This window comes from Winogradskyella pulchriflava, assembly GCF_042434315.1.
GTDB classification, from domain to species: domain Bacteria; phylum Bacteroidota; class Bacteroidia; order Flavobacteriales; family Flavobacteriaceae; genus Winogradskyella; species Winogradskyella pulchriflava.
The window spans coordinates 633,626-691,296 of record NZ_JBHLTQ010000001.1 but is presented as its reverse complement, the minus strand read 5'-3'; the positions used below and the strand labels follow the sequence as shown (position 1 = coordinate 691,296).

51 protein-coding genes and 1 tRNA gene (2 of these 52 running past the window's edge) are annotated in these 57,671 nt (G+C 34.6%); 16 read left to right on the top strand and 36 right to left on the bottom strand.

Translation table 11 applies throughout. The features are described from left to right. From argH to ACFFGA_RS02990, 16 genes are all read right to left on the bottom strand, one after another. Nucleotides 1-368, bottom strand: the 5' portion of a protein-coding gene (argH, locus tag ACFFGA_RS03065; RefSeq protein ID WP_386059477.1) for an argininosuccinate lyase. 907 nt of this gene lie to the left of the window's left edge; the window shows 368 of its 1,275 coding nt (coding positions 1-368); the start codon lies at nucleotides 366-368; its stop codon lies beyond the left edge, outside the window. Between the two features lie 140 nt (nucleotides 369-508). Beyond that, nucleotides 509-1,570 (bottom strand): M20 family metallo-hydrolase, encoded by a 1,062-nt coding sequence (locus ACFFGA_RS03060; RefSeq protein WP_386059474.1) that lies wholly within the window; start codon nucleotides 1,568-1,570, stop codon nucleotides 509-511. Next, complete coding sequence (gene argB / locus ACFFGA_RS03055; protein ID WP_386059471.1) at nucleotides 1,567-2,343, bottom strand: acetylglutamate kinase; 777 nt, start codon at nucleotides 2,341-2,343, stop codon at nucleotides 1,567-1,569. The genes ACFFGA_RS03060 and argB overlap by 4 nt, the downstream gene beginning before the upstream one ends. A 74-nt stretch (nucleotides 2,344-2,417) precedes the next feature. Next, nucleotides 2,418-3,353 (bottom strand): N-acetylornithine carbamoyltransferase, encoded by a 936-nt coding sequence (locus tag ACFFGA_RS03050; RefSeq protein ID WP_386059468.1) that lies wholly within the window; start codon nucleotides 3,351-3,353, stop codon nucleotides 2,418-2,420. A 13-nt stretch (nucleotides 3,354-3,366) separates the two neighbouring features. Next, complete coding sequence (locus tag ACFFGA_RS03045) at nucleotides 3,367-4,494, bottom strand: aspartate aminotransferase family protein (RefSeq protein WP_386059465.1); 1,128 nt, start codon at nucleotides 4,492-4,494, stop codon at nucleotides 3,367-3,369. Next, nucleotides 4,491-5,291 (bottom strand): pyrroline-5-carboxylate reductase, encoded by an 801-nt coding sequence (proC, locus tag ACFFGA_RS03040; protein WP_386059463.1) that lies wholly within the window; start codon nucleotides 5,289-5,291, stop codon nucleotides 4,491-4,493. The genes ACFFGA_RS03045 and proC overlap by 4 nt, the downstream gene beginning before the upstream one ends. Nucleotides 5,292-5,378: 87 nt before the next feature. Further along, entirely contained in the window at nucleotides 5,379-6,356 is a 978-nt protein-coding gene (gene argC / locus ACFFGA_RS03035) for an N-acetyl-gamma-glutamyl-phosphate reductase (RefSeq protein ID WP_386059460.1), read from the bottom strand. After that, on the bottom strand, nucleotides 6,353-7,537 hold the full coding sequence (locus tag ACFFGA_RS03030; RefSeq protein WP_386060615.1) for an argininosuccinate synthase: 1,185 nt from the start codon (nucleotides 7,535-7,537) through the stop codon (nucleotides 6,353-6,355). The genes argC and ACFFGA_RS03030 overlap by 4 nt, the downstream gene beginning before the upstream one ends. 52 nt (nucleotides 7,538-7,589) lie before the next feature. Beyond that, complete coding sequence (locus ACFFGA_RS03025) at nucleotides 7,590-8,222, bottom strand: GNAT family N-acetyltransferase (protein WP_386059458.1); 633 nt, start codon at nucleotides 8,220-8,222, stop codon at nucleotides 7,590-7,592. A 423-nt stretch (nucleotides 8,223-8,645) separates the two neighbouring features. After that, complete coding sequence (locus tag ACFFGA_RS03020; RefSeq protein WP_386059455.1) at nucleotides 8,646-10,238, bottom strand: NADP-dependent glyceraldehyde-3-phosphate dehydrogenase; 1,593 nt, start codon at nucleotides 10,236-10,238, stop codon at nucleotides 8,646-8,648. Between the two features lie 79 nt (nucleotides 10,239-10,317). Further along, complete coding sequence (gene ilvA / locus ACFFGA_RS03015; protein ID WP_386059452.1) at nucleotides 10,318-11,586, bottom strand: threonine ammonia-lyase IlvA; 1,269 nt, start codon at nucleotides 11,584-11,586, stop codon at nucleotides 10,318-10,320. A 61-nt stretch (nucleotides 11,587-11,647) separates the two neighbouring features. Beyond that, the gene (ilvC, locus tag ACFFGA_RS03010; RefSeq protein WP_386059450.1) at nucleotides 11,648-13,150 is read right to left on the bottom strand and encodes a ketol-acid reductoisomerase; all 1,503 of its coding nucleotides are present in this window, start codon (nucleotides 13,148-13,150) and stop codon (nucleotides 11,648-11,650) included. 82 nt (nucleotides 13,151-13,232) lie between these two features. After that, nucleotides 13,233-13,763 carry an acetolactate synthase small subunit gene (ilvN, locus tag ACFFGA_RS03005; RefSeq protein WP_386059447.1) on the bottom strand — a complete coding sequence of 177 codons (531 nt, stop codon included), beginning with the start codon at nucleotides 13,761-13,763 and terminating at the stop codon, nucleotides 13,233-13,235. 2 nt (nucleotides 13,764-13,765) lie between these two features. Continuing rightward, nucleotides 13,766-15,499, bottom strand: a complete 1,734-nt coding sequence (ilvB, locus tag ACFFGA_RS03000) for a biosynthetic-type acetolactate synthase large subunit (RefSeq protein ID WP_386059444.1) — start codon at nucleotides 15,497-15,499, stop codon at nucleotides 13,766-13,768. 138 nt (nucleotides 15,500-15,637) lie between these two features. Then, entirely contained in the window at nucleotides 15,638-17,317 is a 1,680-nt protein-coding gene (ilvD, locus tag ACFFGA_RS02995) for a dihydroxy-acid dehydratase (RefSeq protein WP_386059441.1), read from the bottom strand. Between the two features lie 191 nt (nucleotides 17,318-17,508). Continuing rightward, nucleotides 17,509-17,931: an OsmC family protein gene (locus tag ACFFGA_RS02990; RefSeq protein WP_386059438.1), complete on the bottom strand. Its 423-nt coding sequence runs from the start codon at nucleotides 17,929-17,931 to the stop codon at nucleotides 17,509-17,511. 136 nt (nucleotides 17,932-18,067) lie between these two features. Here ACFFGA_RS02990 and ACFFGA_RS02985 point away from each other — a divergent pair, with 136 nt between their 5' ends. Together ACFFGA_RS02985 and ACFFGA_RS02980 are read left to right on the top strand one after the other, a co-directional pair. Continuing rightward, on the top strand, nucleotides 18,068-18,670 hold the full coding sequence (locus tag ACFFGA_RS02985; RefSeq protein WP_386059435.1) for a carboxymuconolactone decarboxylase family protein: 603 nt from the start codon (nucleotides 18,068-18,070) through the stop codon (nucleotides 18,668-18,670). Between the two features lie 161 nt (nucleotides 18,671-18,831). Next, entirely contained in the window at nucleotides 18,832-19,353 is a 522-nt protein-coding gene (locus ACFFGA_RS02980; RefSeq protein WP_386059432.1) for a hypothetical protein, read from the top strand. On the opposite strand, the gene ACFFGA_RS02975 is transcribed toward ACFFGA_RS02980, so the two are convergent. Together ACFFGA_RS02975 and rsmI are read right to left on the bottom strand one after the other, a co-directional pair. Further along, nucleotides 19,350-19,916 (bottom strand): uracil-DNA glycosylase family protein, encoded by a 567-nt coding sequence (locus tag ACFFGA_RS02975; protein WP_386059429.1) that lies wholly within the window; start codon nucleotides 19,914-19,916, stop codon nucleotides 19,350-19,352. The two genes, ACFFGA_RS02980 and ACFFGA_RS02975, sit on opposite strands and share 4 nt — an antisense overlap. Nucleotides 19,917-19,961: 45 nt before the next feature. Continuing rightward, complete coding sequence (gene rsmI, locus ACFFGA_RS02970; protein WP_386059427.1) at nucleotides 19,962-20,630, bottom strand: 16S rRNA (cytidine(1402)-2'-O)-methyltransferase; 669 nt, start codon at nucleotides 20,628-20,630, stop codon at nucleotides 19,962-19,964. 175 nt (nucleotides 20,631-20,805) lie between these two features. Here rsmI and ACFFGA_RS02965 point away from each other — a divergent pair, with 175 nt between their 5' ends. Beyond that, on the top strand, nucleotides 20,806-24,201 hold the full coding sequence (locus tag ACFFGA_RS02965) for a DUF7933 domain-containing protein (protein WP_386059424.1): 3,396 nt from the start codon (nucleotides 20,806-20,808) through the stop codon (nucleotides 24,199-24,201). A gap of 34 nt (nucleotides 24,202-24,235) precedes the next feature. Here ACFFGA_RS02965 and ACFFGA_RS02960 read toward each other — a convergent pair whose 3' ends face one another. Continuing rightward, nucleotides 24,236-24,982, bottom strand: a complete 747-nt coding sequence (locus ACFFGA_RS02960) for a DUF8457 domain-containing protein (RefSeq protein ID WP_386059421.1) — start codon at nucleotides 24,980-24,982, stop codon at nucleotides 24,236-24,238. A gap of 177 nt (nucleotides 24,983-25,159) precedes the next feature. Between ACFFGA_RS02960 and ACFFGA_RS02955 the strand changes: the two genes are divergently transcribed. The 9 genes from ACFFGA_RS02955 (at nucleotide 25,160) to ACFFGA_RS02915 (ending at nucleotide 38,044) form a co-directional block, all read left to right on the top strand. Further along, a complete protein-coding gene (locus tag ACFFGA_RS02955) occupies nucleotides 25,160-25,807 on the top strand; it encodes a thymidine kinase (RefSeq protein WP_386059419.1) in 648 nt (215 codons plus the stop codon). Beyond that, nucleotides 25,800-26,906, top strand: coding sequence for an alanine racemase (gene alr, locus ACFFGA_RS02950; RefSeq protein ID WP_386059416.1), 1,107 nt, complete (start codon nucleotides 25,800-25,802; stop codon nucleotides 26,904-26,906). The genes ACFFGA_RS02955 and alr overlap by 8 nt, the downstream gene beginning before the upstream one ends. Nucleotides 26,907-26,988: 82 nt before the next feature. Next, a complete protein-coding gene (gene mscL, locus ACFFGA_RS02945) occupies nucleotides 26,989-27,390 on the top strand; it encodes a large-conductance mechanosensitive channel protein MscL (protein WP_386059413.1) in 402 nt (133 codons plus the stop codon). Nucleotides 27,391-27,573: 183 nt separating this feature from the next. Beyond that, nucleotides 27,574-28,563, top strand: a complete 990-nt coding sequence (locus ACFFGA_RS02940) for an aspartate-semialdehyde dehydrogenase (protein WP_386059411.1) — start codon at nucleotides 27,574-27,576, stop codon at nucleotides 28,561-28,563. Nucleotides 28,564-28,750: 187 nt separating this feature from the next. Next, nucleotides 28,751-30,916 carry a prolyl oligopeptidase family serine peptidase gene (locus ACFFGA_RS02935; protein ID WP_386059409.1) on the top strand — a complete coding sequence of 722 codons (2,166 nt, stop codon included), beginning with the start codon at nucleotides 28,751-28,753 and terminating at the stop codon, nucleotides 30,914-30,916. An 18-nt stretch (nucleotides 30,917-30,934) separates the two neighbouring features. Continuing rightward, nucleotides 30,935-33,037 (top strand): HAD family hydrolase, encoded by a 2,103-nt coding sequence (locus ACFFGA_RS02930; RefSeq protein ID WP_386059406.1) that lies wholly within the window; start codon nucleotides 30,935-30,937, stop codon nucleotides 33,035-33,037. Between the two features lie 128 nt (nucleotides 33,038-33,165). Next, a complete protein-coding gene (locus tag ACFFGA_RS02925) occupies nucleotides 33,166-34,530 on the top strand; it encodes an Ig-like domain-containing protein (RefSeq protein ID WP_386059403.1) in 1,365 nt (454 codons plus the stop codon). 11 nt (nucleotides 34,531-34,541) lie between these two features. Next, nucleotides 34,542-37,049 (top strand): FG-GAP-like repeat-containing protein, encoded by a 2,508-nt coding sequence (locus ACFFGA_RS02920; RefSeq protein ID WP_386059400.1) that lies wholly within the window; start codon nucleotides 34,542-34,544, stop codon nucleotides 37,047-37,049. 80 nt (nucleotides 37,050-37,129) lie between these two features. Then, the gene (locus tag ACFFGA_RS02915; RefSeq protein ID WP_386059398.1) at nucleotides 37,130-38,044 is read left to right on the top strand and encodes an ABC transporter ATP-binding protein; all 915 of its coding nucleotides are present in this window, start codon (nucleotides 37,130-37,132) and stop codon (nucleotides 38,042-38,044) included. Here ACFFGA_RS02915 and ACFFGA_RS02910 read toward each other — a convergent pair whose 3' ends face one another. From ACFFGA_RS02910 to pdxA, 10 genes are all read right to left on the bottom strand, one after another. Then, entirely contained in the window at nucleotides 38,045-40,297 is a 2,253-nt protein-coding gene (locus tag ACFFGA_RS02910; RefSeq protein WP_386060613.1) for an efflux RND transporter permease subunit, read from the bottom strand. Between the two features lie 31 nt (nucleotides 40,298-40,328). Then, the gene (locus tag ACFFGA_RS02905; protein WP_386059395.1) at nucleotides 40,329-40,778 is read right to left on the bottom strand and encodes a GreA/GreB family elongation factor; all 450 of its coding nucleotides are present in this window, start codon (nucleotides 40,776-40,778) and stop codon (nucleotides 40,329-40,331) included. A 57-nt stretch (nucleotides 40,779-40,835) separates the two neighbouring features. After that, nucleotides 40,836-41,951, bottom strand: coding sequence for an NAD(P)/FAD-dependent oxidoreductase (locus ACFFGA_RS02900; protein WP_386059392.1), 1,116 nt, complete (start codon nucleotides 41,949-41,951; stop codon nucleotides 40,836-40,838). 51 nt (nucleotides 41,952-42,002) lie between these two features. Further along, entirely contained in the window at nucleotides 42,003-44,981 is a 2,979-nt protein-coding gene (locus tag ACFFGA_RS02895; protein WP_386059389.1) for a zinc-dependent metalloprotease, read from the bottom strand. Nucleotides 44,982-45,158: 177 nt separating this feature from the next. Then, nucleotides 45,159-46,511: an acetyl-CoA carboxylase biotin carboxylase subunit gene (gene accC / locus ACFFGA_RS02890; protein WP_386059386.1), complete on the bottom strand. Its 1,353-nt coding sequence runs from the start codon at nucleotides 46,509-46,511 to the stop codon at nucleotides 45,159-45,161. An 83-nt stretch (nucleotides 46,512-46,594) separates the two neighbouring features. Next, nucleotides 46,595-47,071 (bottom strand): acetyl-CoA carboxylase biotin carboxyl carrier protein, encoded by a 477-nt coding sequence (gene accB, locus ACFFGA_RS02885; RefSeq protein WP_386060610.1) that lies wholly within the window; start codon nucleotides 47,069-47,071, stop codon nucleotides 46,595-46,597. 34 nt (nucleotides 47,072-47,105) lie between these two features. Beyond that, a complete protein-coding gene (locus ACFFGA_RS02880) occupies nucleotides 47,106-48,101 on the bottom strand; it encodes a beta-ketoacyl-ACP synthase III (RefSeq protein WP_386059383.1) in 996 nt (331 codons plus the stop codon). Between the two features lie 177 nt (nucleotides 48,102-48,278). Further along, on the bottom strand, nucleotides 48,279-48,482 hold the full coding sequence (gene rpmF / locus ACFFGA_RS02875; protein ID WP_386059380.1) for a 50S ribosomal protein L32: 204 nt from the start codon (nucleotides 48,480-48,482) through the stop codon (nucleotides 48,279-48,281). Nucleotides 48,483-48,490: 8 nt separating this feature from the next. Further along, nucleotides 48,491-49,030 carry a YceD family protein gene (locus ACFFGA_RS02870; protein WP_386059377.1) on the bottom strand — a complete coding sequence of 180 codons (540 nt, stop codon included), beginning with the start codon at nucleotides 49,028-49,030 and terminating at the stop codon, nucleotides 48,491-48,493. A 79-nt stretch (nucleotides 49,031-49,109) separates the two neighbouring features. Continuing rightward, nucleotides 49,110-50,150, bottom strand: coding sequence for a 4-hydroxythreonine-4-phosphate dehydrogenase PdxA (pdxA, locus tag ACFFGA_RS02865; protein ID WP_386059374.1), 1,041 nt, complete (start codon nucleotides 50,148-50,150; stop codon nucleotides 49,110-49,112). 95 nt (nucleotides 50,151-50,245) lie between these two features. Here pdxA and ACFFGA_RS02860 point away from each other — a divergent pair, with 95 nt between their 5' ends. Beyond that, the gene (locus ACFFGA_RS02860; protein WP_386059371.1) at nucleotides 50,246-50,836 is read left to right on the top strand and encodes a riboflavin synthase; all 591 of its coding nucleotides are present in this window, start codon (nucleotides 50,246-50,248) and stop codon (nucleotides 50,834-50,836) included. On the opposite strand, the gene ACFFGA_RS02855 is transcribed toward ACFFGA_RS02860, so the two are convergent. The 3 genes from ACFFGA_RS02855 to mce all read right to left on the bottom strand — a co-directional run bounded on the left by ACFFGA_RS02855 (nucleotide 50,833) and on the right by mce (nucleotide 51,863). Beyond that, nucleotides 50,833-51,018 carry an Fjoh_0651 family PID-CTERM protein gene (locus tag ACFFGA_RS02855; RefSeq protein ID WP_512701462.1) on the bottom strand — a complete coding sequence of 62 codons (186 nt, stop codon included), beginning with the start codon at nucleotides 51,016-51,018 and terminating at the stop codon, nucleotides 50,833-50,835. The genes ACFFGA_RS02860 and ACFFGA_RS02855 overlap by 4 nt on opposite strands. A gap of 281 nt (nucleotides 51,019-51,299) precedes the next feature. Continuing rightward, nucleotides 51,300-51,373 (bottom strand) — tRNA-Ile (locus ACFFGA_RS02850). A gap of 85 nt (nucleotides 51,374-51,458) precedes the next feature. Next, entirely contained in the window at nucleotides 51,459-51,863 is a 405-nt protein-coding gene (gene mce / locus ACFFGA_RS02845; RefSeq protein ID WP_386059365.1) for a methylmalonyl-CoA epimerase, read from the bottom strand. A gap of 114 nt (nucleotides 51,864-51,977) precedes the next feature. Between mce and rbfA the strand changes: the two genes are divergently transcribed. Beyond that, nucleotides 51,978-52,376, top strand: coding sequence for a 30S ribosome-binding factor RbfA (rbfA, locus tag ACFFGA_RS02840; RefSeq protein ID WP_386059362.1), 399 nt, complete (start codon nucleotides 51,978-51,980; stop codon nucleotides 52,374-52,376). After that, nucleotides 52,377-53,579: an ABC transporter permease gene (locus tag ACFFGA_RS02835; protein WP_386059359.1), complete on the top strand. Its 1,203-nt coding sequence runs from the start codon at nucleotides 52,377-52,379 to the stop codon at nucleotides 53,577-53,579. On the opposite strand, the gene dusB is transcribed toward ACFFGA_RS02835, so the two are convergent. The 4 genes from dusB to ACFFGA_RS02815 form a co-directional block, all read right to left on the bottom strand. After that, complete coding sequence (gene dusB, locus ACFFGA_RS02830; RefSeq protein ID WP_386059356.1) at nucleotides 53,576-54,571, bottom strand: tRNA dihydrouridine synthase DusB; 996 nt, start codon at nucleotides 54,569-54,571, stop codon at nucleotides 53,576-53,578. The genes ACFFGA_RS02835 and dusB overlap by 4 nt on opposite strands. Before the next feature lie 21 nt (nucleotides 54,572-54,592). Beyond that, a complete protein-coding gene (locus tag ACFFGA_RS02825) occupies nucleotides 54,593-54,982 on the bottom strand; it encodes a DUF4345 domain-containing protein (protein ID WP_386059353.1) in 390 nt (129 codons plus the stop codon). 47 nt (nucleotides 54,983-55,029) lie between these two features. Next, nucleotides 55,030-55,617: a hypothetical protein gene (locus ACFFGA_RS02820; protein WP_386059350.1), complete on the bottom strand. Its 588-nt coding sequence runs from the start codon at nucleotides 55,615-55,617 to the stop codon at nucleotides 55,030-55,032. 76 nt (nucleotides 55,618-55,693) lie between these two features. Then, complete coding sequence (locus ACFFGA_RS02815) at nucleotides 55,694-56,938, bottom strand: M28 family peptidase (protein WP_386059347.1); 1,245 nt, start codon at nucleotides 56,936-56,938, stop codon at nucleotides 55,694-55,696. A gap of 61 nt (nucleotides 56,939-56,999) precedes the next feature. Between ACFFGA_RS02815 and ACFFGA_RS02810 the strand changes: the two genes are divergently transcribed. Continuing rightward, on the top strand, nucleotides 57,000-57,671 hold the 5' portion of the coding sequence (locus tag ACFFGA_RS02810; protein WP_386059344.1) for a TolB family protein. It continues 435 nt past the right edge of the window; only the first 672 of its 1,107 coding nucleotides appear in the window; its start codon is at nucleotides 57,000-57,002; the stop codon falls past the right edge of the window.

Here is a 57,671-nt window from a genome sequence, read left to right as displayed (position 1 = left end):
TTTTCTTTATAGTAAAGTTGAAGCGCTACTAAAACTTGATCGTTTCGAGAACGAGCGGTGTGGATTTTCTTCCCGACGTCGCCTAATGTTTTAGTGAGTTCGTGTTCAATTTTAGAATGTACATCTTCAAACGACTCTTCAATTACGAATGTACCTTCTTCAATAGATTCGGCTAATACTTTTAAACCTGTTTTTAATTGCTCTAATTCATCAGAAGTAATAATTCCGATAGCTTCCAACATGATGGCATGCGCTAAAGAGGCTTGCACATCGTATTTTGCAATATGTATATCGATTTCTCGGTCGTTTCCAACGGTAAATAATTCTATTTTTTTATCTATTGAATAGCCTTTGTCCCAAAGTTTCATACAAATTCCTGCGAAGGCAGGAATCTCTGCCTCCTTTTTTAGTTAATCTTTTTATTCTTTGTCATTCCTGCGAAGGCAGAAATCTATTTTTAAATTTCAGTTTGTGTGTGGATTCCTGCCTTCGCAGGAATGACAGCACCTTACAATACCTTTTCCAACAACTTAATATATAAATCAACACCTTCCTCAATCTCAGCTAAATAAATAAACTCATCTGCTGTATGCGAACGTGTACTGTCTCCAGGTCCTAATTTCAATGATGGACAAGTTAATACAGATTGATCAGAAAGCGTAGGCGAACCGTAAGTTTCTCGTCCTAATTCAATGCCTGCTTTTACCAAGTCGTGATTAATTGGAATTGAGGACGAATTTAATCGTAAACTTCTTGGTGTAATACTTGTGCAAGGCGATTTCTTCGCCAAAATATCAGCAATTTCTTTGTTAGAATATTTATCATTCACACGTACATCAATCACTAAATCCACTTCAGCAGGCACAGCATTGTGTTGTTTACCTGCATTGATTTGTGTAACAGTCATTTTTACATCTCCTAAAACTGGTGATTTTCTCTCGAACTTATAATCCTTAAACCATTTTAAAACATCAATAGTATTGTAAATTGAATTGTCATTATTAGGATGAGCAGCATGGCTAGCTGTTCCTTTTACTTTAGCATCAAAAACCACCAAGCCTTTTTCTGCAACAGCCAAATTCATCAAGGTTGGTTCACCGACAATTGCAACATCAATTTTAGGGATGATACTTAACATGCTATTCAATCCGTTTGGCCCACTACTTTCTTCTTCTGCAGATGCCACAATAACTAAGTTATAGTTGAGGTCTTTTTTATCGTAAAAATAGGTGAACGTTGCAATTAAAGAGACTAAGCATCCACCTGCATCATTACTTCCCAAACCATATAATTTGCCGTCTTCTACAATGGCCTTAAATGGGTCTTTAGTGTAGCCGTTGTTCGGTTTTACAGTATCGTGATGTGAGTTTAATAATAAGGTTGGTTTGCTGTCGTCAAAATATTTGTTGGTAGCCCAAATGTTGTGATTGTTCCTTTTAAAAGGCACATTGTGAGTTGTAAACCAATTTTCAATGAGTAAAGCGGTGTTGTCCTCCTCTGATGAGAAAGACTGCGTTTCTATCAATTGCTTTAACAAAGCAATAGCCTCTTGGGTTAGTTTTTGAATCATTGCGTTATGGTTGTGTGTTTGATTGTTGTATTGAAAAGCATGTCTGATTTTCCGATACAAACTTTTTGAACATTTTGATTTGTAGCATGAAAGCAATTATCTAATTTGGGTAGCATTCCTTCAAATATGATATTGTTTTCTTTTAATGCTTTATAACTTTCTGTGTTGATGTTTTCTATCACTGAATCCTCATTTTCGACATCTTCAAGTACTCCATTTTTCTCGAAACAATAATATAATTCTGTGTTGAAAATTGAAGACAGACCAATAGCTAATTCTGAAGCAATCGTATCTGCATTCGTATTTAATAATTGTCCGTTTTCATCGTGAGTAATTGCACAAAAAACAGGTGTGATGTTATTATTAAGTAAAACTTCTAAAGCATTTGTATTTACTTTTTTTACATCGCCAACAAAACCGTAATCGATGGTTTTAATAGGGCGTTTTTCTGAAATAATCGTATTGCCATCTGCACCAGAAAAACCAATAGCATTACAATTGTTGGCTTGTAATTGTGCTACGATATTCTTGTTGATTTTACCAGCATAAACCATGGTGATAATATCTAAAGTGTCAGCATCAGTAATGCGTCTGCCTTCGTTCATTTGCACAGGAATGTTCATTTGTTTGGCCAATTTTGTTGCCAATTTGCCGCCTCCATGCACCAAAATTTTAGGACCAGAAATGGTTGCAAAATCTTTTATGAATGTAGCCAATGCTTCTTCATTATCGATGATGTTTCCTCCTACTTTTATGACTTTTAGTGTTTTCATCCCATCCTAACCTTCCCAAAGGGAAGGGAATTTTATAGTTAGAGACCTGCTAGGTTTTAAAAACCTGCGAGGTCTTATAATTTTTCTAAAATCTGCTTCAACACCACTTGCGCAGCATACGTTCTATTATTCGCTTGTTGAATCACTACGGATTGTTCGTTATCCAAAACAGCATCTTCAACCACAACGTTTCGTCTTACAGGTAAACAATGCATAAATTTTGCCTTGCCTAATTTGGCTTTTGTCATCATCCAATTTTCATCTTGATTGATTACTTTGCCGTAATACTTATAACTGCTCCAGTTTTTTACGTATACAAAATCGGCATCTTTTAAAGCGTCTTCTTGATTGTGACTTATTGGTGTGTCTTTAGTGATAGCTTCACTTAATTCGTAACCTTCAGGATGTGCGATGGTTAAATCTACTTCCATTCTTTGCATCATTTCTACAAACGAATTTGCAACAGCTTGAGGTAGCGCTTTTGGGTGTGGAGCCCAAGATAAAACCACTTTTGGTTTTACTTTTTCAGTGAGCTCAGTAATAGTAATAGCATCAGCCAACGCTTGTAAAGGATGTGCTGTAGCACTCTCCATATTTATTACGGGAACTGTAGCATATTTTTGAAAGCTATTTAACACATATTCCGATTCGTCCTTCGCTTTGTCTTGTAGCGTAGGAAAGGCTCTCACAGCAATAACATCTGCATATTGTGAAATCACCTGAGCTGCTTCCTTAACGTGTTCAGATTTATCCATATTCATTATGGTACCATCTTCAAACTCTAAATTCCAGGCATCGTTGACGTTTAAAATCATGACATCCATACCTAAATTTTTTGCTGCTTTTTCGGTACTTAATCGTGTTCTTAAACTCGAATTAAAAAAGAGCATCACTAAGGTTTTATGTTTTCCTAAATCTTGAAATTCAAAAGGATTCATTTTTAATAAAATGGCATCCTTAATAGTTTCTGAAAGGTTAGAAATGTCTTTTATTTTGGTGTAATTTTTCATCTCTGATTAAAGGCTATTTTAATTCTTTTTCTAAAGCTTCAAAAAACACATCAATATGTTTCTTCTGAATGGTTAATGGCGGAAGTATTCTAATTAAATTAGGATTCTTTGCGCTTCCTGTAAATATATGATGATTGAAAATGAGCTTTTTACGAAGTTCTGCAATGGGAAAATCGAACTCTAAACCTAACATTAATCCTCTTCCTTTAATCGACTTTAGTTTTGGTAAAGACTTGGCTCTCTCTTGAAAGTAGTCTGAAATAGTTTTAGCATTTTCCATTAAGTTTTCCTCTTCCAAAACATCTAAAACTGAAAGCGTTGCAGCACAAGCTAAATGGTTACCGCCAAAAGTGGTTCCTAATAACCCAAATGACGCTTCAATGGATGGGTGAATCAAAATTCCCCCAACCGGAAAGCCATTTCCCATGCCTTTGGCAATAGAGATAATATCTGGTGTAATATTGTGCTTTTGATAAGCAAAAAAGTCGCCAGTTCTGCCAAATCCTGATTGTACTTCGTCTGCAATTAAAGCCGTATTGTATTGTTTGCAAAGCTTGTCTAAACCTTGGTAGAATTCCTTTGTGCTTTGGTCCAAGCCACCAACTCCTTGAATAAATTCAACAATAACAGCACAAGTTTCGTTTTGTTTTAAAATCTTTTCGATGGCATCTAAATCACCAAGTTCAACGAAATCAACTTCTTGTTGCGCGTTTATTGGCGCTACAATCTTCGGGTTGTCTGTAGCTGCAACTGCTGCAGATGTTCTACCATGAAATGAATTCTTAAAGGCTAAAATTTTCTTTTTACCATTATGAAAAGAGGCTAGTTTTAAAGCGTTTTCATTGGCTTCTGCTCCAGAATTACATAAAAATAATTGGTAGTCTTTACAGCCAGATAAAGCTTCAAGCTTATCAGCCAATTCAACTTGTATCGGATTTTGAATGGCATTACTATAAAATCCTAGTTTACTAACTTGATTAGAAATTGCAGCAACATATTTTGGGTGCGAATGACCAATAGAAATTACAGCATGGCCACCATAAAGGTCTAAATATTCTTCACCTTTATCATCAAAAACGTAAACGTCTTTAGCGCTTACTGGTGTGATATCGTATAATGGATAAACATTAAATAAACTCATATCTGCTCTTTTTTAATGTTACTAATTTTGTTAAAGGAGGCTACCATACCTTGGATTAAAGACGAACTCAATCCCTTATGTTCCATTTCATTTAAACCTTCAATAGTGCATCCTTTTGGAGTAGTAACACGATCAATTTCTTCTTCAGGATGATGACCATTTGTAATTAATAAACTAGCAGCTCCTTCACTAGTGTACATCGCTAATTCTTGAGCTTCCTTAGCATCAAAACCTAACTGGATTGCGGCTTGGGTTGTTGCGCGGATTAGTCGCATCCAAAATGCAATTCCACTTGCGCAGACTACAGTAGCAGCTTGCATTTGTGATTCTGGTATCGCCAACGTATGTCCTAATCTATTGAATATGGCTTCAGCTATTTGTATACGCTTTGCACCTTTTTCATTACTACATAGACAAGTCATTGACTTTCCAACTGCAATAGCTGTGTTTGGCATGGCTCTGATTATAAATTGATCTGCCCCAACTATGGTTTCAATTTTAGGAATTAGAAACCCTGTAATTGTTGAAATAAGGACATGTTTTTCAGTTAAATGCGGTTTAATATCATTTAATATGTTTTCAAAATGTGCAGGTTGAACAGCAAAAATTATAATATCGGATTGTTTTACCGCTTCAATATTATCGGTAGTTAAAATCACGTTTTTATAACCATCTAAATCTTGAATACCTTTCAAATTTCTTTTGGTTAGATATAGCGTTGTAATAGCGTTGTTAGTGATGAGCCCTTTCGCTATTGACTTTCCTAAATTTCCTGTTCCTATGATTGCTATTTTCATGTTGTTGGTTTTTGTCATTACGAAGGAAGAATGACTGAAGTAATCTTTTTAAGCAGATTGCTTCGTTCCTCGCAATGACTATGTTATTTAAAAATAATTGGCCTTTAATTGTAAACCTTCTGTTTCATCAAATCCAAACATTAAATTCATATTTTGAATGGCCTGTCCTGATGCTCCTTTTAACAAATTATCAATGATGCTTGTTATCAATAATTTGTCTTCATGTTTATGTAAATGAAGGATGCACTTATTTGTATTAACGACTTGTTTTAAATGAATATCCTTATCTGAAACAAAGGTGAAGGCAGCATCTTTGTAAAACTCATTATATAATGCTTTTGCGTCTTCAAGTGAACCTTCAAATTTGGTGTATAGTGTGGCAAAAATTCCTCTTGAGAAATTTCCACGATTTGGCATAAAATTGATATCAGACTTAAAACTAGATTGCAACTGATTTACTGTCTGGTTAATTTCACCTAAATGCTGGTGAGTAAATGCTTTGTAATGCGAAAAATTATTATCTCTCCATGTAAAGTGTGTGGTTTCAGATAAAGATGTTCCTGCACCAGTTGCACCAGTAACAGCGTTAACATGAACATCGTTATAGATTATATTTGCTTTAGCTAAGGGTAATAATGCTAACTGAATAGCTGTAGCAAAACAACCAGGATTCGCAATATAATTTGCGTTTTTAATTGCTTCTCTGTTTAATTCTGGTAAGCCGTAAATAAACTCTTTTTCTTCAAAATTTTTATCTGCCACTAATCTAAAGTCATTGCTCAAATCAATAATTTTAGTTGCATTAGAAAAACTGTTTTTTTCTAAAAACGCTTTAGAATTGCCATGACCCAAACACAAGAAAAGTACATCAACTTTTGGGTTAATTTCACTAGTGAACTCTAAACCAGTTGAGCCTAATAAATCTTGATGAATCTTGCTGACCTTGTTTCCAGCATTTGATGTACTGTAAACAAAATCTATCTCTACTTTGGAGTGATGGATCAATAATCTTATTAATTCTCCTGCTGTGTAACCAGCACCTCCAATGATACCTACTTTAATCATAATTCTGAATTTACTTGCTGGTATATCTTATTCTGATTGCCAAATATTTTAATAAACCCTTTAGCTTCATCTGCTGTCCAACCTTTGTTCTCTTCTCCATAACTTCCGAATTTAGCATTCATTAAATCGTGTTTAGATTTGATACCATCTAGTGAGAAGTGATAAGGTTTTAAGGTCACAATAACATCACCAGTAACTTTGTCTTGACTGCTTTGCAAAAAGGCTTCCATATCTCGCATAACAGGATCTAAATACTGACCTTCATGTAAATGCATACCGTAAAAGCTAGATAAATAATCTTTGTGCTGTAGTTGCCATTTGGTTAATGTATGTTTTTCTAAAAGGTGATGTGCTTTTATTATGATTAGCGCAGCAGCAGCTTCAAAACCTACACGTCCCTTTATACCAACAATAGTATCTCCAACATGAATATCTCTACCTATAGCATAAGCAGATGCTAAATTGTTTAAGACTTCAATATTTACTTCAGGGTTGTTAGCAACACCATTAATGGCTGTTAATTCTCCTTTAGAAAATGTTAGAACTACCTTTTCTGGATCTGAGTGTTTTAATTGTGAAGGATAGGCTGAATCTGGTAATGGTTTTTCCGAAGTTAACGTCTCTGAACCACCTACACTTGTTCCCCAAAGTCCTTTATTAACAGAATACTTTGCTTTTTCCCAAGACATATCGATTCCGTTTTCTTTTAAGTAATCGATTTCTTCTTGTCTGCTTAAACTACCATCTCTAATGGGTGTAATAATCTTAATATTTGGAGCTAAGGTTTGAAAAATCATATCAAAACGTACTTGGTCGTTTCCTGCACCTGTACTTCCATGCGCAATATATTTAGCATCAATGCTTTTTGCGTACTCAATTATTTCAATGGCTTGAATAATGCGCTCTGCACTTACAGACAATGGGTACGTATTATTTTTAAGAACATTTCCGAAGATTAAATACTTAATTACTTTGTCATAATAAGACGCAATAGCATCTATATTCTTATAAGTTGAAACACCCATTTTATAGGCGTTGTTTTCAATCGTTTTTATTTCTTCAGCAGTAAAGCCACCAGTGTTTACGCTTACGGCATGTACATCATAACCTGCTTTGCTTAAACTTACTGCGCAATATGAAGTGTCTAACCCTCCACTATATGCTATAACTAATTTTCCCAATCTGTCGCCAGGCGACATCTTTCCCAAAGGGAAAGAATTGGTTGTTGTATTTTTATTGTTCATCTTTTTTCTCTTTTTTTAAGAACATGCTTTGTTTAATGTTTTTCAATCTTGTCCAAACTTTTTTATCATAAATATGGTTGTGTTGTTTTTTGTCTTTTTGCTTAGAAGGGTCGTATAACATACCTGTACACAAACACATTTTTTGTTCTGTTCTGGTTAAAACATCAAAATTTTTGCAGGTTTGACAACCTTTCCAAAAAGTTGGATCATCAGTTAATTCTGAAAAGGTTACTGGTTTATAGCCTAGTTCGCTATTCATTTTCATAACGGCCAAGCCTGTTGTTATACTAAAAACTTTAGCCTCGGGAAATTTTGTCCTCGAATGATGAAAGATGACTTGTTTAATTTGTTTTGCTAGACCTATATTTCTATAATCAGGATGCACAATTAAGCCAGAATTGGCTACAAATTTACCATGACTCCATGCTTCAATATAACAGAAACCGGCAAATTTATCGCCATCTAAAGCAATAACTGCATTACCGTTTTCCATTTTAGTAATGATATATTCTGGTTGGCGTTTTGCGATTCCTGTACCTCTTACTTTCGCGGCTTCGGCAATGGTTTCGCAAATAAGTTCTGCATAAATACTATGCGATTTATTAGCAATAACAATTTCCATTGTTGAATTAATTAAAAAAATTATCGTTGAATTTTGATCTTGAAAACGGAAATGGACTCACCTAATTCCTAAACTATAGCATACCCTTACGGGCGACGCGGGAAACGGCGACGCACAATAATATCATTATCTCTTAAGATAATTGATGATTGAAAAAGGTATTTAGAATTTGAGTTGTACACAATAAAAAAATGAAATGAATATAGAGTTTGTAGCTAAAAGAAGAATTAGCGACGGCGTTTTTCCAGATTAAGCTCTGTGGGCCTTACGGGTCTATATTTGTGTCTTAGTGTAAACATATAGCTAAACTACATATTTTATATTTATTCTTGGCGCTTAACAGCTTAATTGTAAGAACTTTTATGAATTTCTAATTTTCGGGTATTTAAAAATGTAAATATCTCATTTTTAAGCGCTTTTTAATTAAAGTATATAATCGGTATTTACAAAATTTGATGCTTTAGAGTCTAATAAATTGTTTAAAATAGCATTATTATAAGCATTGTCTTTTGAGGCAACAAAAGTTCTTATTGAAAACGAGCGTAATGCATCATGAACACTTAGTGTAGCTACAGCCGAATCTTTACGACCTGTAAATGGATACACATCTGGTCCACGTTGACACGAACTGTTTAAGTTTACACGACACACTAAATTAACCAATGTGTCAATTAAAGGCGCTAAAGTCTTTACGTCTTTACCAAATAAACTTACTTGTTGTCCGTAATTAGATTCTGCCATATCATCTAAGGGCTCTTCAATATCATTAAAAGGCACTACTGGAATAACAGGTCCAAATTGCTCTTCTTGAAACACTCTCATATCCTTTGTAACAGGATATAAAACCGCTGGAAAAATATAATTTTCTGTTGTTTCTCCTCCTTTTGCATTAATGACTTTTGCTCCCTTTTCAGTGGCATCATCTATTAAATCCTGAATATATGCTGGTTTGTCTGGCTCTGGTAATGGTGTTAATTTTACTCCATCTTCCCAAGGGTTTCCGAATTTGAGTGCATCGACTTTGGCAGAAAAACGTTTGTTGAATTCTTCAACGATAGCTTCATGAACATATAAAACCTTTAGAGCTGTACAGCGTTGACCGTTAAAAGAGGTTGTTCCAGCTATACATTCTGCAATGGCTAGATCTAAGTCAGCATCTGGTAAGACAATCGCTGGGTTTTTGGCTTCAAGACCTAAAACCAAACGTAATCTGTTACTTTTCGGGTGCTGATTTTGCAATGCATTTGCCGATTTACTATTACCTATTAAAGCTAAAACATCCACTTTTCCAGATTGCATAATTGGTGCTGCAACCGTCCTTCCACGACCATAAATAATATTAACAACACCTTTTGGAAAGCTATCTCTAAATGCTTCTAACAAAGGTGAAATTAATAAAACACCATGTTTTGCAGGTTTAAAAATGGCTGTATTTCCCATAATTAAAGCAGGAATCAACAAAGCGAAAGTTTCATTTAACGGATAGTTATAAGGTCCAAGACATAACACAACTCCTAAAGGTCCTCTTCTAATATGTGCGTGGACTCCATCGTGCTTTTCAAACTTTGCACTATCTCTATCCATTTGCTTATAATCTTCAATGGTATCGTAGATATATTCAACCGTTCTATCGAATTCTTTTTCAGAATCCGGAAGGTTTTTACCAATTTCCCACATTAATAATTTTACAACTTCGTCGCGTTTGGTTTTCATTTGTTCAACAAATTTTTCCATACAAGCAATTCTATCTACAACCTTCATTGTTGGCCATAAACCTTGACCTTTATTGTAAGCAGCGACAGCTGAGTCTAAGGCTTTCATTGCCTCTTTTTTTCCTAAAGTTGGTATACTACCAAGAAGGGTTGGTTTATAGTCCTCAGTAGACGAAATTGTAGAATACACCTTAGAGGTTTCTCCTCTCCATGGAATTAATGCTCCATCCACCAAATAGGTGTCTTGATCTACCAATTCTTTAATTTGAAATTGTTCTGGAATATCTACAAATGCTGAAGTCATAATAACTTGGTTTTAACTTTTTTGGTTAGTCATAAAGATACAATAATGCACCTTGTAATTTGGTTAAGCCTATGTTAAGCTATACTAAAAACTGAAATAAATCTGGTTTGTCGTTAAGATAATCTCCATAAAAATTATGAAGTTTCATTTTGGTAATTAACGGCTCTAAATCATCAGGTGATTTTAACTGCAAACCAACTACAGCAACATCATTTTCCCTGTTTACTTTTTTGGTATATTCAAAATGTGTGATGTCATCCGTTGGGCCTAAAATATCCACCACAAATTCTCTTAAAGCACCTGCGCGTTGCGGAAATTTAATAATAAAATAGTGCTTAAGGTTAGCGTAAAGTAAAGCACGTTCTTTAATTTCAGGAGTACGTGTAATATCGTTATTACTTCCACTTATAACACACACTACATTTTTCCCTTTAATTTCTTCTGAAAATTGATCTAATGCCGAAACACTTAATGCACCAGCTGGCTCAACAACAATAGCATCTTTATTATAAAGATCTAGAATGGTTTGGCAAATTTTACCTTCATCAACCATAACTATGTCCTGTAAGTTTTCTTTACAAATAAGGAAATTTAAATCTCCAACACGTTTTACAGCAGCACCATCAACAAAGTTTTCAATAGATTTTAATTCTGTGTTTCTGTTGTTTTTAATCGACGTTAGCATTGAAGGCGCTCCTTTGGGCTCAACTCCAATTATTTTTGTTTGCGGTGATAAAATTTTAAAAACTGAAGACAACCCAGCAGATAAACCACCACCACCAATTGGCACAAAAACATAATGAATAGGATGTGTTTTTGCTTGGTCTATTATTTCTAAACCTACTGTTGCTTGTCCTTCAATAACTTTTTCGTCATTAAATGGATGAATGAATGTTTTATTTAAACGTTCACATTCTTCAATCGCAGCATGGTAGGCATCATCAAACGTATCTCCAACTAAAACGACATCAATATAGTCTTCACCAAACATTTTTACCTGTTCAATTTTTTGATTAGGTGTTGGTGAAGGCATAAAAATGGTGCCTTTTATTTTAAGAAGTTTACACGAAATTGCCACACCTTGCGCATGGTTTCCTGCACTAGCACAAACAATCTCATTTTCTATTTGAGATTCTGTTAATGATGAAATTTTATTATAAGCACCACGTATTTTATAAGAACGTACCTCTTGCAAATCCTCTCTTTTAAAATAAACATTAGCCTCAAAAAGTCTTGAGTATTGTGCGTTTTTAATTAATGGTGTTACAGATGAAACGCCTTTAAGTTTTTCTGCAGCAGCCTCAACGGCTTCAAGAGTTGGCTTATATGTGGTTTGTGTTTCTTTCATGTTTACTTTCCTCGGAAGTGGAAGTCCTATTTAAATTCCTGCTTGTACAAGAATGGTAAGGCTATACCAAAACAGAGTCTGCGGTTTTTACATCAGATTTTATAACTTTCATTGCTGTCATAGCTGCACGTAAACGCTTTCCTACCGCTTCTATTGGATGATTTCTAATGGCATCGTTAACAGCAATTAACTCCACATTATCAACTCCATTTGATTTTGAAAATGACTTACCGATAATTGAAGTATCTACCGTTTTCATAAAATCCGTCAATAATGGTTTACACGCATGGTCGAATAAATAACAACCATATTCTGCAGTATCAGAGATGACACGATTCATTTCAAATAATTTCTTTCTAGCAATCGTATTGGCTATTAATGGCAACTCGTGAAGCGATTCGTAATAAGCTGAGTCTTCAATAATACCAGCAGCGACCATAGTTTCAAAAGCTAATTCTACTCCAGACTTTACAAAAGCTACTAATAAAACACCGTTGTCAAAATATTCTTGTTCAGAGATATGATCTGTAGTTAACGTTGTTTTTTCAAAAGCAGTTTCGCCTGTTTCAGCTCTCCATTTTAATAAGTTAACATCATCATTTGCCCAATCTTCCATCATGGTTTTTGAAAAATGACCAGAGATGATATCGTCCATGTGCTTTTCAAATAAAGGACGCATGATGTCTTTTAATTCTTCAGACAATTCGTATGCTTTTATTTTTGCAGGATTTGATAAACGATCCATCATATTGGTAATGCCACCATGTTTCAAGGCTTCGGTAATGGTTTCCCAACCAAACTGAATATGTTTTGCAGCATAACCTGGTTCTATACCTTCTTCAACCATCTTATCAAAAGATAAAATAGCACCTGTTTGTAGTAGACCACAAAGTATAGTTTGCTCTCCCATTAAATCAGATTTTACTTCTGCTATGAAAGACGATTCTAAAACACCAGCTCTGTGTCCTCCTGTTGCCGCTGCATAGGCTTTTGCCTGTGCCCAACCTTTACCTTCTGGATCATTTTCTGGATGTACAGCAATTAATGTTGGCACACCAAATCCACGTTTGTATTCTTCTCTTACTTCAGTTCCAGGGCATTTTGGTGCTACCATGATTACGGTTAAATCCTCACGAATTTTTGTACCTTCTTCAACAATATTAAACCCATGCGAATAGCTTAATGTTGCCCCTTTTTTCATTAAAGGCATCACCGATTTTACCACATTGGTGTGCTGCTTATCTGGTGTTAAGTTTAACACCAAATCTGCTGTTGGAATTAGGTCTTCATAAGTCCCAACATTAAAATCGTTATCCGTTGCGTTTTTGTATGACGCACGTTTCTCATCTATGGCTTGTTGTCGTAATGCATAAGAAATGTCCAATCCAGAATCTCTCATGTTTAGACCTTGATTTAATCCTTGTGCGCCACAACCTACAATGACGATTTTTTTATCTTTTAATGCTTCTACACCATCTTCAAATTCTGAAGCATCCATGAATCTACATTTTCCTAATTGTTCTAATTGTTTTCTTAATGGTAATGTGTTAAAATAATTTGCCATTGTTTCTAGTTGTTTTTGTTTGAAGAAAAAGAGAATAGCTACTACCTCCTCATTTCTTTATTCTATTTTTTAATTGCTTTATTTAATCTTGAAATGCTCGTAGCATTGTTGATATTTTCATTTCATCTTTAGTAACTGCAACACGTCCTGAACGTGTAAATTGCATAATACCAAAGGCATTTAATTCTCTATATAATAAATCTATTTCTTCCTTTCTTCCAGATTTTTCTATGGCGAAAAACTCCTTATTTACAGTTACAATTCTAGCATTGCTTTCTTTTATTATATTTTGAATTTGACGCTCATCAAATAACAATTCGGATTTGATTTTAAACAAGCACGACTCTTGATAAATGATTTCATCTTCCGTATGATAATACGCTTTAATCACTTCAATTTGTTTTTCAATTTGACCGATAATTTTCTTCATTTGAGATTCAGGAATATTGACCACAATTGTAAATCTAGAAACTCCATCAATTTCTGAAACTGATGTGTTTAAACTTTCAATATTGATATGTCTTCGTTGGAATATAGCAGAAAGCCTATTGAGTAAGCCGATATTGTTTTCCGTATAAACCGAAACTGTAAATTGTTTTATTTCGTTTTCCATAATTACTCTAATCTTATATCTGAAACACTTGCACCTGTAGGAATCATTGGAAAAACATTGTCCTCTTTTTCCACTCTAACTTCTAAAAAATACGGACCGTCACAGTCTATCATTTCTTTTACTGCATCTTTTAAATCTGTTCGTTTTGAAACCTGTTTGGCGTCAATACCATATCCTTTTGCAATGGCTACAAAATCTGGATTTACCATTTCTGTTGAGGCGTAACGCTTATCAAAAAACAGCTGTTGCCATTGACGTACCATTCCGAGGAATTCATTATTGAGTACCACAATTTTCACTGGTACACGTTGCTGAAAAATGGTTCCTAATTCTTGAATGGTCATTTGGTAACCACCATCACCAGCTATCATTACGACCTCTCGCTCTGGTGCTGCCATTTTTGCACCAATAGCTGCAGGTAATGCAAAGCCCATTGTACCCAATCCGCCAGACGTAATGTTACTTTTGGTTTTGTTGAAATCGGCATAACGACATGCAATCATTTGGTGTTGACCAACATCACTCACTATCGCAGCTTCGCCTTTGGTTTGGATGTTAATCTCCTTTAACACCTCTCCCATGGTTAAACCTTCTTTTGTAGGATGCAAGTCGTTTTTAATGACTTTATTGAATTCTATTTCATATAAGTCTTTAAATTTTTGATGCCATTCGCTGTGCGAATTAGCATTAAGCAATGGTAACAAAGCTTTTAAACTTGCTTTAGCATCACCTAAAACAGCGACATCTGTTTTTACGTTTTTATCAACCTCAGCTGGATCAATTTCAAAATGAACAATTTTGGCTTGCTTTGCATAGGTTGCTAGATTTCCGGTTACACGATCATCAAATCGCATTCCGATAGCAATTAAAACATCACATTCGTTGGTTAATACATTTGGTGCATAATTACCGTGCATACCTACCATACCAACATTTAATGGATGTGAAGTAGGAATAGCCGAAGCACCTAAAATAGTCCATGCAGAAGGAATTCCAGCTTTTTCAATAACGGCTTTAAATTCTTCTTCAGCTTGCCCTAAAATGACTCCTTGTCCCCAAACAATCAATGGTCTTTTAGCATTGTTTATTAAATCTGCAGCAGCTTTTAGTGTTTTCTCACTTGTGTCTGGTACAGGTTTGTAACTTCTTACTCCTTTGCATTTTTCATATTTAAAATCGAATTCTTCAAACTGAGCATCTTTTGTAATATCAATAAGCACAGGACCTGGTCTTCCGCTTTTGGCAATGTAAAATGCTTTTGCAAATACCTCAGGAATTTCTGAAGCTTTAGTAATTTGATGATTCCACTTGGTCACTGGAGTCGAAATACCCACAATATCCGTTTCCTGAAAAGCATCACTACCTAATAAATGTGAGCCAACTTGACCTGTAATACAAACCATTGGAGTACTGTCTATTTGAGCATCTGCAATACCAGTGATTAGATTGGTTGCGCCAGGACCAGAAGTTGCTATGGCGACACCAACTTTTCCAGATATTCGCGCATAACCTTGCGCAGCATGTGTTGCACCTTGCTCATGACGTGTTAAAACATGATGTAGTTGGTCTTGGTACTTATATAATTCATCATAAACAGGCATAATTGCTCCTCCAGGATATCCGTAAAGAATATCGACACCTTCCGCCAATAAGCATTTGATAATGGCTTCGCTACCGGAAATACGTTCGGTAGTTTGAGTGTCTTTTGATTCGTTTTTTATTGTTTTTGTTTCCATATTTTCCTGCGAAGGCAGGAATCTCATCCTACCGTTTTATGGTTTTTATTTTATACCTCTCGCTTCGCTTGAGGTTTGATTTAGTTTTTTTCTCAGCTATTGGTTTTTTCGACTGAGAGATTCCTGCTTTCGCAGGAACTAGAATTCATCAGTAACACAACCTTTTGAAGCTGATGATACTGTTTTTGCATATTTATAGAGGACTCCACGTTCAAATTTTAAATCTGGTGCTGTCCATTTTTTTCTTCTTTTTTGAAGTTCTTCTTCAGATACTTCTAAAGAAATTGAATTTGTTTCGGCATCGATAGTGATGATATCTCCATTTTCTACAAAGGCAATCGTACCTCCTTCTTGAGCTTCTGGTGTAATATGTCCAACGACAAAACCATGTGTACCACCAGAGAATCTTCCGTCCGTAATTAAGGCAACATCTTTACCTAAACCCGCTCCCATAATGGCGGCTGTTGGTTTAAGCATTTCGGGCATTCCTGGTCCACCTTTAGGACCTTCATATCTAATGACGACAACATCTCCTTTTTCTACTTTTCCATCTCTAATTCCGTCGTTTGCTGCATATTCACCTTCAAAAACTTTTGCTTTTCCTTTAAAACATAAACCTTCTTTTCCTGTTATTTTAGCCACACTTCCTTCGGATGCCAAATTGCCATAAAGCATTCTTAAATGTCCTGAGATTTTGATAGGCTCTTCAATTGGTTTTATAACATCTTGACCTTCTGTTAGGTCATCAACATCCAATAAATTTTCGGCAATGGTTTTTCCTGTAACAGTTAAACAATCTCCGTGAATTAAGCCTTTCTTTAAAAGGTATTTTAATACTGCAGGAATTCCGCCAACAGCATGTACATCTTCCATAAGGTATTTTCCACTTGGCTTTAAATCAGCTAAAAAAGGTGTATTATCACTTATATCTTGAAAATCTTTAAGTGTGAAATTAATCTGAGCAGCTCTTGCTATAGCTAAGAAGTGTAATACTGCATTTGTAGAACCTCCTAAAATGGTGACTAGTCGTACAGCATTTTCCAGAGATTTTCTAGTAATAATATCTGAAGGTTTTATATCCTTCTCTAGTAAAACTCTTAAGGCTTCACCTGCTTTTACTGATTCTTGCTTTTTGGCATCACTCAACGCTGGGTTTGATGAATTAAAAGGTAAAGTCATACCCAAAGCTTCTATAGCAGAAGCCATTGTATTTGCAGTGTACATGCCACCACAAGCACCAGCTCCAGGACAGGCTTTTTCAACAATGTTTTGATATTCGTTTTCAGACATTGTACCAGCTACTTTGCTTCCCCAAGCTTCGAACGCAGAAACTACATCTAGCTTTTTTCCTTCATGGCAACCAGAATCAATAGTTCCTCCATATACTAAAATAGAGGGACGATTCAAACGAATCATTGCCATTAAAGCACCTGGCATATTTTTATCACAGCCAACAACAGTTACCAAACCGTCGTAACTCATCGCTTGTACAACAGTTTCCATAGAATCTGCAATAATATCGCGAGAAGGTAGTGAGTAGCGCATTCCAGGTGTTCCCATAGAAATGCCATCGCTTACTCCAATGGTGTTGAAAATTAAACCTACGACGTCTTCGTTTTTTGTGCCTTCTTTGACCAGTTTCGCTAAGTCGTTAAGGTGCATATTACAAGGGTTACCTTCGTATCCAGTGCTTGCAATACCTACTATAGGTTTAAAAAAATCTTCCTTTGTTAACCCAATAGCATGCAACATTGCTTGAGCTGCTGGCTGCGTTGGATCTTGAGTAACGGTTTTACTGTATTTGTTTAATTGGCTCATAATTTAAATCAGGCAAATAAGGATTTGCGCAATCTAAATTACTTGTTATGGTATGTTTTATATTGAGGATTTAAGGTATTCCTCTAAACTCAATTAACACGACAGTATATCAAAACATTGATAATCAAAATTTTACATCTAAATAAATATGATGTTCAAAAGTGGTAATTTTTTATATCCTAAAAAGAAATTTAGGATGAATGAAAAAATACTTGCGTACTTACTTTAGAAAAACGTCTAAACATTTCCATAACACCACAGTATTTTTCAACGGAAAGGTTTACGGCTTTTTTACATTTGCTTTCGTTTAGATCTTTACCATAAAAATGGTAATCTACATTTACGGTATGATAGTATTTGGGATGCTCATCAGTAAGTTCACCTGAAACTTCCATTTTAAAATCATCTAGTTCTACTTTCATTTTATCTAAAATAGAAATAACATCTAAACCAGAGCAACCTGCTAAAGAGGACAGCATCATAGCTTTAGGCGATAAACCAAAACGCTCCTCAGAACCTTCTACATTGGTGTCCATTACTACTGTTTTTCCGCTTGGATTATCGGATTCAAAAGTTAATCCACCTTTCCAATGTGTTGTGATTTTATGTGACATTGATAGTACTTAAAGATTTAAGTGTCTAAAGTACTTAAAGTCCACGTTCCATACAAAATTAAATTGAGTGCAATTAATCCATTTTTACTTATTAACTTTAAACACTTTAAGTATTTGTAACTATTAAACTTTAAAAATGGCATTAGTAACACCATTGTCTGCGGACCACGATTTAGAAACCAAGGAATTGGCTGAATTTTTTAATGAAACCCTTGGGTTTTGCCCAAATTCAGTATTAACCATGCAACGTAGGCCTGCAATATCTAAAGCATTTATAAATTTGAACAAAGCAGTTATGGCTAATGAAGGTAGAGTCACCTCAGCCTTAAAACGAATGATTGCTTGGGTAAGCAGTAACGCTACTGGTTGTCGCTATTGCCAAGCACATGCCATTAGAGCTGCTGAACGTTATGGCGCTGAGCAAGAGCAATTAGATAACATTTGGGAATATAGAACGCATTCAGCATTTTCTGAAGCTGAACGTGCAGCATTAGATTTTAGTTTGGCAGCAAGCCAAGTACCAAATGCCGTTGATGCAACTATTAAAAAGCGCTTATATGATCATTGGGATGAAGGCGAAATTGTAGAAATGCTTGGTGTGATTTCACTCTTTGGTTACCTGAACCGTTGGAATGATTCTATGGGCACTGATATTGAAAAAGGTGCTGTTGAAAGTGGCAACAAATATTTAGGAAAACATGGTTATGAGGTTGGAAAGCATGATGGGTCTGTTTATTAGAATACAATAAACAGTTGCCAGTATGTCATTCCCGCGAAGGCAGGAATCTTGAGCTTATAACCTTACTAGAAATAGTGAGGTATTTTGTTTTATCCACTTCCCTCGTTCATGTGGAGGCTTTACTCATTTTTGGTTTTGTTTTTCAGTTCCAAATCATACATTTGAGTAAACCGACAAAAACACGTATGAATACATTACCACTAAAAATATTATTCCTTTTCTTGTTGTTCTTATTCTCAATTTCATGCTCTCACAAAGTAAATCAACTAACAACTCAAGAAAAAAATACTGATAAAGCAGAAATAGAAAAACTAATCTCAACTCTTTCGTGGGATTCATTTATAATTTATACTAACTATGCTACCACATTTGAGATTACGAATAAAAATGTTGCCATTTTAGAAAGTAAAGGAAAAAGCATAACACCGTATTTGGTCAATGCCTTAAAAGATGAAGAAAAAACAGTTATTGCACATATTATACTAACAAATATTTGGGAGCCCGAGGTTAATTTTATTAATTACTATTATTGTGTTGAAAACCCTTTTTATGAAATGCATTATCAATGTTTAATTAATAACTTAAAATGGTACATGCCAACGACAGAAAACAATACCCGTCAAATTGATGAACATGACCAAGATAGAATTTTTAAATATTGGGTAAATAGAACAAGTGATTAACTTAAAATTTCCTTTACCTTCTTCCGCAACTCAGGCACCACCAATTCCTCAAACCAAGGATTCTTACTTCTCCAAAACCGATTGGTTGGTGATGGATGTGGAATTGGAAAATACTTTGGTAAATAGATTTTATAATCGTCAACTCTCTCTGTCAACGTCTTTTTATCATCTAAATAATATTGCTGTGCGTACGCTCCAATTAAAATAATCAACTCAACATGAAGCATTTTATCTAACAATTGTTGATGCCATTGTGGAGCACATTCTGGTCGTGGTGGTAAGTCGCCTGTTTTTCCTTTTCCTGGATAGCAAAAGCCCATGGGTATAATGGCAAAGTTTTCGGTATTGTAGAATTGCTCATCGGTTACTCCCAACCACTCTCTTAGTTTCTTTCCACTTTGGTCGTCCCATGGAATTCCAGATTCATGAACTTTAGTTCCTGGTGCTTGGCCTATAATTACAATCTTAGAATTTGGATGTGCTGTTGCAACAGGTCTTGGACCAAGTGGAAGATGTGCTTTGCAAATGGTACATTGACTTATTTTGTGAAGTAGTTCTTCCAAAGCATAAAATTTAATTAGATTCTGAAATAAATTCAGAATGACAAGTTACTTCTTTCCAGCGACCACAATAACAATCTCACCTTTTGGAGGTTTATTGGTGTAATGTTCTAAAACCTCTTTGGCTGTTCCTCTAATGGTTTCCTCATAGAGCTTTGTCAATTCTCTTGAAACAGAAACTTGTCTGTCTTCACCAAAATACTCGCAAAAATGTCCTAAGGTTTTAACCAATTTATGCGGACTTTCGTAAAAAATAATGGTTCTGGTTTCTTCTGCCAATAATAAAAGTCGTGTTTGGCGACCTTTCTTTACAGGCAAAAAGCCTTCGAAAACAAATTTATCGTTTGGTAAACCACTATTTACCAACGCTGGCACAAATGCGGTTGCACCAGGCAAACAATCCACTTCAATATTATGTTCTACACAAGCTCTTACCAATAAAAATCCTGGGTCAGAAATGGCAGGAGTGCCAGCATCACTTATCAATGCGATAGACATACCAGATTTTAGTTTTTCTATTAAGCCATTCACCGTTTTGTGCTCATTGTGCATGTGATGGCTTTGCATCTGTGTAGAGATTTCAAAATGTTTTAGAAGTTTTCCCGAAGTTCTGGTGTCTTCTGCTAAAATTAAATCGACTTCTTTTAAAACGTCTATAGCTCTAAAGGTGATGTCTTTTAAGTTTCCTATTGGTGTTGGTACCAGAAATAACTTCATATTTACATTTGTTATAGCTCAAATTTACAATCTTTTCCTTTTCTTAACGCAACCATTTGATGTATTTAGCATCTTTATAAAAATAAAGAGTTTTAAGTAGGAAAATTCTAGACCAACTGTTATAGTATTGAAATCATCCTCTTTCTCTTTTCATTGGCAAAAAAACATGATATTGATGATTATAAAACTATTGCGCTTTTTCTTTTTATGTCTTCTATGTGTACAAGTGCATAGTCAAACCACAGATTTATCAATAGCAATTGAAGCTCAAAACTTAAGTGGAACCGCAATATCTCAAATAGATATTTACGAAGATTTTCAATATTTAATCACCATATCAAATTCCGGAAATGCAGTTAATGACGCTTCAATTTCTGTAGATTTTGATGATGATATAACTATAATATCTTCGAGTTCTCAAAACAATGTAAACGGAGCTTCAGATGTTTCTGGAATTAATATTACCAATAATGTTTTAACAGCATTAATCCCAGATATGCCCAATAACTCTAGTGTAGAATTATTGGTTTTAGTAACTGCTCCAACAAATTTGGGAGGTATTGCGGCTAACGGTACTATAACACCTCCACAGGGCACTACAGATACAAATACTAGCAACAATCAATCCATTATATCTATCGATGTTCTGGATGTTATTATTGATTTTTCTGTAACACATACGCAAATCCAACCATCACCAGGCACTGCTATAAATGCTTGGGGAGATGAAGTTACTTACCAATTTACTATTACTAATAATAGTGCTATTGATTTTCCTATAGATGTTATAAGAGGTGCGCTAAGTTTGGCAACGAGTATAGGTAATGGGCAGCCATTTGCAGAATTTGTTTCTTTGACTTGCCTTAGTGGTACTAATGGAATACCGTGTCCTGATTTAACAAATTTTACTGGTAATGTCACAACGGTTGATCCTGTGCTTAACTCGGTATTTGTTTATAATGCACCATTAGTTATGAGTTCTGGAGGAAGTATTTCTTTTGAAGTTGTGTATAGATATAATAACTTCTCATGTTCGCTTAATCCAATGCCTATTGATGTAAATAGTCTAATTCAGATAGAGCTGGATCATGCAAATATATCTTCTAATAATTCTAATAATGTTATAACAAATTTACTAAACGCAGATACTTGCCCACAAACAGATATTTGTATTGAAACTGTGCAAATCAATCCAGATATCACAGAAAACCTACAGTACAACCAAGACATTACATTAGAAACCACTGTTTGCAATAATGGCCCTTCTGATGCTCCAATGCGTTTCTTTCTTCAAAACTTAACACCAGCTATTCCTTGGAATATAATATCCATCACTTGTTTAGGCACTACAGGTCCTATTACATGCACTGATTTTGTAATTACTGAAAATGGTCAAATATGGCTAAGTAACGATTTCGTCTTACCTGCTAATACCACTATAACCATTGAAACGATTTTACAATTTGAGGAACCTCCTTGCAGCCCTACACCAAACTTAATACAAGTGGTACTGCGAAGTGGTACTAACCTTTTAGACTCTCAGTTAGTAGATACTAATGTTGAAAATAATATATTTAATAACAGTCTTTTCTTTCCAGGACTAGAACCTTGTAATAATGATGTTTCAGATATTCAGGTAACAAAAACACAAATAAGCCCACAGTTGCCTATTGGGAGTTCCACACAAAACACTTCAGAATGGGGAGATGTTATTTACGAAATTACTGTTACAAATGTTGGTGAAACTGATGAGCCAATTCTGGTACAAGACCACATGCCTGTTCCTGGACCAAATAGTGTGCCTATTCTTGGTACTTTAACAAATGTAGAATGTATAGGCACAACTGGAACTGCATCTTGTTTTAATATTGAAAACGCACATGTTGGTGTAACCTTTGACGGCCTCACTGAGGATGGAAGCTTCGATACGTTTTGGGAAATTTTACCAGAAGACAATTGGATTTTACCTGCAAATAGTTCCGTTACTTTCAGTGTTACCGTAAATTGGATACCAGAATGCTCCACAAACCCAATGGTCGGCACCAATGTCGTTAGGGTAGATTACGCTTCTATATTTGATATAAATACAACTAACAATGTAGCTATTGTTAATACTTATTTTGCTCCATGTATAGATTTAGTAGTTCAAACATATCCTGAATCTTCTCAAGTTGATACTGGTGAGACTTTTAATTGGATAGTTGACGTTAGCAATAGTACCACGAGTTCTGATGCTATAAATGTTTTATTTGAAGATACCATTAATCCTGCTTTTACTATTACAGGAACACCTTTTTGCACAATAACTTCTGGCAATGCAACCTGCATTTCAAATTTTAATGTAGTAGGAAATCTTATATCAGGAACGATACCTTCAATGGAGGCAGGTTCTACCGTAAGAATAACGATTCCTGTTACTGCACCGAATTTTGGCGGAGCTTTTAATAATATTGCTGAAGCCTTTCCGAATGCTGCTGACAATGAAGAGTTAACTCCAGAAACGAATATATCTATTAATAGTGTTCAGGTGATTTCGCCAGTGCTTGACAAAGTTTTCTCTCCTTCTACAATTTTTGAAGGCAATGAAAGTGAGTTGGTTTTTACAGTTTACAATATTGCTACAAGTCCAACTCAGAATAATATTTCGTTTACGGATAATCTGCCTATGGGTGTATTTCTTTCCGGAGTACCCAATTGGGTTCAGGCTAATGGCTGTACAACAACTTTTATAGGCAATGTTGGTGATGACTTTGTTGGCGTAACAGACCTTGTTTTTCCAGAAGGTGTAGAGAGCTGTACGTTTTCTGTTATGGTAACCTCTAACGCTGCAGGAATTTACCTTAATAATTTTGAAAACTTTACCAATACCAATAATATTGATGTTTCTCAAACCTCTGCAACTCTCAATGTTATTGTTGACACTTCCAATGTAGATATTGAAATTATAAAAACAGTTACTCCTACTGATGTATCAATAGGTGAAGAAGTAACATTTACAATTACAGCCACCAACTTAGGTACCACCACAGCAACTGGTGTTGAAATTTCTGATTATCTACCTCTGGGATATCAATACATTTCTGCTACTCCAACTTCAGGTGTTTTTGATAACAACACATTGCTATGGAGCATTTCCAGTTTAGGTATAAATGAAACTGCAACATTGAGTTTAGTAGCTCGTGTCTTATCCTCAAACGACTTACTAAATATTGCTGTTTTGAGTAATCTAAACGAAATAGATAGAAACCCATCTAATAATGAAGACGATGCTTTAGTTGAAGTTTCCGATTGTTTGGTTATACCTGAAGGCATTTCACCTAATGGAGATACAATAAATGATACGCTCGTGATTCCGTGTATTGAAGATTATCCTGATAATATCATTAAAATCTATAACCGTTACGGCACTCAAATATTTGAGTCTAGAAATTATCTAAACACATGGAATGGTAAGGCAAATATGGGAGTTTTAAAATCTTCAGAACTACTTCCAGTTGGCACATATTTCTATGTTTTAGAAGTGAAAGAAATTCAAAAACCGTTTGTGGGTTATGTTTACTTAAATTATTAGGAAGGGTGCGCAAACAATTTCTTGCGCTTACTATTTAGCTAAATTTCCCTTCTACAATTTCAATAAAACGCTCTTCATAGTCTTCTTTTCCTTCCCAATTGTTGTAATCTGGTTTTACCATATTGAAGATTAACGCTCTGGCTTCCGATAAAGAGTTTGTTGTGTTAATTTGAGAAACCACACGATCATAATCTTCATTCTTACCTTCAAATAAATGCTTAATAAAAGCCAATTTGTCATTTAAACCAATTTGAAGGCTTTTATCTTTTAGTTTGTCGTTTAAGGATTTCTTTCTTTCTTCAGCTTCACGCTTTTTGGCCTCATCTATAGGTTCAAATTCAGGAATTTCCGCAAAATCAGACGTTATGGTTTCAAACTCAATTGTTGTCGGTTTTTCATTAGAAACGGCTTCTTCAATCATAACATCAACTTGCTGGGTTTCTTCAGGCATTTGCGCCACCATGTCTTTAATTTTTTCCATTACAGGCTCCATGATACCATCATCTTCTACCTCATCTAAATTGATGTAAGTTTTATTTCCAACCTCAATATTATCGCTCACTTTGTTATTAAACGCCGTATCTAACATACCAAAAAAGGAAGAGTCATTACCAATTGTAGGCATGTCTTTTTCAAAATTCTCTTGGGCAAATTTTAAAACGGTTAGCTTTTCGTAAAGTTTAGCAACTTCCTCATGCATTCTATCAACGTCTTCTCTACCTTTAAGTTTTAGAATCCTATGAGCAATACTAACTAATTCTGATTCTAATTTCTTTTTCATGTGTCTTTTGTATTTTTTTGTTGTCACACGGAACCTTTAATTTTAAAATAATAATTTAAAGATAAAGTGATTATTATTTTAAAAATGACGGTTTCATTTTTACTTTTGATTTTTAATAAATTTACTTGACCTTTATACAAACGAAAAAAGGTGGTTATTTAGTGCTAAATTTACGAAATGTTTCTTGAAAATACGGTAAATCATAAAGAACAATTTGGATGGATTGAGGTAATTTGTGGGTCAATGTTCTCTGGTAAAACCGAGGAATTGATTCGTAGGTTAAAGCGTGCAAAATTTGCAAGGCAAAAGGTTGAAATTTTTAAACCTGCCGTAGATGTACGTTATGATGATGAAATGGTAGTCTCTCACGATTCTAATGAAATTCGTTCAACTCCTGTCCCAGCGGCTGCTAATATTCCCATTTTAGCGGATGGCTGTGATGTAGTAGGAATTGACGAAGCTCAGTTTTTTGATGATGAGATTGTTAGGGTTTGTAACGACCTTGCCAATAAAGGTATTAGAGTTATTGTTGCTGGTTTGGATATGGATTTTAAAGGCAATCCATTTGGGCCAATGCCTTACCTTATGGCAACCGCAGAGTATGTTACAAAGGTACATGCCATTTGTACAAAAACAGGAAATCTGGCACAATATAGCTATAGAAAAGCAAAAAGTGATGACTTGGTTTTACTAGGTGAAGTTGACGAATATGAGCCTTTAAGTAGAGCGGCTTACTATAAAAGTATGTTGCGCGACAAGGTAAGACAGATGAAAGTAAATGACGCAGAAGAAATACAAGGTAAAGAAAAAGAGCCTGATGCCTAAAGCCAAAGAAACCGTCCTCGAAATTGATTTAGCTGCGCTAACCCATAATTTTGATTACTTAAAATCTAAATTAAAGCCAACGACTAAGTTTTTGGCTGTAATAAAGGCTTTTGCCTATGGTAGCGATTCTGTTGAAATTGCCAAGCATCTTGAACATCTAAAAATCGATTACTTTGCTGTTGCCTATGTAAAAGAAGGCGTCGTTTTAAGAGATGCTGGCATAACTACTCCAATTCTGGTACTACATCCACAGCCTGTTAATTTTAAAACCTTAATTGACCGTTGTCTAGAACCAAGCCTTTATAGCGCTAAGGTTTTAAATGCGTTTATAAAAGTTGCCAAAGAACAATCTCAAAACAACTACCCAGTACACATTAAATTTAATACAGGCTTAAATCGTTTGGGTTTTTGGGAAAATGATGTGGATTATATTTGTTCGCAATTGAAGGACACAACATCTATTTCCGTAAAATCTATCTTCTCTCATTTAGCTGCAAGTGAAGCTGTTGATGAAATTCACTTTACAAAAAAGCAAATCAAAAACTTTGAAGGGATTGCCAAAGCTTTTGAAACTAAAACAGGCCAGAAACCTTGGTTACACCTTTGTAATACATCTGGTTTAATCAATTATCCGGAAGCGCATTTTGATATGGTACGTAGCGGAATTGGACTATACGGTTTTGGAAATTCGGCCAAAGAAGACGAAAACTTAAAACCTATAGCAAGTCTAAAATCAGTGATTTCGCAAATTCATAAGATTGAAAAAGACGAAACCGTAGGTTATAATAGAGCATACAAAGCTAGTGGGTTTGAAAAAACCGCTACAATTCCTGTCGGACACGCAGATGGTATTGCTCGTATATATGGTAAGGGTAAGGGCTTCGTTATTATCAATAATAAAAGAGCACCAATTATTGGAAACGTTTGTATGGACATGATTATGGTAAATGTTACCGATATTGATTGTTATGAAGGTGATGAAGTCATTGTTTTTGATGCCACTCATAAAGCCTCAACATTGAGTGAGTCTGCAAATACAATTTCATATGAAATTTTAACCGCAATATCTCAGCGCGTTAAGCGCCTTTTGTTGAGATAGAAAATTATTTTTTTTATAAGTGACTTTTTTATTTAACTTAGTGTCTTATAACATATCAACTAACTATTAAAAACACTAAATTATGTTAAAAGAGTTTAAGGAATTTGCAATGAAGGGTAACCTTGTAGACATTGCAGTAGGTTTTGTAATGGGTGCCGCTTTCAATAAAGTTGTAGCATCCTTCACAGGAGGGATTGTATCTCCGTTAATTGGATTATTATTTGATTCAGATTTTAAATCATTAAAATATAAATTAAAGGATGGTGAATTAAACGATGCTGGAGAAATGGTCGGAGAAGTATTTTTAGAATATGGTACATTTTTAACCAACGTTATTGATTTTATTATTGTAGCATTTGTAATGTTTATGGTTGTGAAAGGTGTAAACAAAATGAAGAAAAAAGAAGAGCCTGCTCCAGAAGCACCAGCTGGACCATCTGAAATTGATTTATTAATGGAAATCAGAGATTCTTTAAAAAAATAAAATAGCGTTACCGCTACACTATTATTTTAATAATTAAACCCAGACGTAATTGTCTGGGTTTTTCTTTACAATTGTTAAATATATAACATTTTGTTATTTGTTGTTAAAAGCGCTTATATATTTAAATTATAAGGCTTTTTTTTATGTAATTTTGGGGCTACAATTTAATCAAAAGTATAAACAATGAAAGTAGCTATAGTTGGAGCAACAGGATTAGTAGGGAATGTAATGCTAAAAGTATTAGAAGAGCGTAATTTCCCAGTTGATGAATTATTATTAGTAGCCTCAGAACGTTCTGTGGGTAAGAAAATAAAATTCAAAGGAAATGAAGTTGATGTCATTAGTATTCCTACAGCTATAGAAAAACGTCCTGACATTGCACTATTTTCAGCCGGAGGAGGTACATCATTAGAATGGGCTCCTAAATTTGCGGAAGTTGGTACTACTGTTGTTGATAATTCATCCGCATGGCGAATGGATTTATCTAAAAAATTGGTTGTACCAGAAATTAACGCCAACCAGCTTACTAAAGAAGATAAAATTATTGCTAATCCAAATTGCTCTACCATTCAAATGGTTATGGCATTAGCACCTCTTCATAAAAAATATAAAATCAAACGAATTGTTGTTTCAACTTACCAATCGGTTTCCGGTACAGGAGTTAAAGCTGTTGAACAAATGGAAAATGAAATGGCTGGTATAAAAGGGGAAATGGCCTACCACTATCCAATCCACAAAAATGCGATTCCTCATTGTGATGTTTTTGAGGAAAACGGCTATACCAAAGAAGAAATGAAATTGGTTAGAGAGACCCAAAAAATTCTTAATGACAAAACAATTGCTGTAACAGCAACAGCAGTAAGAATACCTACTGCTGGAGGCCATAGCGAATCTATAAACGTTGAGTTTGAAAACGATTTTAACCTAACTGAGGTTCGTGAAATACTTAACGAAACTGATGGAGTAACAGTACAAGACAATCTAGATGTTAACGTTTACCCAATGCCTATGTACGCTAATGGCAAGGATGATGTTTTTGTTGGACGCATTAGACGAGATGGCTCACAACCAAACACTTTAAATCTATGGGTCGTTAGTGACAACCTCAGAAAGGGAGCGGCAACAAACACGGTTCAAATTGCCGAATATCTAGTGAGAAATGCTTTAGTGTAGTCTTCTCAGCAAAACTTCGTAATAGCGGTAATTTTATGTATTTCAACTAATTAATTAATTTTTTAGTTGAATTTGTATATATATTGCTTCCCCTTTTTACTGTAAGTTTTAAGAAATTTTTGATGTTATTCATTTTGTTAAATCTTATCTTTGAGTTTAACGATGTTTATTTCAAAAAAACCTAATTATGAGAAAATTACTACTAATTACTGTTCTACTAAGTATTTTTGTTTCCTGTAAAAATGAAACCGAAAAATTGAAACCAATTAGCATAGATTATCCTGAAACGAAAAAAGTAGATACTGTTGATACTTACTTTGGCGAAGCGGTTACTGACCCATATCGTTGGTTAGAGGATGATAGAAGCGAAGAAACAGAAGCGTGGGTAAAATCTCAAAATGAAGCTACTTTCGGGTATTTAGATAATATTCCTTATCGCAAGGAATTAAAAGAGCGTCTTACCAAACTATGGAATTACGAAAAAATTGGCTCTCCTTTTAAAGAGGGCGACTATACCTATTTCTATAAAAATGACGGTTTACAAAACCAGTATGTAATTTACAGGTATAAAACAGGTGATGATCCAAAAACAGCAGAAGTATTCTTAGATCCAAATACATTTACTGAAGATGGTACAATCTCTCTAGGTGGTGCAAGTTTTTCTAAAGATGGAAAAACATTGGCATACTCTATATCAGAAGGTGGAAGTGACTGGAGAAAGATTCTGATAATGAATACCGAAACAAAGGAAATTATAGAAGACACTTTAATAGACATTAAGTTTAGCGGCATGTCATGGTACAAAAATGAAGGTTTTTACTATTCTAGCTATGACAAACCAAAAGGAAGTGAACTCTCTGCAAAAACAGATCAGCACAAAGTGTACTACCATAAATTGGGTACAAAGCAATCTCAAGACAAATTAATTTTTGGAGGTACACCAAAAGAAAAACATCGTTATATAGGCGCTACAGTTACAGAAGACGACCACTATTTAGTAATTTCTGCTAGCGTATCTACTTCTGGAAATAAACTTTACATTAAGGATTTAACGGTACCTAATGCTCCATTAGTAGAGGTTTTGGGACATACAGATTCTGATTCTTATATCATTGAAAATGTAGGTTCTAAACTTTATATAGTAACAAATCTTGACGCTCCTAACCAAAGAGTTGTCACTGTTGATGCTTCTAACCCAACTCCAGAAAATTGGCAAGATTTTATACCAGAAACTAATAATGTGCTGAGCCCTTCAACAGGTGGAGGCTACTTCTTTGCAGAATATATGGTAGATGCTGTTTCTAAAGTTTTTCAATACGACTATAATGGCAAACTAGTGAGAGAGGTGGAATTACCAGGTGTTGGAAGTGCTGGTGGTTTTGGAACTAAAAAAGAGGAAAAAGAACTATACTATTCATTCACTAACTACGTAACTCCTGGAAGTATTTACAAGTATGATATAGAGAAGGGAACTTCAGAATTATATCGTAAACCGAGTATAGATTTTAATCCTGAAGATTATGAAAGTCATCAGGTTTTTTACACCTCTAAAGATGGCACTAAAATACCAATGATAATAACTCATAAAAAAGGGCTTGAATTAAACGGAAAAAACCCAACAATACTATATGGCTATGGTGGATTCAACATCTCATTAACACCTAGTTTTAGTATTGCCAATGCCGTTTGGATGGAACAAGGTGGTATTTATGCTGTTGCAAATCTTCGTGGTGGTGGAGAATATGGAAAAGCTTGGCATGATGCTGGTACCAAAATGAAAAAGCAAAATGTGTTTGATGACTTCATTGCCGCAGCCGAATATTTAATTGAAAAGCAATACACATCATCAGACTATCTAGCAATAAGAGGTGGCTCTAATGGTGGATTACTAGTTGGTGCTACCATGACACAACGTCCAGATTTAATGAAAGTAGCTTTACCTGCAGTTGGTGTTCTAGATATGCTACGCTATCATACGTTTACTGCTGGTGCTGGTTGGGCTTACGATTACGGCACTGCCGAAGACAATAAAGAAATGTTTGAATATCTTAAAGGATATTCACCTGTACATAACGTAAAAGAAGGTGTTGAGTATCCTGCAACTATGGTTACCACTGGAGATCATGATGATAGGGTTGTGCCTGCTCATAGTTTTAAATTTGCTGCAGAATTACAAAGCAAGCAAGCTGGCAATAATCCTGTTATAATTAGAATTGAAACAGATGCAGGACATGGAGCAGGAACACCTGTAAGCAAAACTATTGAACAGTATGCAGATATTTATGGTTTTACATTATATAATATGGGATTTGATGTATTACCAAGTAAAACAAAAGAGAAAATAAAAGGATAAGCACCTGTTGAAATACAGGTGTTAAAACTAGCTATTAACCAAATCAATTTTTTGTCACTTAACCAATTACATAAACAACTCAAGGAAAAGAATATAAAATATCTTTTCACGGATTATTACGATACAATTGTTCATAGGCGCGTACACCCAAACTATACCCAAAGAATTTGGGCTAAACTGATGATACGTGAGCTGGGTTTACCTACATCTATAGACAATCTTTATTTCATTAGGCAAGAAGCGTCGCGATACCTTACAAAAACCTTAGGTAAAGAAGATGTTGAAGTCCCTTATGACGCTTTAAAACAAGAAGTTTGTAAACGCGTTATTAATGCAGATATCGTTTCCATTGAAGAAAAAGATTCTTTTATAAACCTGTTTGAAGATGCAGATGTTAGGGCTGAGTCTAGTGTACAATACCTCAACCAAAGTGTGGTTGATACCCTCAAGTATTTTAAGTCCAATGGTGGTAGAGTGTATTTGGTTTCAGATTTTTATGGCTCAAAATCACTCTTTGAAAAGTTGCTAAAGCAGCATGATATTATAGATTTGTTTGATGGTATCTATAGTTCTGCAGTATTAGAAACAAGCAAGCATAATGGAACGATTTATTCACCTATTTTAAATGAGCTATCCATTGACCCAACTGAGGTAATGATGATAGGAGATAATGAAAGAAGTGATTATAAAAATGCTATAAAAAACAACCTTAATGCTTACCATTTACCTCATCAAAAATATTTAAAAAAGAATAAGCGAAACAATTTTGGTAACGACCAAAAACGCTTAAACCATATTTTTAATGATGTCTATAAAACCTGTCATAAAAGCAAATCAATTCCATATACAGAGTATATATTACTTTACCATATTTTTGCCGAACGCATGTATGCTCTTGCAAATGAAAAGAAAATTAAAAACCTTTTCTTTTTATCGCGAGAAGGACAGTTTTTAAAGAAGCTATTTGATTCCTACCAAGACTTTGCCCGAATAGACAAATCAAAGCAAATAAATACGCATTATTTAAAAATATCTAGACATGCATCACTGCAAATGTCTTTAAAGGATATTGATGAGGAGGAGTTTGTTTTTCTCCGTAAAAAATACAGTAATATATCTGTCGATGATTTTTTAATTAATCTTAACTGTCCAGATGATTTAAGGGAAAAATTAATTTCTGATTTAAATGTAGATGGGCAATCTGAAGTAAAAGACTTCTTTAATTCAACCCTTTTTTCTGAGGTAAAAGCTAATGAAGACTTCAGATCATATTATAACGCACATAGAAAAGCAAGTAACGAAGCTTTTAAAGCTTATATTAATTCATTTAACGCTAACATAGAACAAGAAAGTATTGCTTTAGTAGATATTGGTTGGGGCGGAACTATGCAAGAAGCTATTTATAGCTTTTTTGACGAAAAAATACCTGTAACAGGTTATTACCTAGGTCTTGAAGGCATCTATGATATACAACCACTAACAAAGCGTTATGGTCTTATTTTTTCAGTAATGCCTTATACAGGTTATTATGACCGAATATTAATGGCAAATATGCAACTCTACGAACAGTTTTCGGCAGCAGATCATGGTAGCGCTCTAGACTATAGTCTGGATGAAAAAGGGTATGTCTTAGAATTTCACAAACCTGAAGAAAAATGGTTGTATGAAAGCCATATAAAGCAACATCAAGAAGAGATGTTAAGCCTGCACAAAACCCTATTAAAAGACTTAGAGCCTTTGTGCTACGATAGAGATTTAGTGCAAAATAGTCTTTCTAAAATAGCTTTAAAAATTGGTTTACTTCAAAACTCAAAAAAGCTAAAGTTTTTAGACACCTTAAGTAACGGATTCTACCAGAATATAGGAAAAAATCAAGTTGGTATTTCTTATGAACCACCAAAAATTAAAAGCCCTATTAAAAGCGCTATAAACTTTTTAATGACGCCTGAAAAATATTTTAGATACTTGGTAAAGTTAAAACCCGCTTTATATAAGAAAAACAAGATTCTCTCTATGTTCGCTCCAATGTATTTTATCTATCTTTATTATAGATTTAATAAATACTTAAGATTCAAAATTTTAAATCGTTTTTTCCTTTTAAAGTATAATGTCTTTAAATAGCAACTTGTCTTGTTAAATTGATTATTAGCGATTTAATAAAAAAGTATTAGATTTAGGGATTATTTGTTATAGATTAGGTAGGAGTTTTACCTAGTTAGTTGTTATATAATTGTGCTATTGATAGTTGTATGAAAAAAAAATACGCTATAACTTTATTATTACCCATTATTCTGCTCATGTTTTCATGTGGCACAGATGATGCTACAACACCTTTGAATATTGAAACTAATCCTGATTCAGCGACGCTATCTCAAAATACTGAAATAGAGATTTTCATTTTTCAAAATGATGAAAACATACCTCAAACTGGTCAACTGACACTTACAAATGCCTCTAAGGGTTCACTTACAATAAATAACAATAACTCACCAGACAATCTCAGTGACGATACTGTAATTTATACTGCCAACGCAAATACAATTGGAGCGGATACTTTTCAGTATACTGTATGTAATGCCTCTAATGAATGTAAAACAGAAAATGTCTCTGTTACAATTACTTCTTCATCAACAGTAGTATTTAATGTAGACGATATTCCTTATCAAACCTTATCTGAGTATAACTTTTTCCAAGGAGACTTAAAGGATTTAAATCCTAATTTTGGAGTTTTACCTTATACATTAAACTCAGTACTCTTTACGGATTATGCCAAGAAAAAGCGTTTTGTATGGATGCCAGGTAACACCAAAGCTACTTATATAAATGATGATGTGTCGCTAGATTTTCCTGTTGGTGCCGTATTGATTAAAAACTTTTATTACGACAACGTCCTTCCTAATGACGAAACCCATATCATAGAAACACGCTTAATGATAAGAAAATCCGAAGGCTGGATTTTTGCAAATTATGTTTGGAACGACGAGCAAACAGAAGCAAACTTTAACCTAAATGGAAGTTTTGTAGATATGCAATGGCAAGAAAACGGAGAAACAAATACCGTACAGTATAGAATTCCTGCTGGGTCTGAGTGCTTTACTTGTCATAAAATAATGGAAACACCTGAACCTATAGGTCCAAAACCCAGAAACTTAAATTTGGTGTATGCGTATAGCGATGGAGATGAGAATCAAATAAATAAATTAGTAAATTTTGGATATTTAGAAAATACTATTCCAAGTAATATTTCTAAATTACCTGATTACAACGACACCTCTAAACCTTTAGATTTAAGAGTTAGGGCGTATTTGGAAATAAACTGCGCGCATTGCCACTCAGAAGAAACACATTGTGCATACAGACCTATGAGATTTGGATACAATGACACCCAAGATTATAGCAATATTGGAGTGTGCGTAGATCCGGATACAGATCTTGGCGAAGGCCTTGGACATATTGTTGAACCTGGTGATGCTCGTAACTCGGTTCTTCACTTTAGAATCAACTCAACAGAACCTTCAACCAGAATGCCTCTTATTGGTAGAAGTCTTAGGCATACTGAAGGCATAGAGCTAATAGAAGAATGGATAGACTCCTTAAATATTGATTGCAATTAAACTAAATAATGATGAAAAAAACATTACTAATCACCCTACTTTTTACATTCTTTTGCTTTATAGTAAAAGCACAAGTTTTAAATCAGCCAGCAAACTGGCCAAATGAAGATTGGGAGCTAGATGGCTCTTTTGACGCTACATACCTGTATGAAGATCCAACAGTTGCTGGTGGCTCTTCTTCATTTTATTTTGATGATGATGACGCAGGAAGCACGTCCGATAACACTATTGGAGTAAGGTCTCCTATAATAGACGTTACAGCAGCCTTTAATGCTGGTGAAACAGAATTAGTAGTTACTTTTCAGTATGTGTATAGGACGTTTCAAACAGAAGTGCTAAACTTACAATATTATGATGCAGACAGTGACGTGTGGGTAAATTGGGGAAATGCACTTGCAGAAAACTCAAACTTATCTACGAATTTTTGTAATGGTACCAGTTCAACTTATACTAGTGAATTACTCGAAACCGCTTCGTTTACAGCCAACCAATTACAAAACTTTAGATACCGTATTTTTTATGATGATGATGAATCCTATGGTTATGGGTTTTGTATAGATTCTCCAACAATAAGTTCTTATGTGCCACCAGCATGCCCAACGGTAGATAATCTAATGGCAAACAATGTTACTTACAATAGTGCTCAGGTAAACTGGACTGCAGGCAGCTCAGAAACCTCATGGGAAGTAGCTTTAAGATTAGTTTCTGAAGGTCCTCCAAGTTCAGGAACAACTACAACGAGCCTATCGTTTAGTTTCTCTTCTTTGGCGCAAGAAACGCAATATATTGCTTACGTTAGAGCAAATTGTGCTTTTGACGGCTATAGTAATTGGGACACCGTTTCGTTTACCACAGGTACTGATTTGTCTGGTTATCCAGTAACATTTACAGCAAACCCAATTCCTACTTCTGGATCTTACGATATCGCCTTTGTTGATCTTAACGGTGATTTTTTAGATGATATAGTTTCTGTGAGCTTAACTAATATTAACGTGCACTACCAACAACCGGGAGGTGGTTTTAATATGGTAAATATAACAACCACATCTGCAGATAATCTTCCTACTTGGAGTTTAGCTGCTGGAGATTTTGATGCCAACGGTTATAACGACCTTTTGTATGGTTCTACTAGTGGAGTTACATTTATGAAAGCAAATAGCGACGGTACTGGTTATACCGAAATTTCTGGTCCTGAAAATGTCTTTTCACAACGTTCAAACTTTGTGGATATAAATAACGATGGTAATCTTGATGCTTTTGTATGCCATGATGTACAGGCAAATGTATACTATATTAATTCTGGATTTTCAAATGACGGTAATGACACTAACGACTATAATTTAACATTTTACCAAGGAGAAAGTGCTGGTGTTGTACCAAATGGCCTAGGATTAACTCCGGGTGGTGGAAATTATGGTACGGTTTGGATAGACTTTGACAATGATAGAGATATGGACTTGTTTATCGCTAAATGTCGTGGTGGATCTACCACCATAAGTACAAACGAATTATGGAGAAATGACGGTAATGGTGTATTTGTTAATGTGGCTGATAGTAATGGATGGTACAACACTAACTACCCAGGAAAAGGCCATAATAACTCTTCAAACCTTGGTGACAATGTACAAACGTGGTCGTCGGCATGGGCGGATTTTGACAACGATGGAGATATGGATGTCTATGTAGGCGCAAGTAGCTCTAGTAATGGAAATTCTAAATTAATGAAAAATAATGGTGATGGTACATTTACTGATGTTACTGCAGGGTCTGGTGTAGCTGCTGCCCAAATGGGTATTGAAAATGCACCTGCAGATTTCGATAACGATGGTTATGTAGATATACTTTCTAATGGAGATATATTGTTTAACAATGGAGATTTTACATTTAGCAATTACTCTAATAATATGCCTCCAAGTGGTGCAATAGGTGACAGTAACAACGATGGTTTTTTAGATATCTTTCGAAGTGGTCAAATTTATGTTAATAATACCAATACTAACAATTGGGTAAAAATAAATACAGTTGGTACTGTGAGTAACATTAATGGTATTGGTGCACGTGTTGAATTAGTTACAACTTCAGGAACCCAGATTAGAGATGTAAGAAGTGGTGAAGGTTTTGAGTTTATGAGTAGTTTAAACACACACTTTGGTCTTGGGACAGAAGACGCTATTGAAAGCATTACTATTTATTGGCCTTCAGGTATTGTAGACCAATTAGTGGACCCAGCAATTAATACAACGCATAATGTTGTTGAGGGCTCAGTACTAACAGTTGAGGACGAAACACTAACAGATATGGTGATTTACCCAAATCCTGTTGAGGATATCCTAACTATTGAAACTGCTGCAGATGTTACAAATAAAATAGCTACTGTTTTTGATATTAATGGAAAAAGAGTGTTGAATCAAAAATTAACTTCAAACACTTTGAAAGTATCAAGTTTAGAGAGCGGTATTTACTTTTTAAGATTAGAATCTAATGGTAAAACAATGAAACGAAAGTTCATAAAAAAGTAACTATTCGTTTTAACTAAAAAATTATAAACCGTTTGAGAAATCAAGCGGTTTTTTATTCGCTTTTTGTGGTATTTTTGCACATGCTTCAAGTAAAAAATCTCTCTTTCAAATATTCGAGCAAGGAAGTCCTTAAACAAATCGACTTTAAAGTTGACCTTGGAAAAACGTTAGCCATTATTGGTGAAAGTGGTTCTGGAAAAAGTACACTTCTTAAGATAATTTATGGAGAGTACGATTTAGATATTGGGCAGGTATTTTGGAAAGACAATGAAATTCTAGGCCCTAAATATAACCTCGTCGTTGGTTACGAATTTATTAAGCATGTTACCCAAGAATATAATTTAATGCCTTTTACCACTGTTGCTGAAAATGTGGGTAAACACCTTTCAAATTTCTATCCAGAAGAAAAACAAAAACGTACAAAAGAGCTTATAGCTGTTGTAGAGTTAGAGGATTTTGCGAAAGTAAAAGTAAAAAATCTTAGTGGTGGGCAAAAGCAGCGTGTTGCATTGGCAAGGGCTTTGGCAAAAGAACCTCAACTTTTGCTTTTAGATGAGCCCTTTAGTCATATAGATAACTTTAAAAAGCAATCGCTAAGACGAAATATTTTTAACTACCTAAAGGCTAATAACATTACTTGTATAGTAGCTACGCACGATAAAAATGATGTCCTAGGTTTTGCGGAAGATATGATAGTGCTTCACGATAAAAAGATTATAGCAAAGGACACTCCAAAAAACCTTTATGACAATCCAAAATCACCAATAACCGCTTCATTTTTCGGTGAATTTAACGTCATTGAACCTTACGGTATTGTCTATGCCCACCAACTCAAAATAGTTGATAAGTCCGAGCTAAAAGCTACAGTTACACATTCTTATTTTAATGGCAAGAATTGGTTGGTTGAAGCAAAACTAGATTCTCAAACTATTTTTGTTGAGCACGAAAATGAAATTAATCAAAATACAATAGTTAGCCTTAAAATTATTAAGTAGTTATTTATCAAGCTTCTTCAATAAGGCAGGTAAATAAAAGATGTCTGTAATTAAAGCAATTGCCACTGTTACGGCGCAAAGCAATCCAAAATCTCTTACCGATGGTGTTGCACTAGATGCAATTATTAAAAACCCACCAACCAAAGCTATTGTAGTAGAAAACAAGGCACTACCTGTATAGTTCATAGCATCATTCATTCGTTTTTCTGGAGATCCTTTAACGGTTTTACTTTTTCTGTATTTATAAACTAAATGTATGGTATCATCCATGGCAATACCCAACATTATTGGTGTAATCATGGCTGTAGAAACATCTAGCGGAATATCCAATATACTCATTACAATTGCCAAAACAGCTAATGGTAGTAAATTAGGAATTAGTACCAGAATTGTTGTTTTAAGACTTCTTATAAAAATCAACAAGCACAAAAAGGCCACAAAAAATGCTGCGAAAAACGACTTAAACTGTGTCTCTAAGATAAAGTTATTGAGCTGTGCAAAAACAACCGCAAAACCATTAATTTTTAGTTTATAATCTTCGTTGTTAAATGACGATTGAAATGCAACTTCAATATCTTCAAGGACTTGTTCTAGTTCAGAGGTTTTCATTTCTTTTAGACTTAATGTAAAACCAGCAGTGTTTAAATCTTTAGAGAATAATTTAAAGAAACTATTGTCCTCCGCATCCACCGAACCTAAAGTTTGCTTTATAGCCTCTTCTGAAACGTTAGATTGAAACAAAACAGGTGAGCGTTTTTCAAGGAACTGTTTAATATTAACAACCGAAACAGGATAAGAGATTAAGGGATTGTTTTCAAGTTTGTTTTGAAAATCTTCAAGTCGTTTTATAGCGTCTCTATTTAAGATTGTTTCATTAGTTACGCTCGAAATATTAATCTGAATCCGTGAACTTCCATTCAATAAGTTTTCTACAATTCTCAAATCCTGCTTTGCCTTTCCTTCCGCCAAAAGGTCTAAGGAAACAGTATCTATTTTAACTTGAAACACAGCATACATGCCAAGTAAAAGAACTAATGTAAAACCGATAATAATTCGGGTTTTAAAGCGACTCGTAACAACATTAAGCCAATTAATAAATCTCGTTTGAGAATAGGTTTTTAAGCTTAAAATAGGCTTTGCCTTTTCAAAATTTAATGTCATAAAGCTAAACCCAATAATAGTTATAACATATACTAACGTAAAGCTAAGTACTAATCCAATGCAGGTAAACACGCCCATATTTTTAAACGCAGGCAAAGGTGAAAGGTAGAGTGCAAAATAGCCCACGAACGTGGTTAGCGTTGTATAAAAACAAGGTGTAAAGCTTTTTCTAACTGCAATTGTCAGTAACTCTATTTTAGATAGCGATTTGTTTATTAGGCCTTCCTTGTGATATATATTTATGATATGAACAGCATCGCTAACACTATACACCATAAGTATTGTTGGAATAAGCATTGAAATCATGTTCAGCGCAAAACCTAATGAAGTCATAATTCCAAAAAGTAAGCTTACAGGTACTGCAACCGAGAGTAATGAAATAATGAGGTAACGTTTACTGGGCAATAAAAACAACAACATTATAGTAATTACCAAAACTGTAAGCACACCAAAGGTTAAGCTCTCCTTATAAATACCCTTACTATAGGCTTCATTAAGTATTGGCGGGCCAGTTAAGTAATAATTAGAATACTGTTTTTCTATAACTGAACGAACCTCATTTGCAATATCTTTACGCTTTTCTTCAATGGTTGGTGTTGGGTTAAGCTGAATATAAAAAAACTGGTTTTTATAATCATTGCTTACGAGTTGCGAAGTAATACTTGGTAATTTTGAAAACAGGTTTTTTAAGCCTTTTTCACTTCTTTTAGAATTGTATAAGTCATCAAAAATTATTTTATTGTTGTTGTAAATAGGGTATTTGGCAGTTGCTAAACTGAAACTCGTCTTAACAAAAGGCAAGGCATTTATATCTTTATGTAAAATTGTTAATTGGCTTAATTCTTCTTCTCCAATTGCATTTTCAACAGGAAACATGGCAACAAAAATTTCATCTGAACCAAAATCCTCTTGAAAATCAATATATGCTTTATAACTTGGGTCATCCTCTAAAAACCATATTGAAAGCGAATTATCTACACGAAGATATTTTAAAGTGAAATAACCTGAAATTGCCATTAAAACCATTAAAATGGCAATAACTGTAATCCTGAATTTAATAATTATAGTTATAATACGCTCAAGTTGCTTCATCAATTCAACGACTTTAATGATAGTGACCTATTTATTCAATTTTATTAATAACAAAAGTACTGCTTCTAAAGTGAATACTATCACCAACTTTTTTAGATAATAATTGTTTTGCTATAGGTGTAACTGGAGATATGGCATAGTATTTTTTATCGTTAATTGTTAATTCACCAGAACTAATGGCAATAAAATAGTTTAAACCTGAAGTCTCTACTATAGATCCTAAAGCCACTTTAGTGAATTGCTTTTCTAGATCTATTTTTTGAAGTAATTCTTGAAGCTTTTGGACTTCTGCTAATTGTTGTCCAGCCTTTTCGCGCTCAAGTTGAAGCATCGCTCTACCTGTTTCGTGCTTATCTCCTGCACTGCTTTTGGTTTCAGAGTTAAGACCTTGCTCAATGTCGTTGATAGTGCTTTTAATCGTTTCTAAACGATTATTTACATATTCCTGACACATATTGTACAGTACTTGTTTTGTGTTCATATTTAGAGTATAGTTGCAAGTATTTTTACAACCGTAAATACATCATCTATAATAAATTTATGGTATTAAATCTGCTAGTTCCCTACCAACCAAACTCCCAATAGCCACTCCCATGCCGCCCAAACGCACTCCGCAATATACATTATCGCTAATTTGCTTTACTATAGGTTTTTTTTGCTTACCAACTCCCATAATGCCAGACCATCGGTGGTCTATTTCAAATGGTGTGTCTGGTAAAATAGTGGTTTTTAAAAGATCTTCTAGCTTATTTTGAATGATTTTTGTCTGACCAAATTCTGTGGTTTCTTCAGTCTTAAAATCTAAATGTCGTCCTCCTCCAAATAAAATTCTATTATCTATATTTCTGAAATAATAATACCCTTTATCCAAATGAAAGGTTCCTTTAATCTTTAAGTTTTCAATAGGTTTTGTTACTAATACTTGTGCTCTAGCTGGTTTTAGATGTTCTCCAATTAAACTATTAGCAAATCCGTTTGTAGCAATTAAAAGCTTTGAAGTAGAAAACTCAAAATTGTCTGTTTTTACTCTTACTGTATTTGAATCATCAGAAAATATTTCAACAGTAGAATTATTTATAATTTTTACACCTTCTTTTTGAACTCTTTGGAGTAATGCCTCCATCATCTTACCTGTGTCTATCTGTCCTTCATATTGGTTATAGCTTACTTTTGGTTTTATGTTTTTGAAACCAAAAGAATTCTCCTTAAATGAAAACGTATCTGATTTAAAAATGGGATAAAGTAATTTGTTAATCTTTTCTTTTTTAGTTAAACAAGAAAAATACAGCTCATCATCAGATTCTAAATATAATTCATAACCACCCAACTCTTGGTAACCTATAGCTTTATCTCCTAACGTTTCTCTAAGCAATTGTAAGCCATCTATTCTCTTTTTTATCAACTCAATAGTTTCTTCTTCTGTATGCTGTCTAAAATCGTCTAAGATTTCACTAATACTGCCAAAACATGCAAAACCTGCATTTTTTGTGCTTGCTCCTTGTGGCAAAAGTCCTTTTTCTAATACCAAAATTTTTGATTTAGGGTATCTAAGCTTTAATTGCAATGCACAGTTAAGCCCAACTATTCCGCTACCAACAATTGTATAATCAATGTTAGATAGCCATGTTTTTATTTCCCAATATGATAACTCCATAATAAAAAAGCCCCTAATTTCTTAGGAGCTTTTAAAGTATAAATTAAATTCTTAATCTACTATAATTTTCTTTGTCACTTTATGTGAACCATCTAAAATATTCAATAGATATACACCAGATTGTGCATTGTTAAGTCTTACAACCTCCTCAAAAAGAGTTGAAGTATTATAACTGTTTTTATAGATAGATCTCCCTCTAATATCATAAACTTGAATTGTAATATCTTCTCCAGATTTAGGAGTGAAACTAATACTAAACTCACCATTATTAGGGTTTGGATACACGCTTAAGTTTTCTAAAACATTATCGTCAACACTTAGGTTATTTATAACATTTAAAGTGTAGTCCTCGACCTCTCCGTCAAATCCTGTTTCGCAAGATGTAGGAAAATCATTTGAACCTGGGTCAGTGTATTTAGTACTCACCCTCATAATAGTACTGCCCTGAACGGCATCGTTTGGTACAGTAATAGTAAGCGGAGAGCCGTCTGTTAGCTCGTCAGCAATATCTGCACTAGTTCCTAAATCATATTCTTCACCCGCATCGTCGAACGAACAATTTTGGTTCCAATCTATCCATACTTTAGTAATTATCTCATATGGTCCATCGGAATTTGCTCTTACAGATAAATCATAGTTCATACCAGCTTCTACGGTAGTACTAATTGCTGTAAAATCTGAGTATGGCACCGTTTTAGGACCTGAATCAAGGTTGTTTATAGTGTTAAAGATGACGCCAGTAGTTCTTGTTTGAAAACTTAAATCTCCTTCTGAAGGGCACACATCATCAGTAATAATTAAATCAACAGTAGCCTGCTTAGTAATTGACGTAGAAGATCCTGTAAGCGTTAGAGTATAAGTGTTATTTGCAACAGCATTGAGCCCAGTTAAATTTAGTGTCACTGTACCGTCCGAATTCAAAGATGTAGGACTAATCGACGATCCTGCACCTGCAGGAACACCAGATACTGTAAATGTTGTGGTTTCAGAAAAACCGTTTGAGGTGATGTAACTAAAATCAAAAGAAGCAGTATCACTACTACAAACCGTTTGGTCTCCAGTTACAGAGCTAATATTAAAGTCTTGTGTACTTGAGATTGAAAATGCGTTTGATACAGCATAAAAAATGTTATCTGCCGCCTCAACGAGTACTTTAGCATTATTAGTATTACCAGCACCTGGAACTGTAATTGTTGCAGTACCCGTATTGGGAACACCAGAAGCTAGAGTTGTAAAAGAAGCACCGTTATTTGTTGTAAACAAAATATTTACCGTTTGGCAGTCTATAGGAGCTGCACTGGTTTGTCCAACAACCCAAGTTACTTGCTGAGTAGAGTTAGCAGCCCAATTTGGTGGTGTGTTTACTGTAAAAGGCGTTACATCTTCCACATTAATTATCATACCGTCAGACCCTGTTGCTCCTCCATTTAATTCGTTGTCTCTAACGGTTAATGAGAAGTTCATCGTTCTGGCAACAGATGGTACTACCTCCCATGTTGTAGCTAAAGATCCTGACATTACAGTGCTAAGTGGAGGCATATATCTATCTGGTGATATTGATGGATCTAAAGATCTAAATACTGGACCATTTGTATTTGTAGATTGTGGAGGCATAGTTGCTGGAGTGGCATCCGTTTGCTCCCAACAATACGTTAATCCAGAAGCTGTATCAGCATCCATGGCTGAGCCTCTTAATACAAATGCTGTCGATTTTGGAATGCTGTAATTAGCACCTGCGTTAGCAGAAGGTGCAGTATTATTTGTAGGACTACCTGTAAAACAACTACTGCTGTTACCTGTAGAGATATTTGCCCACATTTCCTTTATGTTTTCACCATTGAAATAATCGTCGCTATTGTTTTGAACATTTGGTGCGCAAATACCAGCGTAACCCATAATGGTTGAAGCACTACCTGGTTCAATGGAAACACCTGATCGTTGACAATTGTTATTTTGAGTATGGTTTCCTCCGTACTGGTGTCCCATTTCATGAGCGACATAGTCAATATCAAAAGCATCTCCTTGAGGAACAGGTGACCCTGTAACTCCTCTTGCTTTATTACTTGTACAAGGAGAGCGTAATTGTGCGACACCTCCACCTCCAGTACTAAATACATGGCCTATATCATAATTTGTAAAACCTATATTAGCATCACAAGTGGTTTGATTTTGTCCAAGCATAGCATTCCCATTATTATTGGTATATGGATCGGGATTTGTTGCGGTATCCTCCAAGAATATTACATTTTGGTTGTTTCCTACAAGCACCATAGTTAGCCCTAAATCTCTTTCAAACACACCATTGACACGTGCCATTGTCGTATTCATTGCGGCCATAACGCCACCTAAAGTGCCACCATGAAACTGAGCGTACTCAGCCGTACAAGCTAATGCCAAACGGTATGTTCTCAATGTACCGTCATTTGCATTTCTTAATGCTGTATATTCTTCATCTGAGATACTATAGTTTGCCGGTTCGTACTCTGTTTCACATAAAAATGCTTCTCTAGGACCATCTTCATTAGAATTTATAAATGAAATGTAAGTTTTTAAATCGTCTGTATAAGGTTCTATAAAAACTGTTTTCCCATCAGAAAGTACCATACCACTAAACCCTTTTTGAGGAGAAACGCTAAATCTTAATATTGCTGCTGGATTGTCTATACCTTTGCCTACAAACGATCTTATTTCAGGAAATTGTATTTGAAGCTCATACTCCATAACCGAAGCTTCTTGTACTAAGTAAGTTTCTGGCTTCCCTAAATGATTTGGAAACTGTAGAACTATTCCTTGGTTCTTATTAGAGAGATGACGTTGAGGTGCATTTACCAATTGTTCATTTAACATATCAATATCAATGTCTATTAATGTAGAATGTTTGGGTGTAGATTTGTAAAAAATAACGTTCTCTTTATTAATATTCTTAGCGCTATTTATTGACCATATATTATCTTTTACCTGTGCATTTAATGCAAAGGCTAAGAATATCAATAAAAAACTAAAAAACATTTTTGGGTAATGGTTTTTCATGGTTATAAGTTTTGGTTAATTTCCAAAGGTATGTTTATATTAAGACTTTACAAAAAATGTATTTCCGTATTATGGTCTTAAAATGAGTGTTTTGTCGCGATAATCGTCAAATCATTTCATAAAATGCTAAAGCAAATGCACGTAAATAAAAAAGAGCGGCTAAATAGCCGCTCTTTTTTAGTCTTCAATTACTTCTTTAAGTTTAAAGTCTTCCATAAATTTAGTGGTGTAATTACCAGCTAAATAATCTGGGTGCTCCATTAATTGTCTGTGGAAAGGAATAGTAGTTTTAATGCCTTCAATTACAAACTCATCCAATGCACGCTTCATTTTGTTGATAGCTTCTTCTCTTGTTTGAGCTGTAGTAATCAACTTAGCAATCATTGAGTCGTAATTTGGAGGAATACTATAACCGGCATACACATGCGTATCTAAACGTACACCATGACCACCTGGTGCATGAAGTGTAGTGATTCTTCCTGGTGATGGTCTGAAGTCGTTAAATGGGTCTTCTGCATTAATTCTACACTCTATTGAATGTAAATTTGGTGTATAATTTTTTCCAGAAATTGGTACTCCTGCAGCAACTAAAATTTGCTCTCTAATTAAGTCAAAATCGATAACCTGTTCTGTAATTGGATGCTCCACTTGAATACGAGTGTTCATCTCCATGAAGTAGAAGTTTCTGTGTTTATCAACTAAAAATTCTACTGTTCCCGCTCCTTCATATTTAATATATTCTGCAGCCTTAACAGCAGCTTTTCCCATTTTATCCCTCAACTTATCCGTCATAAATGGAGATGGTACTTCTTCGGTTAATTTTTGGTGACGTCGTTGTATTGAGCAATCTCTTTCTGATAAATGACAAGCTTTACCACGGGAATCACCAACAATTTGTATCTCTATATGGCGTGGCTCTTCAATAAGCTTTTCCATATACATATCGTCATTTCCGAATGCAGCTTTAGATTCTGCACGAGCAGATTCCCAGGCATTTTGTAGGTCTTCTGGCTTCCAAACAGCACGCATTCCTTTACCTCCTCCACCAGCTGAAGCTTTTAACATAACTGGATAACCTGTTTCTTTAGCCAGTTTTTTACAATCTTCAAAAGATTCAATAACACCATCACTACCAGGTACGCAAGGTACACCAGCTGCTTTCATAGTAGCTTTAGCATTGGCTTTGTCTCCCATTCGCTCAATCATCTCTTCAGACGCGCCAATGAATTTTATGCCGTGTTCTTCACATATTTTTGAAAATTTAGCATTTTCAGATAAAAATCCATAACCTGGATGAATTGCATCCGCATTCGTAATTTCAGCAGCTGCAATAATATTAGATATCTTTAAATAGGATTCGCTACTAGGTGCAGGACCTATACAAACCGCTTCGTCAGCAAATTTTACATGTAAACTATCTGCATCTGCTGTAGAATAAACAGCTACAGTTTTAATGCCCATTTCTTTACAGGTTCTAATAACACGTAATGCTATTTCACCTCTATTGGCAATTAGTATTTTTTTGAACATAACTTTTGTTTTAAAAATTCAACTTCCAAGCACCAAATTCCAATAATTGGGTTTAGAGATTTGTAGATTGGAATTTTCAATTGTTATGATGGGTCAACCAAAAATAACGGTTGGTCAAACTCAACTGGAGAAGAGTCATCAACTAAGACTTTTACTATCTTACCTGAAACTTCTGATTCAATCTCGTTAAATAACTTCATTGCCTCAATGACACAAAGTACATCACCTTCTTTAACTTCTGTTCCTACTTCTACAAATACAGGTTTGTCTGGTGATGGCTTACGATAAAATGTTCCAATTATTGGTGATTTTATCGTAATATATTTTGAATCGTCACTAGCTGCTGCCGGAGCCGCTGCCGCTTCAGGAGCTGCTGCTGGTGCAGGCGCTTGCTGCTGCATTACAGGCGCTGCTTGCATTGGCATTTGTTGAACGATTGTTGTCTCATGGTCTGAGCCTGTTTTAATGGTAATTTTAACATCATCCATTTCTAACTTAACCTCACTTGCGCCAGACTTGGCTACAAACTTTATTAAGTTCTGAATTTCTTTTAAATCCATAGTATTTAGATATTTGTCAGTTAGTTTATTTGTTTTAGGAATTATAAGCCCATTTAAAATAAATAGAGCCCCAAGTAAATCCGCCACCAAAAGCAGCAAATATAATATTATCGCCTTTTTTAAGTTGGGATTCGTAATCGAATAATAATAAAGGTAGTGTAGCTGAAGTTGTGTTACCATACTTCTGTATATTCATCATTACCTTTTCTTCTTCTAAATTAATTCTGTTGGCTGTAGCATCAATAATTCGCTTATTAGCTTGATGTGCTGCCAACCATGCAACATCTTCATTAGTTAAATTATTTCTTTTTAATATGCGCTCTGCAACATCAGCCATATTAAAAACCGCATTTTTAAATACAGTTTTTCCATCTTGGAATACGTAATGTTTTCCTTCTTTGAAAGTGTTTTCGTTAATCGGGTATGATGAACCACCGTAAGTGGCTTGTAAAAAATCACGGCCTTCGCCATTGCTTCTTAATAATTCATCTTGTAAGCCTAAACCTTCTTCGTTAGGCTCAAAAAGCACCGCACCTGCACCATCTCCAAAAATGATACATGTAGCTCTGTCTTTATAATTAATAAACGATGAGTTTTTATCCGCTCCAATTAAAAGAATTTTTTTGTAACGACCAGATTCAATATACGCTGCAGCAGTCGACATTCCGTATAGAAAACTAGAACATGCTGCTTCTAAATCGAATGAAAATGCATTTACCGCACCAATTTGTGTTGCTGTATAAGCTGCGGTTGATGCCGCTTTCATATCTGGTGTTGCCGTACAAACAATAACCAGTTCAATTTCCTTAGGATCTAATCCCTTTTTTTGAATTAAATCTTCCGCTGCTTTTATGGCTAAAAAAGACGTTCCTTTTCCTTCTTCCTTAAGGATTCTCCTTTCTTTAATTCCTGTACGTGTGGTAATCCACTCATCATTAGTGTCTACCATAGTCTCTAATACTTTATTGGTTAAAACAAAGTCTGGGACATAGCCTCCTACAGCTGTAATTGCCGCTGTGATTTTACTCATTATTAGGGTTTAGTTAATTAAAAGTATTTAAAAAAGACAAAAAACTACGGCTTTTAGTCTTTTTATGACATTTTTAGGCAAATATTTATGCAAAGTAAGTAGTTTTTGCCTTATTCAGGAAATTATAACAAAAAAAACGCTCATAAGAGAGCGTTTTATTATATGCGTGCATAATAGTTATGCCGCGTTTTCTTCTTCAGCAGAGTTGTCGATTAAAACTTGGCCTCTATAATATAGTTTGCCTTCGTGCCAATGTGCTCTGTGGTATAAGTGTGGCTCACCAGTTGTTGGGCATGTTGCTATTTGAGGAACAGAAGCTTTATAGTGTGTTCTTCTCTTGTCTCTTCTTGTTTTTGATATTTTACGTTTTGGATGTGCCATTTTAAATGTTATTTATCCGTTAATAGTTTCTTTAAATTATTCCAACGAGGATCTATATCCTCTAATGATTTTGTTTTTGAGTCCTCTTTTGGACTTAATTCTTCTAATTTTGAAAGTATATCTGATTTTAAAGTACCATCTTCAACACCTGGATGAATGCGTTTTGCAGGAACTGCTAAAACAATAAGTTCATAAATGTATTGCGCTACGTTAATTTCGTATTCACCATGTGGTACAATTAAGATATCTTCATTATCGTCATTGTATTCAGAGCCAAACTTAACAACCAATTTAAATTCATCTTCAATAGATTGATTGTAGGGTTCGTTTGTGATATCGCAATTAACATTCACAAAACCCGAAGCTGAAAAATACAGCTCTAACAATGTTGTTTTCTTAATGAGTTTTAGATCAATTTTTACATCAACCTCATTAAACTCTTCGTATTCAAAATTTTGAAAGAACGTGTTATTAATATCAAAATCGTAATGGTGCTCTCCTTCTTTTAATCCTACAAATGGGATTGTGTAATCTTTTAATGCCTTCATTACCATACTCATTTTGAGCCTGCAAATATATAAATTTTTAGTTATTTAGAAGCTAGATATCAACAATTTTTGTTTATATCTATTTTGATGCCTTTTTTAAAGGGTTTTTACTGTAATAATTATACTCTTCTCTGTTTCTAAAAATCTGGATTGCGGTGTAGATAGCCTGCTTAAACGAACTCTCATTAGCCTCACCCTTACCAGCTATCTCATAAGCTGTGCCGTGGTCTGGAGATGTTCTTACCTTATCTAGACCAGCAGTATAATTAACACCTTCGCCAAAAGCTATAGTTTTAAATGGTATTAACCCTTGATCGTGATACGAAGCTATGACAGCGTCAAAGTTTTTATAATTGTTTGAGCCAAAAAAGCTGTCTGCGGAATAAGGGCCGTAAACTAAATCTCCTGCTAATTTTATTTTTTCTAAAGTTGGTTTTAATATTTCATCATCTTCATTGCCAATTACACCATTATCTCCTGCATGAGGATTTATGGCTAATACTGCAATTTTTGGTTTACGAATGTTAAAATCTTGCTTTAATGATTTGGTAACCGTTTTTATTTTTTCTGTAATTAAAGCTTCAGTTATGCAGTTTGCAGCATCCTTTAGAGGAACATGATCTGTTAAAAGTCCAATGCGCAAACTATTAGAAACCATAAACATTAGGCTTTTACCGTTTAAGGCTTTAGCTAAGTAATCCGTATGTCCAGGAAAATTGAACTTTTCTGATTGAATGTTGTGTTTGTTAATTGGCGCCGTAACTAAAACATCTATTTTTCCTTCTTTTAATGCATTTGTTGCTGCTTCAAGAGATTTGATAGCATATTCTCCTATTTTTTTGTTTTCACTACCAAATTCAATTTTTACAGGTTCTCTCCAAACATTAACAACATTAACTTTTCCATGGACTATCTGATCTGGTGTGTCAATGTTGAATAAATTAATTTTGCTATTAAAGTGGTTTTTAAAAAACTGCATCGTTTTGCCTGAAGCAAAAATAACAGGCGTGTTCAACTCCAATGCTCTAGGATCTTCATATGTTTTAATGATAATTTCTGGTCCAATACCATTAAGATCACCAACAGAAATGCCAACAATTATCTTTTCTTCCTTTTTCATTTATATGCTATCCTATTTTTTTATTAAAATTAATAATTCCCTTGCAATATGTGTTTAACTTTGCAATGACAAATTTAACCAAATAAAGAACATATATGTTTACTGGTATTATTGAAGACATAGGAAAGGTTGTAAAACTCAATAAAGATGGTGGAAATCTTCATATTACCATGGCATCTACTATTAAAGACGAATTAAAAATTGATCAAAGTGTTGCCCATAATGGTGTGTGCCTAACCGTTGTTGACATAAATGAAGGCTCTTATACCGTTACTGCCATAAAGGAAACACTAGACAAAACCAACCTTGGGTTGCTTTCTGAAAATGACAGCGTAAATATTGAACGCGCAATGAAGCTTGGAGACCGTTTGGATGGACATATCGTACAAGGTCATGTGGACCAAACAGCGAAATGTACATCTGTTGAGAAAGAAGAAGGAAGTTGGGTTTTTACTTTTGAATATGATAAAGACCTGAATAACATCACCATAGAAAAAGGATCGATTACCGTAAACGGGGTAAGTTTGACAGTGGTTGACTCTAAGCTAAATAGTTTTTCTGTGGCTATAATTCCTTATACTTATGAACACACAACATTTAAGTTCTTAGAAAAAGGTGATTTGGTTAATCTGGAATTTGATGTACTGGGCAAATATGTAAAGCGACTGAACGAGCTAAGGTTTTAAGAAACTGGCTTAGATAATTTATAGGCTTTATAAATCCCATAACCCAACGCAACAATAAATAATACTACAATTCCTCCGTCTATTGGAAGCCCAGGAGGTGGAGGTGGCATTGGTGGAGGAGGTGTACTTCCCTGAGCCATAGACACAAAACCTACGAAGAAAAATAAGAATGAGGCTAACATATTCTTGTTTTGCATACTACAAATTATGGTGTAAAAGTATAAAAAAAACCGAGCTAACAAAATAAATTCTAATTAAAAACGTCTTTAAAAGGCAAATATTATCGATGAAATGCGTTTTTTGTGATCAAATTAGGGAAGATACTCACATTTTCTATACACATTTAACGCAAATATAATATTAAATTTAGAATTTCACTTAGCTTATAAACGCTTAAAGTTATGAATGTGTGCTTTTTAAACAAAACAAGCTGTTTCAAAGATATGAAACAGCTTGTTTTTTGTGGTCCCACTTGGGCTCGAACCAAGGACCACCTGATTATGAGTCAGGTGCTCTAACCAACTGAGCTATGGGACCTTTTGGTAAAAACCAACCTCTTTATTTCTAAAGAGTGTGCAATATTACTATATATTTTAAAACTCTACAAGAATTTTAATTCAATTTAATCTTCTATATCTTGACATAGCTCAATAAGAACACCATTTGTGGATTTTGGGTGTAAAAAAGCAATAAGCTTATTATCTGCTCCACGTTTGGGTTTTTCATGAATCATTTGAAAACCCTCTTCTTTCAGGCGTGCAATTTCCTCTTTAATATCAGTTACCGCAAATGCGATGTGATGAATGCCCTCTCCTTTTTTTTCTATAAATTTTGCAATTGGACTGTTATCATTAGTAGCTTGTAATAGCTCTATTTTATTTGGTCCGCATTTAAAAAATGATGTTTTAACGCCTTCACTTTCTACATCTTCAATTTTATAATGTGCTTTTCCGAATAAAGCTTGAAATAAATCATTGGACTTTTCAATGTCTTTTACGGCAATTCCTATGTGTTCAATTTTTTTCATCTGAAACTTGTTTCAATATCTTAAAAAAGAAATCTACTTATTATTTTAATGTCAAAAATACCATAATCCTTAAATATCCTCTACTTTTGCAGAGGATTAGTTATAATAGTCATCATGGAAGAATTTACACAAAGACAAAAAAAAATAGGAGGTATCCTCCAGCAAGATTTAGCAGAAGTATTGCAGAAAGCAGCAACTGATGGTGGTTTAAGAGGTGTTATTATATCTGTTAGCAAGGTAAATGTTACGACTGACTTATCTGTAGCTAAAGTTTATCTTAGTATTTTTCCGAATAAAGAAGCTCAACCTCTTTTAGAAGGAATTAAATCTAATAAACCTTTAATTAGGCATGAGTTGGCACAACGCACTCGCCACCAATTAAGACGTATGCCTCAGCTTGAATTCTTTATCGATGATTCTTTAGAATATATTGATGGTATTGAACGATCTCTTAAAGGAGAGGATGATCCTCTTGAAAACCCAGATTTATTAGGTAAGCGCAAAAAATCTTAAGTGAATTTTCCATTATATATAGCAAAACGTTATCTGTTTTCTAAAAGCAGTAATAATGCTATAAATATAATGTCAATGATAGCTTCAGGTGGAGTTATAATTGCGTCCGCCGCTCTATTTATTGTATTATCTGTTTTTGCTGGTTTAAAGGACTATAGCCTTCAGTTTTCCTCGTTTGTAGATCCGGATTTAAAACTAATTCCCAGTGAAGGAAAATCGTTTATCTTTTCTGAAGAAGATAAGTCTAAATTATTAGCCATTAATGGTATATCGTCATATTCTAAAATAATTGAAGAACGAATTATCATTAAATCTGAAAACAAAAACCTTTTAGCAACTTTAAAAGGTGTTGATTCAAATTTTCTCAATGTTACCAATATAGACTCTATGGTTACAAAAGGCAGTTGGTTAACACCTGAAAGTAATGACGTGGTTTCTGGTTGGGGAATTTCTCACAAACTATCTTTTGGTATTCTAGATTATAGAAAACCATTATCTATTTATGTTGCCAAACCAGGAAAAGGTCAAATATCAACATTGAAGAGTGCCTATAACGCTGCTTATGTAAATAATGTTGGGCTTTTTGACATTAACGAAGAATTAAATGCCGAATATGTATTTGCGGATATTGGTTTAGCAAAACAACTCTTAAGTTATAAAGACAATCAAATAAGTGCTCTTGAGCTAAAACTAACTCAGGAAGCTGATGAATCTAAAATTAGAGAACAACTTGAGGAAGCTTTTCCTAATAAGTTTTCAGTTAAAAATAGGGAACAGCTCAACGATGCTTTATTTAAAATGTTGAATACTGAAAACCTTGCTATTTATCTCATATTTACTTTAGTCATCATCATTGCTTTATTTAACGTTATTGGAGCTATCATCATGATGATATTGGACAAAAAGAAATCATTAAACACATTGTTTAACCTTGGAACTGAACCTAAAATAATTAAATCTATTTTCTTTTGGCAAGGAAGCCTAATGACTGTTATTAGCGGAGTTATTGGTGTTACCCTAGGTTTACTGATTGTGTTTTTGCAACAATCCTTTTCGCTGGTAATGCTAACGCCGGAATTGCCTTATCCAGTACGCCTAAATTTCTTTAATGTGCTTATAGTATTGGCTACAATTTTTGCTTTAGGAATTGTAGCATCGAGAATTGCGTCACAACGCATCACAAAACAATTAATTCAGTCTTAAGACGTGAACTGATAATCTGGAAAGGCTTCCAAAACCTCATCAAAAGCTGCAAATACATCTTTAGAGTCGTCACTTGTTACCATTTTCATTCTATATTCTTTAAAATGAGGAATCCCTTTAAAGTAGTTTGTGTAGTGTCTTCTTGTTTCAAAAACTCCAAGTGTTTCGCCTTTCCAATCAATTGCCATTTGCAAATGTCTTCTGGCTGCTTCTACGCGTTCGGCAAGTGAAATCGGTTCTAGGTGTTTTCCTGTTTCAAAAAAATGTTTTACCTGCTTAAAAAACCACGGATTACCAATAGATGCACGTCCAATCATTGCTCCGTCTAAACCATAAGAATCTCGCATCTCAGCTGCCTTTTCTGGAGTGTCAACATCTCCGTTGCCAAACACAGGAATATGCATTCTAGGATTGTTTTTTACAGCTGCAATAGGTTTCCAGTCGGCATTACCCTTATACATCTGTGCTCTGGTTCTGCCATGTATGGCAATCGCCTTACAGCCCACATCTTGCAAACGTTCGGCAACTTCAACAATTTTTATAGAGTCGTGGTCCCAACCCAATCTTGTTTTTACCGTAACAGGCAAATTGGTGCGTTTTACCATTTCAGCTGTAAGCTGCTCCATTAAGCAAATATCTTTTAGGATACCTGCACCAGCACCTTTGGAAACTACTTTCTTAACAGGACAACCAAAATTAATATCTATAATGTCTGGATTGGATTTTTCTACAATATCTATAGTCTGTAACATACTTTCCATATTGGCACCAAAAATCTGAATACCAACAGGTCGTTCCTTTTCATAGATGTCTAATTTCATAACGCTTTTTGCAGCATTACGAATTAACCCTTCACTAGACACAAACTCAGTATATACAACATCTGCGCCTTGCTCTTTACACAATGCACGGAATGGTGGGTCGCTAACATCCTCCATAGGTGCTAAAAGCAATGGGAAATCTGGTAACTCTATGTCTCCTATTTTAACCAAGTCTTAAATTTTGATGCAAAATTACAGCTTTTTAGAATATTTGCTGTTTAAAATCCAAAGTCCATAAAAACCGATTAGAAATTCTCCTATAATTCCCAAAACATAAGCAGAAGTTGGTGTGCCGTCTATAAAAAAACTAAGTAGCCTACCAATGGCCAAACCCAACATAAAAATAGTATTGCTTACCAAAGCTAGTTTTAGATGGTTTTTTTTAAATATTCCTAAAAGCCAAAACACAGAAAATCCTAAATACAAACCCATTATAGCTTTAAAAAAATTGTGCTCATCCACAGTACCAAGAAATATATTGAACCGAGTTCCTGGATTAAACCCATAAATAAAAGAAACGGGAACTACAATCAACACGGAAATAACCAGGTGGATTTTAGATATAAAGTCTTTCTTTTTCATCTGATTATTGTCCTGAACTTTAAAAGTTCAACTCTAAAAGAGAACTATTATTGTCTTGACCAAACAGAAATAGAATTTACCGAATTTACAATTTCAGTTCCTGTCATCCCGTCTGTTTCTGTAACAGTTTCTATTTGCGTGAAAGTAAGAGTCTGACCGTCATTTGAAATTTCAAAATTTGCCGTTTGCTCACCTTGCAGCACAGAATTGTCCATACCATCAAATTCAAACTCGAAAAAAGAACCATCAACGGTCATTTCATCTCCTGATGTAGAATACGTTCCGTTTCCTGTAACGTTTTCTAGGGATTGCGGTTCACTTGAAATAGTCTCTCCATCAAACACTACATTGGTGCTGTAGGAATAACTTCCGTTTGTAACAAATGAGCTTTGTGTAAATTCCACAACATAATCTACTTCAGTGCTGGCAATATCAATATCCGATGAAAATGTTTGCCCCTCAAAACTTGTGGAGCTATTAAGCGTTACACTGAATTCTTGTAAATCCCAAGCTCCAACTAAATCCAGGTTAGTTGTAGTACTTGCATTACTTAAATCCGTATCTAAAGGTTCGTTTTCGCATGTAAAAGCTGTTAATAATGCAAAAAGAGATAAGAGTCCTAAAAATTTCTTCATTTTTGGTGTGTAATTATGTTGAAGTTATAAATGTACAATTAAAAAACTTTTTGAAAGAAAAGACCAGTTAAAATGCTTAAAAAACGACTTTAGTTTCAATAATCTTATCACCTCTTTGTACAGTAATAGCGGCTTCATCTCCATTATCAAACACTGAAAGTGCTCTCATATAACTCATCATGTCTGTAATAGTACTATCTCCTAATTTCACTACAATATCGCCTTTTAGTAGGCCTGCATTAAATGCTGGTGTTTCTTCACGAGTTCCGTCAATTCGCATGCCTTTTCCATCGTATAAGTAATCTGGCACAACACCTAAACCAACTTTAAAGCGTGGAGTTTCTTCGCTTTCATTTTTTGTTTTTCTAAAGGCTAATTCTCCGTTATCATCCAAATCGCTGATGATATTATAAATGTAATCTGAAATTAAATTCATGCCATCATAATTCAACTTTTCGGAATCATCTCCTGGTTTATGATAATCTTCATGCTGACCAGTAAAAAAATGAAGGACTGGCACATCAATTAAATAAAAAGAGGTGTGGTCGCTTGGGCCTACTCCACTTTCGTTTTCAACGAGTTTAAACTTATCGTTATTAGATTTTAATGTCTGTTTAAACATTGGCGAAGTTCCAATACCATAAACCGCAAGTGTGCTATCGGCTTTCATTCTGCCAACCATATCCATATTTATCATATAGTTTATGGATTTTGCATCTATAGTTGGATTTTTAGAAAAATAATTAGAGCCTAATAATCCCATTTCTTCACCAGAAAAAGCCATAAATAAATAATTATTCTTGTCTTTAATATCAGCATTTATTGCTTTGGTTTTTAATCGGCTCGCTAAGTTCAACATTACAGCAACACCACTTGCATTATCATCAGCTCCGTTGTGTACAGCTTTTTCTTTTTCCCTATACAAAGAGCCTTCACCTCCAAAACCCAAATGGTCGTAATGCGCACCAATGACAACTGTTGTTTTTGCATTATTATCAATAAAAGCAATGACATTATTACCTGTAATTGTACTATCTGCATTGGTTGTAAACTCAACCTCTTTATGCGGATCTGTTTTTGGTTTAAAAGAAAACGGTTGCAAATAGCCTTCTGTACCTTTAGGTTCTAAACCAATTTCTTGAAAGCGTTTTACCAAGTATTCAGATGCCTTTTTCTCACCATCAGTTCCAGTTTGACGGCCCTCTAATTTGTCATCAGCTAGATAAGCAACATCTTCTTTTATTTTATTTTCTGCTACTTCTGGTTCGGCTTTACAAGAGAGTAATGCTACCAAAACACCTAAAAACATTATTTTTTTCATTGGTAAGTCTTATTTTTGCGCAAAATTAGGCATTAATCGCCATTTATTATAATACTTTATTATGAACAGATTAGCTGTTGTTCTTTTTGTGTGTCTTTCATTTTTTTCATGTAAAAATGAAACTAATTCATCTACTACAGATGCATCTTCGGGTGCCACCAAGACTTATAAATCCTTAATATATCCTGAGGAAACTAATTTTAAATCTTTACGACAAGTTACCCATGGCGGAGATAATGCTGAAGCTTATTGGAGTTTTGATGACAAGCAAATTGTCTTTCAATCTAACAATACAAAATGGGGAGTTAATTGCGACCAGATGTTTATTATGGATGTTAACGAAACCTTTACCGATAGTATTGCACCACCAATGGTAAGTACAGGAAAAGGTAGAACTACATGTTCCTATTTTTTACCAGACAATAAGCATATTATTTATGCTTCTACTCACTTAGGAGATGATAATTGTCCGGAGGTTCCACATAAAGAAAACGGCAAATATATTTGGCCTATCTATGATACTTATGACATTTTTGTGGCAGATTTAGAAGGTAATATTGTAAAGCAACTCACCCACGAAGATGGCTATGACGCTGAACCAACCGTTTCTCCAAAAGGAGATAAAATTGTATTTACTTCTACAAGAAGTGGCGATTTAGAACTCTACACCATGAATATTGACGGAACCGATGTAAAGCAAATTACTAACGAACTTGGTTATGATGGTGGAGCG

Coding starts and splice junctions, on each gene's coding strand:
- ilvN (WP_386059447.1), bottom strand. CDS start 13,763: ATGGAAAACGAAATAAAACAATTTACAGTTTCGGTTTATACGGAAAAC.
- ACFFGA_RS03025 (WP_386059458.1), bottom strand. CDS start 8,222: ATGGAAATTGTTATTGCTAATAAATCGCATAGTATTTATGCAGAACTT.
- ACFFGA_RS03045 (WP_386059465.1), bottom strand. CDS start 4,494: ATGAGTTTATTTAATGTTTATCCATTATACGATATCACACCAGTAAGC.
- ACFFGA_RS02985 (WP_386059435.1), top strand. CDS start 18,068: ATGGCATTAGTAACACCATTGTCTGCGGACCACGATTTAGAAACCAAG.
- alr (WP_386059416.1), top strand. CDS start 25,800: ATGCCTAAAGCCAAAGAAACCGTCCTCGAAATTGATTTAGCTGCGCTA.
- ACFFGA_RS02895 (WP_386059389.1), bottom strand. CDS start 44,981: ATGAAAAACCATTACCCAAAAATGTTTTTTAGTTTTTTATTGATATTC.
- ACFFGA_RS02990 (WP_386059438.1), bottom strand. CDS start 17,931: ATGTCACATAAAATCACAACACATTGGAAAGGTGGATTAACTTTTGAA.
- ACFFGA_RS02935 (WP_386059409.1), top strand. CDS start 28,751: ATGAGAAAATTACTACTAATTACTGTTCTACTAAGTATTTTTGTTTCC.
- ACFFGA_RS02910 (WP_386060613.1), bottom strand. CDS start 40,297: ATGAAGCAACTTGAGCGTATTATAACTATAATTATTAAATTCAGGATT.
- proC (WP_386059463.1), bottom strand. CDS start 5,291: ATGAAAATAGCAATCATAGGAACAGGAAATTTAGGAAAGTCAATAGCG.
- mscL (WP_386059413.1), top strand. CDS start 26,989: ATGTTAAAAGAGTTTAAGGAATTTGCAATGAAGGGTAACCTTGTAGAC.
- ACFFGA_RS02955 (WP_386059419.1), top strand. CDS start 25,160: ATGTTTCTTGAAAATACGGTAAATCATAAAGAACAATTTGGATGGATT.
- accB (WP_386060610.1), bottom strand. CDS start 47,071: ATGGATTTAAAAGAAATTCAGAACTTAATAAAGTTTGTAGCCAAGTCT.
- ACFFGA_RS02870 (WP_386059377.1), bottom strand. CDS start 49,030: ATGAAGGCATTAAAAGATTACACAATCCCATTTGTAGGATTAAAAGAA.
- argC (WP_386059460.1), bottom strand. CDS start 6,356: ATGATTAAAGTAGGTATCATTGGAGGTGCTGGTTACACAGCAGGAGAA.
- rpmF (WP_386059380.1), bottom strand. CDS start 48,482: ATGGCACATCCAAAACGTAAAATATCAAAAACAAGAAGAGACAAGAGA.
- ACFFGA_RS02940 (WP_386059411.1), top strand. CDS start 27,574: ATGAAAGTAGCTATAGTTGGAGCAACAGGATTAGTAGGGAATGTAATG.
- mce (WP_386059365.1), bottom strand. CDS start 51,863: ATGAAAAAAATTGAACACATAGGAATTGCCGTAAAAGACATTGAAAAG.
- ACFFGA_RS03060 (WP_386059474.1), bottom strand. CDS start 1,570: ATGATTCAAAAACTAACCCAAGAGGCTATTGCTTTGTTAAAGCAATTG.
- rsmI (WP_386059427.1), bottom strand. CDS start 20,630: ATGAAGTTATTTCTGGTACCAACACCAATAGGAAACTTAAAAGACATC.
- ACFFGA_RS03020 (WP_386059455.1), bottom strand. CDS start 10,238: ATGACTTCAGCATTTGTAGATATTCCAGAACAATTTCAAATTAAAGAA.
- ACFFGA_RS03050 (WP_386059468.1), bottom strand. CDS start 3,353: ATGAAAAATTACACCAAAATAAAAGACATTTCTAACCTTTCAGAAACT.
- ilvD (WP_386059441.1), bottom strand. CDS start 17,317: ATGAGCCAATTAAACAAATACAGTAAAACCGTTACTCAAGATCCAACG.
- argB (WP_386059471.1), bottom strand. CDS start 2,343: ATGAAAACACTAAAAGTCATAAAAGTAGGAGGAAACATCATCGATAAT.
- ACFFGA_RS02925 (WP_386059403.1), top strand. CDS start 33,166: ATGAAAAAAAAATACGCTATAACTTTATTATTACCCATTATTCTGCTC.
- ACFFGA_RS02965 (WP_386059424.1), top strand. CDS start 20,806: ATGATTATAAAACTATTGCGCTTTTTCTTTTTATGTCTTCTATGTGTA.
- ACFFGA_RS02825 (WP_386059353.1), bottom strand. CDS start 54,982: ATGAAAAAGAAAGACTTTATATCTAAAATCCACCTGGTTATTTCCGTG.
- ilvB (WP_386059444.1), bottom strand. CDS start 15,499: ATGGAAACAAAAACAATAAAAAACGAATCAAAAGACACTCAAACTACC.
- ilvA (WP_386059452.1), bottom strand. CDS start 11,586: ATGAAAGAAACACAAACCACATATAAGCCAACTCTTGAAGCCGTTGAG.
- ACFFGA_RS02900 (WP_386059392.1), bottom strand. CDS start 41,951: ATGGAGTTATCATATTGGGAAATAAAAACATGGCTATCTAACATTGAT.
- ilvC (WP_386059450.1), bottom strand. CDS start 13,150: ATGGCAAATTATTTTAACACATTACCATTAAGAAAACAATTAGAACAA.
- ACFFGA_RS02860 (WP_386059371.1), top strand. CDS start 50,246: ATGTTTACTGGTATTATTGAAGACATAGGAAAGGTTGTAAAACTCAAT.
- ACFFGA_RS02920 (WP_386059400.1), top strand. CDS start 34,542: ATGAAAAAAACATTACTAATCACCCTACTTTTTACATTCTTTTGCTTT.
- ACFFGA_RS02905 (WP_386059395.1), bottom strand. CDS start 40,778: ATGAACACAAAACAAGTACTGTACAATATGTGTCAGGAATATGTAAAT.
- pdxA (WP_386059374.1), bottom strand. CDS start 50,150: ATGAAAAAGGAAGAAAAGATAATTGTTGGCATTTCTGTTGGTGATCTT.
- accC (WP_386059386.1), bottom strand. CDS start 46,511: ATGTTCAAAAAAATACTAATTGCCAATAGAGGTGAAATAGCATTACGT.
- ACFFGA_RS02855 (WP_512701462.1), bottom strand. CDS start 51,018: ATGTTAGCCTCATTCTTATTTTTCTTCGTAGGTTTTGTGTCTATGGCT.
- ACFFGA_RS02915 (WP_386059398.1), top strand. CDS start 37,130: ATGCTTCAAGTAAAAAATCTCTCTTTCAAATATTCGAGCAAGGAAGTC.
- ACFFGA_RS02820 (WP_386059350.1), bottom strand. CDS start 55,617: ATGAAGAAATTTTTAGGACTCTTATCTCTTTTTGCATTATTAACAGCT.
- ACFFGA_RS02880 (WP_386059383.1), bottom strand. CDS start 48,101: ATGAGTAAAATCACAGCGGCAATTACAGCTGTAGGAGGCTATGTCCCA.
- ACFFGA_RS02815 (WP_386059347.1), bottom strand. CDS start 56,938: ATGAAAAAAATAATGTTTTTAGGTGTTTTGGTAGCATTACTCTCTTGT.
- ACFFGA_RS02960 (WP_386059421.1), bottom strand. CDS start 24,982: ATGAAAAAGAAATTAGAATCAGAATTAGTTAGTATTGCTCATAGGATT.
- rbfA (WP_386059362.1), top strand. CDS start 51,978: ATGGAAGAATTTACACAAAGACAAAAAAAAATAGGAGGTATCCTCCAG.